Here is a 57671-nt window from a genome sequence, read left to right as displayed (position 1 = left end):
GCAGGTACTGCGTAGTCGACCGGACCGCGCCCCCAGGCGAGCTGCACCAGTTCCACCACCACGTACGCCAACCCGAACGTTGCCAGCAATTCCGCCAGTGCACCGCGCGATCGCAAGCGCCGCAGCACCGCACGCTCGAACACCGCGCCCGCAATGCCGACGATCAACGGTGCGATGACCAACGCCGACCAGAATCCGACGATCGACGTCATTGCGTAAGCGAAATACGCCCCCAGCATATAAAAGCTGGCGTGGGCGAAATTCAGCACGCCGAGCATGCTGAAGATCAGCGTAAGTCCGCTTGACAGCATGAACAGCAGCAAGCCATAGCTCACACCGTTCACGAGCACGAGGCCGGTGGTGGCGCTCAGCAGATGCACTGCATCTCCTTTTGGGGAAACGTTAGGAAACTTCGGGAAGATCCGGCAAGCCAATGAAAGACGCGGCGCAAGCGCCGCATCCGGGGAGAATTCAGACTGACATTATAGAGCGGCCGGCGCGCCCGACTCGCTTGAGATGGCCCGAAAAACGGCGTCAATGCTGGATTTCGGACGGCATCCCCAGGCGTATCGGACGATTCCGATCAGTGCTCCCGCGCATGCCGGCATGACGACCGTCGTCTCACGACGCCGCCTCGTAGTCGCGGAATTTCTCGCGCAGTTTGAGCTTGAGCATTTTGCCGGTCGCCGTGTGGGGAATCTCGTCGACGAACACCACATCATCGGGAATCCACCATTTCACGACACGCCCCTGATAGAAGGCCAGCACGTCCTCCCGTGTCAGCGTGGAGCCGGGTTTGCGCACGACGACCAGCAGCGGTCGCTCCTCCCATTTCGGGTGACGAATGGCAATGCAGGCCGCCTCGTGAATGTCGGGATGCGCCATGGCGACGTTCTCGACGTCGATGGAACTGATCCACTCGCCACCCGACTTGATCACGTCCTTGCTGCGATCCGTGATCTGCACGTAGCCTTCCGGATCGATGGTCGCCACGTCTCCGGTCGGGAACCAGCCATCGACCAACGGCGAGGTGTCCGAGCGGAAATAGCGCTCCAGCACCCATGGCCCGCGCGCGTAGAGGTCACCGAACGCCTTGCCGTCCCACGGCAACGCTTCGCCGTCCGGCCCCACGATTTTGAGGTCGACGCCGTAGATGGCCGTGCCCTGCTTCTCGAGGATGTGCTGCTGCTCGGCTTCCGGCAAGTCGCGATGGTGCTTGCGCAAATGGCATAACGTGCCGAGCGGCGACATTTCGCTCATGCCCCACGCATGAATGACACGCACGCCGTAATCCTTCTCGAACGATCGCAGCATGGCAGGCGGACAGGCCGAACCGCCGATCACCGTTCGCTCGAGCGTGGAAAACCGCGCGCCGATCGATTTCACATAGGTCAGCAGTCCGAGCCAGACCGTCGGCACGCCTGCCGAGAACGTCACGCCCTCGGCTTCGAAAAGTTCATACAGTGATTTGCCGTCGAGATCCTTACCCGGGAATACGAGTTTCGCACCGGTCAGCGCGCTGGAATACGGCAGCCCCCACGCGTTCACATGGAACATCGGCACGACGGGCAGAACGGCGTCGCGCGCGGACATGTTCATGGCGTCCGGGAGCGACGCGCCGAACGCGTGCAGGACCGTCGAACGGTGGCTGTAGAGCACCCCCTTCGGGTTGCCGGTGGTCCCGGACGTATAGCAAAGTCCGGAGGCGCGGTTCTCGTCCATCGAAGGCCAGTCGAACTTGCCGTCTTCGGCGGCGACGAGATCCTCGTAGCACAGCAACGATAAATCCGTGACCGGCAGGTGCTCGCGATCGGTCATCGCAATCCAGCCCTGCACGTCCGGGCACTGTTTGGCGACGGTCTCGACCAGCGGCAGGAAGTTGATGTCGAAGGCGACGTAGCGGTCCTGCGCATGATTGATGATGTAGGCGATCTGTTCGGGAAACAGGCGGGGATTGACGGTGTGAACCACGCTGCCCATGCCCGAGACCGCGTAATACAGTTCGAGATGCCGATACCCGTTCCACGCGAGCGTGCCTACGCGCTCGCCATCGCCCACCCCAAGACGGCGCAACGCCTGCGCCAGTTGACGCGATCGCTGCTCGGCATCGCGCCAGGTGTAGCGGTGGATGTCGCCCTCAACGCGACGGGAGACGATCTCGGTATCGCCATGGTGACGTGCGGCATGGGTGAGCAGCGAGGAAATCAGCAGCGGCGCGGCCATCATCTGGCCGAGGAGCGGTGTTGCCATACGTCGAATCTCCAGAAAAGTCGGAATAACCGGAATTACGGGGATTACGGGATACGTTGAGCGATTCTTGACGCGCCAGCGCGCCGGGTCAACGCCCATCGCTTGTGCGGCGCAACACGGCACATGACCGCCAGTGTACGCAAGCCGGCAGCGCGCGACGGACACCTCAAGTAGAATGTTTGTTCACCATCAGGAACGTCCCCAATGCCGGCCACCGACCGCCCCGCCTCAGTTCCCGCCGCCGTCTCTGAATCCCTGAAGCCGTTCGGACCGCTACGCTTGACGAACCGCTTTGCAACGCTCGGCACCGACTTCTTTACCCGCCTGTCTGCACAACCGTTGCCCGCGCCGTACCTCGTCGGTTTCTCGGCCGACGCCGCGCGGCTGCTCGGCTGGTCGCCGCAGGCCGCCCGCGATCCGGAATTCCTCGCCACCTTCGCGGGCAACGCACCGCTCGCCGGCGGAGATCCGCTTGCCAGCGTCTATTCCGGACACCAGTTCGGCGTATGGGCGGGGCAATTGGGAGACGGTCGCGCGTTGCTCCTGGGCGAGGCCGACGGCCCCGGCGGACGCTGGGAGATCCAGCTCAAGGGCGCAGGACTCACTCCCTACTCGCGCATGGGCGACGGTCGCGCCGTGTTGCGCTCTTCCATTCGCGAATTCCTCGGCTCCGAAGCCATGTTCCATCTGGGCGTGCCGACCACGCGTGCGCTGTGCGTGATCGGCTCGGATGCCCCGGTACGCCGCGAAACCATCGAGACGGCCGCCGTCGTCACCCGTTTGTCGCCCAGCTTCATCCGCTTCGGGCATTTCGAGCACTTCTGGGCGGGCGACAATTACGACGCGCTGCGCCAGTTGGCCGACTTCACGATCGATCATCACTATCCGCATTGCCGCGACGAAGCCAATCCGTACCTTGCGCTGCTGAGCGCCGTGTGCGACGCGACGGCGGAGCTGGTCGCGCATTGGCAGGCCGTGGGCTTTTGCCATGGGGTGATGAACACCGACAACATGTCGATTCTCGGCCTGACGATCGATTACGGGCCGTTCGGCTTTCTTGACGGCTTCAACGCGCATCACATCTGCAACCACTCCGACACGCAGGGCCGTTACGCTTATCAGGCGCAACCGAACGTCGCTTACTGGAATCTGTTCTGCCTCGCCCAGTCGCTATTGCCGCTGTTTGGCGAGGGCGAAGCGGCGATCGAACAGGCCCAGTCGGTATTGCCGGTATTCAAGACACGCTTTGCCGAGGAAATCGACCTGCGCATGCGCGCCAAGCTGGGCCTGCGCGAATCGCATGCCGACGACGAGACGCTCATCAACCGCCTGTTCAGGCTCATGCATGAGGGCCGTGTCGATTTCACGCACCTGTTCCGCACGCTTGCCACGCTCAAGATGGATGACCCGCAGGCCGATGCGCCGCTGCGCGACATGTTCATCGACCGGCCGGGCTTCGACGCGTGGGCGGTCGACTACCGCGCCCGGCTGCGTTACGAGGCGAGCACAGATGCGAAGCGCGCCATTGCAATGCGGCTCGTCAACCCCAAATACATCCTGCGCAACCATCTGGCGGAAGTTGCCATCCGGCGAGCCAACGAGAAAGACTTCTCCGAAGTCGAGACGCTGCTCAGGGTGCTCTCGCACCCTTACGACGAACAACCCGAATTCGAGCGCTACGCCGAGTTGCCGCCCGATTGGGCCGGACAGCTCGAAGTCAGTTGCTCTTCTTGATATCAGGAGATTTTCATGAGCAAAGTGGAAAAGACCGACGCCGAGTGGCGCGCCCAACTCGACGACGTCGAATACCAGATCACGCGCCATGCGGCGACCGAACGCGCGTTCACCGGACGCTACTGGGATCATTGGAAGGACGGCACGTATCGCTGCGTGTGCTGCGGCGCCCCGCTGTTCGAGTCGACCGAAAAATTCGACGCCGGCTGCGGCTGGCCGAGCTACTCGAAGCCGATCGAGGGCGCCGGTATCGACGAGGTCACGGATTACAGTCATGGCATGGTGCGCGTCGAAGTGCGCTGCCACAATTGCGACGCGCACCTCGGTCACGTGTTCGAGGACGGCCCGCAACCCACCGGCCTGCGCTATTGCATCAATTCCGCGTCGCTCAATTTCGAGGACAAGGACGGAAAGTCCGACAAACCGACGCAGGACTGAGCACATTGACCGCGCGGGCGTCCGTCCTGCGCGGTTTCGCCGAACGTACTGACTACACCCTCACCAGGCGGACACCTTCGGGGCGTCCGCTTTCAAAAAGCGACACTTTGTCGCTGACCAGCGGTGAAATGTCGTGAAATTCGCGTCTTTCGCCCGAAACTGGCGTTTTTTGGCTTTAGGCTTGCGTCCACCTGACTTTTACTGGGAGCCCTTGTCATGTCCAAGAAATCTGATCGCCGTCTGACCCTCGCCCTCGCCGGTTCGCTGATTGCCGCCGGCGTCATGCTCGGCGCCCCCGCGCACGCACAAATCAACGTGCCCCAGGCTGGCGCCCCGGGCACAGGCGGCAGCGTCGCCGCACCCACGGTCATGCCGCGCGCCGTGACCGTCGAACAGGCGCTGGCGGCGAAGCAGGATATCGAAGCCGTCATCGAGGGATACATCGTGCAGAAGGAAAGCAAGCACGAGCACTACACGTTCCGCGACGCATCGGGCAAGACGATCATTATCGAGATCGACGACAAGTATGTCCCCTCCGGTCGTGAAATCACGCCGCAGACGCTCATCCGAATCTGGGGAGAAGTCGATGTCCATCATCGCAAGCCGAACGATATCGACGTGAAGAAGGTCGAGTTCGTGGATCGTCGATAACGGAGCCGCTTATCCCCGAGCGCTTGCCGATGCCGATCGTGCCCGCCACCGCGCGGGCATTGCCCTTTCGGCTCCCCCCACCTTCTCGGTTTCGGAAGCCCGTCCATCTGCGGCGCGGGCCTTTGAAATATAATGCTGGCTTGCCCCTCGGCGTCTCATGCGGGGGGCAATCATCCCGAAGCCCCCAAGCCGAGACTTCATGAAATTTCTTTTCGACCTGCTACCGGTCATCCTGTTTTTCGTCGCCTTCAAATTCGCCGGTATTTACGTGGCAACCGGCATCGCGATCGTCACGACGATTGCCCAGGTCGTCTGGATGTGGCTGCGTCACCGCAAGGTGGAGCCCATGCAATGGGTCAGTCTGGCAATCATCGTGGTGTTCGGCGGCGCGACAATGCTGCTGCACGACGAAACCTTCATCAAGTGGAAACCGACCGCGCTGTACTGGCTCTTCGGTGTCACGCTGTTCGTCGCGGAACTGGTGTTCGACAAGAACCTGATTCGCGCGATGATGGAAAAGCAGATGGCGTTGCCCGAGAACCTCTGGCGTGCCGTGAACTTCAGTTGGGCGCTGTTCTTCCTCGCGATGGGCGTGCTCAATCTGGTCATCGCGTATCACTTCTCCACCGACACGTGGGTCGACTTCAAGCTCTTCGGCGGCATGGGCCTCATGGTCGTGTTCATCGTCGTGCAGAGCCTGTGGCTCGCGAAGTACATCAAGCAGGACGAGTAACGGCTCGTTCGTCAGGAAATCACCGCCATGACCATGGAACAGCAAATCGAAGCGCGGCTCAACGCCGCGCTCTCTCCGCTCGAACTGACGCTCGAGAACGACAGTGCACGCCACGCCGGACATGCCGGTGCGGCATCGGGCGGCCACTACAACGTGCGCATCGTCTCCGCAGCGTTTACCGGACGTAACCGCGTTGCGCGTCACCGCCTGGTGTATGATGCGCTAGCCGATTTGATGCAGAACGGCATTCACGCCCTCGCCATCGTTGCGCTCGCCCCGGGCGAAGCGTAACTCGCATGCGACGCGTCCCCCGTCGATTAACCTTGCCTTCGTCATTCGTTAGGAAAAACAGCATGGCATTGAAACTCGCCCGCACGGCATTGGCGCTTGGCGCCGTCGTGTCGCTGACCGCCGTCTCCCTCCCTGCCCTCGCCCAGAACGTTGCCGTCGTGAACGGTACGCCGGTGCCTGTGGCACGCGCCGACGCCATGGTGCGTGAAATGGTGCGTCAGGGCCAGCCGAACTCGCCGCAGTTGCAACAGCAAGTGCGCGAAGAGCTGGTCAAGCGTGAAGTGCTCGCGCAGGCCGCCATCAGCAAGGGGCTGGCCGCCGATCCGGCCGTCAAGCAGCAGATCAAGCTCGCCGAGCAAGGCGTGCTCATCCGCGCGCTGATCGCTGACTTCCAGAAGACTTCGCCGGTAACGGACGCCGAATTGCAGGCGCGTTACGACCAGCTGAAGAAGCAGTTCGGCGACAAGGAATATCACGCACGTCACATCCTCGTGCCGAGCGAAGACACCGCCAAGGAAGTCATCGCAAAGCTCAAGGGCGGCGCGAAATTCGCCGATCTCGCCAAGCAGTACTCGAAGGATCCGGGTTCGGCGCAAAACGGTGGTGACCTCGACTGGTCGCCGGCCAACGCCTACGTGCCTGAGTTCGCCGATGCCCTGCAGAAGCTGCAAAAGGGTCAGTATTCGCAAACGCCGGTCAAGACGCAGTTCGGTTATCACGTTCTCGAACTGGACGACGTGCGCGACGCACAGATCCCGCCGCTCGCTGATGTCAAGCCGCAGTTGGTGCAGCAAATGCAGGAAGAAAAGCTGCAAGGCTTCATCGACGGTCTCGAGAAGAAGGCCAAGATTCAGTAAGCGTTTTGCGCGCACCGAGTCGAAACGAAAATCCCGCCTGATGGCGGGATTTTTGTTTTCCGCAGACGAGAGACAAACGCATCCATCTCCTCATTACGATTGCGCAAACCGGATCGTGCCGTGTTGCAGTGCCGACGTGGCGCGTTTTCACGTCCGCGCTCGAAACCCGAAGCGGTGCATTCGGCCTCCCGTTGGCTGTCATTGCGCCCCGATCTGATCGCCCGGCGCGTAAATGAATATCTGCGTGGGGGCCGCGGTGACGTTCACGCGGATGATCGGGAGGAAGCGGCCTGTCGCGTCGAAATAGCCCTGCTGGATGATGCGGGCGTCGGCAAATACATTCCCCACCGCGACGAATGCTTCAAGCGGTAGCTTTGCCGGGATATTGGGCGGCCACGGCTTCATCGTGATTTCGTTATGCCGGTAGCCAAGGATCACGTCGCTTGGAAAATCGCGGCGAATGGTGATGCTTAGCTGGAACGATGTCGGATCGGGGCGGAATGGGCAGTGGACACCGATGTTGGTATTCGCGTATCGCGCATACCATGTTGCGTACGACGTCACGCCTAGCTGGTCGCAGAACCGCTTATCGGCCGCACTGCTAAAGCAGCTTTCGGATCGACCTCCCGTCCCGGCATCCGTCGGGAACGAGCACTTCAGAATCAGCGGCTGCCCCGAAGGGGCGTTGAATTCCTTCATGATGAAACCGGTCCCTCCAGTCCAACCAGCGACCGCAGTGACCTTTGCATCTGCCCGCAGATAGCTATAAGACACACCGTCGCGAGCAATGTAGTCGGTGCGTGGGTTCCACACCGGCATGTCCTTCACGGCCACCATCCGAATCAACACCCCATCGCAGTAATACGCGGGATCTTTTCCGCCGTTGCAACTTGGTGATACGTCCGCGTAGCGCTTCGTCAACCGCTCCGCCACCCGGAACCCCTCCTCCAACTGATCGGTTTCGTCGAAGCCGAACGTCGCACCTTGGCCGGGTACGAACATCACGCGCAGAATCGGCATCCATTGGCCGGCCGCCGTGAAGTACTGCATCTGATAGCGCTGCGCCTGCAATAGCTGGCCGGGTGTGCTGGCGTCGTAATAGAACGCCTGGATGGGGAGGGTCGTCGGCGCTGCGGGGTTCCATGCCGCGCTCAGCAAAGATAAGGCGGTTTGCGCCAGCACGTCCGTTAACTGCTCGTGGGCCTGCATCGCCGCGTGGAACTGCCCGGCATCGTGGGCGCTCAGCGAACACTGCCGGAGGATGTTCTGGCCGTTGGCGATGAAGTGAGCGACCCACGCCGTTGCATCCGTCACGCCGTTCGACATGCACGAACTCCAGTCCGGTGGCGCAGGGGGGCCGCTGCCCAACATATCGCAGCCGTGCGAGCCGGACACCCCCGGCGGACTCACCGCGACGGGATACACGCACCGCACGTCGTACGGCTTGCCCCAGCCCGCTGCCGTAAAACCATCGGCCAGAATGAAGCCCGCCGTCGCGCCCAGCGACGATGTGCGCAAGTCCCCTCGGACGAACGCGAGATTGACCGACTGCGTCTGCGTCTCGTCCGCCGTGAGCGCCGCGAACTGTTGCGACGCGCCACCCGATAACGGCCGCACGATCAATCCACTGCACATCCATATCGGCCGGTCCATGCCACAACGCTGAACACGCGACGCATAACGCTGATTGACCAACTGCGCCACATCGGGGCCGGGCAGTGCCTGCGCGTGAGCGCACAGCGCCGCGAACGCGAGGGCCAGCGACATCGACACGCGACACCAACCTGCCATGCGCTGACTCACGACACATCGAATAAGCGTGACCGTCATCACTCGCCTCGCGCGTTCCCGACCGGAGATCATTGAGCCACGCCGCATTGACGACGAACAACTGTCAACCCTGACAGGTGGACGCAAGACACATGTCTCTGGCTATTGCTGAGCGCCGACCTGATCGCCTGGCGCATAGGTGAATATCAGTCCGGGTGCCGCAGCGGCATTGACGCGGATGATGGGCAAAAAGCGCGCCGTCGCATTGAAATAGCCCAACTGGATGGTGCGGGCATCGACATAAGCATCGCCCACCGCCACGAACGCTTCCAATGGCAACCTCGCCGGAATATTCGGCGGCCAGGGTTTGATGGTGATCTCATTCCATGCGCCAACGGCCCCGGCATAATCGCGTCTTACCGTCACACTCAGATTGAATTGTGCGGGCGTTACGCTGAACGGGCATTGCGACGACGTCCATGCCGGGTATGTCGTCACGCCAAGCGAGTCACAATACCGATTCTGCCCCGGGTTAAAACAACTGTCGGGGCGCGCATTCGTGTTCGCATTCGCCGGAAAGGAACACTTCACGATCACCTGCTGACCCGCTGGCGCGTTGAGTTCCTTGAAGATGAATCCGGTCCCGCCGCGCCCGGTGGCGAGCTGCGTTACCTTGGCGTCCGCCCGCATGTAGCTTGCCGACACGCCATCCCGGTTGATGTAGGACTGCTGCGGGTTCCAGATCGGCATCTGCGCGACAGACACCATCCGGATGATGACGCCATCGCAAAAGTACGCCGCTTTCGTCCCGTCGTTGCAACTCGGCGAGGTATCCGCATACCGAGCCGTCAAACGCTCGGCGACGCGATATCCCTCTTCCAACTGGTCGGTCTCGTCATACCCGAAAGCAGCGCCTTGTCCCGGCGTGAACGCCACCCGGAGAATCGGCACCCACTCCCGCATGGCGTTGAAGTACTGCATTTGGTAGCGCTGGGCTTGCATGAGTTGACCCGGCGTGCCGACGTCATAGTAGAAAGCCTGAACGGGAATGGTGGATGGCGCTGCCGGATTCCATGCGGCGCTCAGCAGCGACATCGCCGTCTGCGCGAGCGCGTCCGTCGTCTGCTCATGGGCCTGTACGGCCGCATAAAACTGGGGCGCCGAGTGGGCGCTCAGCGAGCATTGACGGAGGATGTTCTGGCCGTTTGCCATGAAATGGGCAACCCACGCCATTGCATCCGTCACGCCATTCGCGGCACACGAACTCCAGTCGGGCGGCACAGGCGGTGCACTACCCAGCAGATCGCAACCGTGCGAGCCGGCCGCGCCCGGCGGACTCACGTCGAAGGGATACACACACCGCACGTCGTAGGGCTTGCCCCAGCCCGCCGCCGTGAAGCCGTCCGCCAGAATGAAACCTGCCGTCGCACCCAGCGACGACGTCCGCAAGTCGCCTCGCACAAATACGAGATTCACCGATTGGTTTTGCGTCTCCTCCGCCGTTAGCGCAGCGAAGTTCTGCGAAGCGCCGCCGGCGAGTGGGCGAACGATCAGGCCGCTGCACATCCAGATAGCGCGGTCCACCGCGCATTTCTCGACGCGCGATGCATAGCGCTGACTGACCCATTGCGCAACGTCTGCACCCGTGGCCGCGCAGGCCGTACCGCTGCCGCTGCCCAGTGCCAGCGCGACCCACAGGCATGCGAGCGCACGACGAAATCGGACCAAGGCATCGAACGCAACGACGCGCTCGCACGCGCCACTCAGCAAGCGCAAGGAGATCGGAGGGATCATCGCAACACCTCGCATGAAAGCGGCCCGGACTTATTGGGCCACGCCACGTTTGCGACGAACAACTGTCAACCCTGACAGGTGACGAGATCCATAAAAGAAAAAACCGCTTACCCCTGAACAGGGCAAGCGGTCGTTTCACTACCGTCTCACAGCCATCTTTGCGGGACACCCTCGCGATCCACACCGAAGTGTCGCCCCGCTCACGCCGTCACGCCATCACGGCATCAGCCCACCCAACGACGAGCGTTGCGGAACATGCGCATCCACGGGCTGTCTTCACCCCACTGTGCCGGCGCCCAGCTCATCTGCACCGTGCGGAACACGCGTTCCGGGTGCGGCATCATCACCGTAAAGCGGCCATCGCCGGTCGTGACTGCCGTCAGGCCGCGCGGCGAACCGTTCGGGTTGTACGGGTACTGCTCCGTCGGCTGACCACGATGATCGACGAAACGCATCGCAGCAATCACCTGATCGATGTTGCCCTGCTGACCGAAGTTGGCGAAGCCTTCGCCGTGCGCGATCACGATCGGCAGTTGCGAGCCTGCCATGTCCTTGAAGAACAGGGACGGCGAATCCAGCACTTCCACCTGGGTCAGACGCGCTTCGTACTTCGACTGGTTGTACGTGAACTTCGGCCAGGCGGCGGCACCCGGAATCAGGTTCGACAGGTTGCTCATCATCTGGCAACCGTTACACACGCCCAGCGCGAACGTGTCGGCACGGTTGAAGAAACCCGCAAACTGCTCCGCGAGCGACGGGTTGAACAGAATCGTCTTCGCCCAACCTTCGCCGGCACCCAGCGTGTCGCCATACGAGAAGCCGCCGCAAGCGATGAAGCCCTTGAACGCTTCGAGCGAATGGCGACCGGCGAGCAGGTCGCTCATGTGCACGTCGTACGCATCGAAGCCGGCTTTGTCCAGCACATAGGCCATTTCCAGATGCGAGTTCACACCCTGCTCACGCAGAATGGCGACCTTCGGACGCACGCCCGTCGCGATGAACGGCGCGGCCACGTCTTCGCTCGCGTCGAACGTCAGCTTCGGCGAGAGGCCCGGATCGCTGGTGTCGTTCAGCGCTTCATACTCGGCATCCGCGGCCGCCGGGTTGTCGCGCAGGCGCGCGATGCGCCAGCTCACTTCCGACCAAACACGTTGGAGCTCCGCACGCGAGGCACCGAAGATCTTCTTGGCGTCGCGATAGATTTCGATGACGTCGGTGTTGTTCGGCTTGCCGATCACGTTGGTCACCGACGACAGACCCGCTTCACGCAGCGTCTGCAAGACGGCGTCGCGCTCCGACGCGCGCACCTGAATCACGCCGCCGAGCTCTTCCGAGAACAGCGCGCGCAGCGTCTTGTCCTCACGACGCCCCACCGTCTGCTTCGCCCAGTCCTTGGCATCGCCGTAATCGGATTCGAAGCCCTCGTCGAGGGTAAGCATGTCCACGTTCAGCGACACGCCAACGTGTCCGGCAAACGCCATTTCCGCGACCGTGGCGAACAGACCACCGTCCGAGCGATCGTGATACGCGAGCAACTTGCCTTCACGGTTGAGCTTCTGGATCGCGTCGAAGAAACGCTGAAGGTCGGCAGGATCGTCCAGATCCGGCGTGACGTCACCGATCTGCTGCGTCACCTGCGCGAGAATACTGCCGCCCAGACGGTTCTTGTTGTGCCCCAGATCGATGGAGATCAGTACGGTCTCCCCGGCGTCGGCAACAGAGCGCAACTGCGGCGTGAGATGCCCGCGAACGTCCTCGACCGGCGCGAACGCCGAGACGATCAGCGATACCGGCGCAACCACGTCCTTGGCACGACCGGCGTCGTCCCACTTGGTGCGCATCGACAGCGAATCCTTGCCCACCGGAATCGACAGACCCAGTGCCGGGCACAACTCCATGCCGACGGCCTTGACCGTGTCGAACAGCGCCGCGTCTTCGCCTTCGGTGCCGCAGGCCGCCATCCAGTTGGCCGACAGCTTGATCTGGTCGAGCGACGCAATCGGCGCCGCCGCAATGTTGGTGATGGCTTCGCCAACGGCCATGCGACCCGACGCCGGTGCGTCGATCACCGCCAGCGGGGTGCGCTCGCCCATCGTCATCGCTTCGCCGCGATAGCCGCTGTAGTCCATCAGCGAGATGGCGCAATCGGCCACCGGCACCTGCCACGGGCCGACCATCTGGTCGCGCGCGGTCAGGCCGCCCACCGTACGGTCACCAATGGTGATCAGGAACGACTTGCTGGCCACCGTCGGGTGACGCAACACGGCGCGCGCGACTTCATCGAGCGACAGGCCGGTGACATCCACCGGCGGCAGTTCTTGCTTCATGCGCTTGACGTCGCGATGCATGCGCGGCGGCTTGCCGAGCAGCACATCCATCGGCATGTCGACCGGGTCCGGCGATTCCGGATGCATCGGGTCGACGAGCTTCAGTTGACGTTCGTCGGTCGCGATACCCACCACGGCGACCGGGCAACGTTCGCGCTGGCAGATCTCCTGGAACGCCGGGAAGCTGTCCGGCGCAATGGCGAGCACGTAGCGCTCCTGCGCCTCGTTGCTCCAGATTTCCGCCGGCGACATCCCCGACTCTTCCAACTGCACCTGACGCAGATCGAAGCGCGCGCCCTTGCCTGCACCGTCCACCAGTTCGGGGAACGCATTCGAGATGCCGCCCGCGCCCACGTCGTGAATCGACAGGATGGGGTTGGCTTCGCCCTGACGCCAGCACCAGTTGATCACTTCCTGCGCGCGACGCTCGATTTCCGGGTTGCCGCGCTGAACCGAATCGAAGTCCAGTTCGGCCGTGTTGGTACCGGTCGCCATCGAGCTGGCGGCGCCCCCACCCATGCCGATGCGCATGCCCGGGCCGCCGATCTGGATGAGCAGCGTGCCGGCCGGCAGGTCGTGCTTGTGCGTGTGTTGTGCGGCGATGTTGCCCATGCCGCCCGCGATCATGATCGGCTTGTGATAGCCGCGCACACGACCGCCAACGTTCTGCTCGTAGGCGCGGAAGTAGCCGCCCAGGTTTGGTCGGCCGAATTCGTTGTTGAACGCAGCGCCGCCGAGCGGGCCGTCGATCATGATCTGAAGCGGAGACGCGATACGGTCCGGGCGGCCGTAGTCGGCGCCCGTGTCGTCAGGCTTGCGCAGCGACGGCGGCACCGCCACGTCGCGATCGTTTTCCCACGACTCGCGCGCGTCCGGCAGCGCGAGGTTCGAGACGGTAAAGCCAGTCAATCCCGACTTCGGCGTGGATCCACGGCCGGTCGCGCCTTCGTCGCGAATCTCGCCGCCGGCCCCCGTCGACGCCCCCGGGAACGGCGAAATGGCCGTCGGGTGATTGTGCGTCTCGACCTTCATCAGCGTGTGCGTGAGCTCGACGCTGCGACCATACTTGCCATCGGCACCGCGCGGATACCAGCGCTCGACTTCGGCGCCTTCCATCACCGAAGCGTTGTCCGAGTACGCCACCACCGTGCCCTGCGGGTGCAGTTGGTGCGTGTTCTTGATCATCTGGAACAGGGATTTGTCCTGCGCCTGACCGTCGATCGTCCAGTTGGCGTTGAAGATCTTGTGGCGGCAGTGCTCGCTGTTGGCCTGCGCGAACATCATGAGTTCGACGTCGGTCGGATTGCGCTTCAGGCTCGTGAAGGCGTCGACGAGATAATCGATTTCGTCTTCGGCAAGCGCCAGGCCGAGATCGCGGTTCGCGCCTTCGAGTGCGCTGCGGCCCGCACCGATCACGTCGACCGTCTGCAACGGCTTGGCCGGCAGTTCGACGAACAGCGCTTCGGCGTCCTTGCGCGTGGCGACGACAGCCTCGGTCATGCGGTCATGCAGCACCCCGGCCACACGGGCGAGCACATCGGCTGCCAGCGACTTCTTGCCGCCCAGCAGACCGGACTTCACGCCGATCGTGTACTCGACGGCACGCTCGATGCGGCGCACGTGATCGATGCCGCAGTTGCGCGCGATATCGGTCGCCTTGCTCGCCCACGGGGAAATCGTGCCCAGACGCGGGATGACGAGCAGTTGATCGCCGACCGGCTCTTCGCGCACCGGCTCGCCGTAGGTGAGCAGACCGGCAACACGGGCCACGTCTTCGCTCGACAGCGGCTCGGCGCTGGCGACGAGATGCACGTAGCGGGCGTCGATGCGCACGATCGAGCTGTCGATGGCTTGCAGGGTCTGCAAAAGACGTTGCTGGCGGAATTCGGAGAGCGCCAAGGCGCCGGCGAAGCAGGCAATGTGAGTCATGGAAGGACGGAAGGCGAGGCGTTCAAAACGCGGGGGAACGACAAACCGGGATTATACCCTGCTTACCCCGGGTTATACCCGAGTGTGAGGCAGGCAATCTGCATGCCGTCCCGCCCTGTGAGGGCGTCTCTCTGGTAACCTATGCGCCCCGTATCCATGCGGGCCGCGAAACCGGGATTCACGCGAATCCGGCCGAAATTCACCGCTTATTCATCGAATTACGGCGGTGTGAGGCACTTCACCGGGCAGGCGGCACGTCAAAGAACGACACTAAACGACACTAACAAGCGAACGAACGGGCGTTCGCCACACACCAGACGGTTGGGAATGAAGGTCATCGTTATCGGCGGCGGGGTCATTGGCACATGCACCGCCTACTATCTGGCCGCCGCGGGGCACACGGTCACGCTCGTCGAGCGCAACAGCACGGTCGCGCAAGAGAGCAGCTTCGGCAATGCAGGCGTCATCGCGCCGGGGTACGTCACCCCCTGGGCGGCGCCCGGCATGCCGCGCAAGTTGCTGGGCTACATGTTCAGCAGCGCGAGCCCGCTCATTTTCCGGCCCGGCCTGTCTGCCGGCACGTGGCGCTGGGCCGCCCGCTGGCTGCGCGAGTGCAAGCTCGAGCGCTACCGCGCCAATCGCGAACGGATGCAGCGTCTGGCGTTCTACAGCCAGCGCTGCCTGCACGAACTGCGTGAGAGCCATATTTTCGAATACGAGCATACGCAGGGCTATCTGCAACTGTTCCGGACCGAGCGCGAAATCAAGATGAACGAACCGGCGCGCGCCATGCTCGCCGAGAACGAGGTGCCGCATCGCTTGCTCACGGCCGACGAATGCCGCAAGCTCGAACCCGCGATTTCCACCGACGCGCCGCTGGCCGGCGGCCTCCATTTGCCGCGCGACGAAACCGGCAACTGCCCCCTTTTCACCAAGCGCCTGGCCCAGATCGCCCGCGACATCGGCGTGACGCTGGCGACCGAGACGACGGTGCTGTCCGTGCGGCCCAATCTGGGACGTGCCGGTGTCACCGTCGAGACGGCCAGTGCGGCGCAGGTCGGGCAAACCACATCGTTGGAAGCCGATGCGGTGGTGATTGCCGCCGGCGTGGCCAGCGCATCGCTGCTGCGGCCGCTGGGCATCGATCTGCCGCTGTGGCCCATCAAGGGTTACTCGATTACGGTGCCCGTCAAGACCGAATTGTTCAGCCCGCGCATCGCCGTCATGGACGAGTCGTACAAAACGGCCATCACCCCGCAAGGCAACCGTCTGCGCATCGCCGGCACGGCCGAACTGGGCGACACGCAACTCGTATTGCGCGAGCGCGCCATCGCCACCCTCTACAAGGTGGCGACGGACTGGTTCCCGGGTGCGGGAAGGTACCGCGAGGCCCGGGCATGGGTCGGTGCGCGCCCGATGCTGCCCGACGGCCCGCCGCTGCTCGGCGCCACGCACCTGCCGGGCATCTTCCTCAATGTCGGTCACGGCTCGACCGGCTGGGCCATGGCCTGCGGCTCGGGACGTGTGCTCGCCGACGTCATCTCCGGCCAGACGCCGGACATCGATTTGAACGGGCTGACGCTTGCCCGATACGACCGATAAGGTCGGTAAGGTCGGCAAGGTCGATAGGGGAACAGCAAGGTCGATCCGGTCAAAGCGGTCACTGCGGTCATTGCGGTTATTGCGGTTATTGCGGTCGATAGGACCGTTACGACCGACAGGGCGAAGCGACGGCCGTCGCATCCGCCCTCCGGCCCCCGCCCTCGCGCCTCGCATTGCCACATCCCACATCGTCACGGCCCATGTCGGAGATAACCGACACAATGTCGGGATTGATACTGGCAGGCGACACAGCGCATTGACGGCATAATCCGCAGATCGATGCACACTTCACGAGTGAATCGTTGCGCGTCGAAATACCACGTGGACGCGGCCTGCGGTCCGTCGTCTGTGGTCCGCATTAAACGCTGCACACACCGCCCTCGATTCCGGGAGCCCGCCTGCCATGTCCGATACGCTGCACGTCGAAGATGTCTCCCGCCTCAGCCCCGAGGCCGCACCCGAGCGCCCCAGTCCGCTTGCGCGTCCGCTAAGCCCTTTGTCGCCTGACGGCGTGTCGATCGCGGCTCACAGCACCGTTGCGCTCGATCTGCATTCGCCGGCAGCGTTACGGCGCATTGAACGCGACGCCGCAGCCAGACTCGCACCGCACACGCTCATGGCCCGGGCGGGCGACGCCGTCGCCCATTGGCTCTACGGCCATCTCCCTGCACTGGCGAGCGCCGGCAGACAACCCGTGCTGCTGCTCGCCGGTCCTGGCAATAACGGGGGCGACGCGTATGTCGCGGCGCGCCAACTGCATCGCCGTGGTGTGCTGGTCGACGTCTGGCAACTGGCCCCACCCGCCACCGACGATGCCCGATGGGCACTCGGCGAGGCATTGGCGGCCGGGGTACCGGTGCGACGAGCACCCGGCACGTGGCCACAACCGAATGCATACGCGTGGATCGTGGACGGCTTGTTCGGCATCGGACTCTCCCGGCCGCTCGACGGCGCAGCGGGCGCGCTCGTCGAGCACATCGCCTATACACACGCCCGTGGCACGCCGGTGCTTGCCATCGATATTCCCAGCGGTCTGATGGCGGCCACGGGGCTCGCTGAAGGTCCGGTCATTCGCGCGAACGCCACGATCGCAATGCTCGGTGCATGTCCGGGGCTCTTCACGGGCGCTGGGCGTGATGTCGCGGGCGAGGTCTTCGTGGCCAGACTCGGGACGGAGGACCTGACGGCGACGCACCCAGGCAGCGGTGTCGCGACCAGCGCCCCGGACGCCTTCATCGAGCACTTTCCGAGACGCCAACACGCCTCCCACAAAGGCAGCTACGGATCGCTGGCGGTGCTCGGCGGTCATGACGGTATGGTGGGAGCACCAATGCTCTCGGCACGTAGCGGCCTGATGACAGGGGCGGGTCGTGTATACGTGGGTTTCGTCGCGAACGACGCGCCCGCGTGGGATCCGGTGCATCCGGAATTGATGTTGCGTCAGGCGGAAAGTCTCGATCTCGCGTCGATGCAGGCCGTGTGTGTGGGTCCGGGACTCGGTACGTCAGCCGCCTCTGCCGCGTGTCTGTCTCGCGCGCTCGCGCTGGACGATACGCCGCTGGTGATCGACGCAGACGCCCTCAATCTGCTCGCGGCCGAACCGACCCTCGCGCAGCGCGTGCGTCGGCGCAAGGGGCCGACGGTACTTACGCCGCATCCGCTCGAAGCCGCGCGGCTCGCGGGGTGCGACGTTGCCGGCATTCAGGCCGACCGTCTGGCGTCGGCGCGCGCGCTGGCAAAACAATTCGATGCGACGGTGGTGCTCAAGGGCTCGGGAAGCATCATCGATGACGGCGCACGCACGTGGATCAACATCACGGGAAACGCCGGGCTTGCCACGGCAGGCACCGGCGACGTGCTGACCGGCGTGATCGGCGCACTGCTCGCCCAGGGCATGCCCGCCACGCAAGCGGCGCTCGCAGCCGTCTGGCTCCATGGAAAGGCCGCACAACGGTGTGTTCACGAGGGCGCGGGACCGGCGGGTTTGACGGCCTCTGAACTTCTGCCCGCCATTCGTACCGAACTGGGCATGCTGGCCGATCCGGCCTGACACTACCCGTAGCCACCCATAGCTACCTGTAGCGCCCGAAGCTGCATTTCAGCGTGATTAAGCGGCGACTCCCGTTATACTTCGCTTTATCGAAATGGCCTTACCGCACATGCCGTACAAGACATCCGTTCGACTGGATCAACTTCCCGCCTGGCGCACCCTGCTCGAGCATCGCGACGAGATCGCCGCTCAGCACATGCGAGACTGGTTCGCCGGCGCAGGCGCGCGCGCGCGCGTCGAGCAGTTCTCGCTGCACGCCGCCGGTCTGTATCTCGATTACTCGAAGAACCGCATCACGGAAAAAACGCGCACGCTGCTCACGCATCTCGCGCGCGAATGTCACCTGCCGGCCAAACGCGACGCCATGTGGGCCGGCGAACACGTCAACGTCACCGAGAACCGGGCTGCGCTGCACATGGCGTTGCGTGCGCCTAAAGGCGTGACGTTTCGCGACACGACTGGCGAAGTCAGCAGCGGCGTGTGCGAAACGCTCGCTCGCATGCGGGACTTCAGCGAGCGCGTGCGAGATGGCCGATGGACCGGCGCCACCGGCAAGCGCATCCGGCATCTGATCAACGTCGGCATCGGCGGCTCGGATCTGGGGCCGCGCATGGTGTGCGACGCGCTCGCCGTGTACGGGCGGCAAGATCTCTCGGCGCACTTCATCGCCAACATCGATCCGACCGAACTCGCACGGACTTTGCCGACGCTCGATCCGGAAACCACGCTTGTCGTGGTGTGCTCGAAGACGTTCACTACGCTCGAGACCATGACCAACGCGCGCACGATTCGCGCGTGGTTCATCAAAAACGGCGTACCCGAGAGCGGGCTGGACAAGCACTTCGTGGCGGTGTCGACCAACGTCGACGAAGCCATGCGTTTCGGCATTCTTCGCGAGAACGTATTCCAGTTCGGCGAGTGGGTCGGCGGACGTTATTCGTTGTGGTCGTCGGTCGGGCTCATCGTCATGCTCTATCTCGGCGCGCAGCATTTCGACGCCTTGCTTGCCGGCGCGCATGCCATGGACGAGCATTTCCGGCACGCACCGCTGGATGCCAACATGCCGGTGCTTCTCGCGCTTCTCGGCATCTGGTATCGCAACTTCTTCGACGCGCAGACACTGTCCATCGCCCCGTACACGGACGCATTGCAAAAGCTCCCGCCGTATCTGCAGCAACTGGACATGGAGAGCAACGGGAAGTCGGTACAGGTCGACGGTTCGCCCGTCTTCTGGCAGACCGCGCCGATCCTCTGGGGCGAGCCGGGCACCAATGGCCAGCACGCCTACTTCCAGATGCTGCACCAGGGCACGACACTAGTGCCGGTGGACTTCATTGCGGTACTGGAGCCGCAATACGATCAGCCCGAGTATCTCGACCATCACCGCAAGCTGCTGGCCAACTGCTTCGCGCAGAGTGAGGCGTTCCTCCAGGGCGGCTCGATGGCAACGCCCGATCAAGCCGGCGGCCCGCTGGCCGCGCAGCGCCGCTTCGATGGCAATCGGCCGAGCAATACGCTCGTGATCGACAAGCTGACGCCGGAGCGGCTGGGCGCCCTCATCGCGTTGTATGAGCACAAGGTGTTCGTGCAGGCCGCCATCTGGAACATCAATCCGTTCGACCAATGGGGCGTGGAACTCGGCAAAACGCTCTGCCGCGCGATCGAGCCGGAGCTGGTCGATCCCGACTCGCTCAAACCGGATGCTCACGATGCGTCAACGGCGTCGCTGATTCGCATCGCGGGCGAAGCGCTCAGGAAGCGGTCCTGACAGTACGCAAGGCGTATTCGACAATTCGACCGAAAACAAAAAAAGGAGAAGCTATCGTGGCTTCTCCTTTTTTCATGGCAGCTTCAAACGTGATGCGACGCGCGTCAGACGGATGATGCCCCGGATGCCCCGGATGCCCCATTCACGACGCGCCCGCCGGCGAGCCGTACCGTGGCGTCGCAACGCTGCGCAATCGCGAGATCGTGGGTCACGAGGACCAACGTCGCCCCGCTCGCCTCGTTGAGCGAAAACATCAGATCGATGACACGTTCTCCCGTCGCCGTATCGAGGCTCCCCGTCGGCTCATCGGCAAACAAAACGGTGGGTTCCGTCACGAACGCCCGGGCGAGCGCAACGCGCTGTTGCTCGCCACCGGAGAGTTGCTTCGGGTAGTGCGTCAGACGAGAGCCCAACCCCACCTGTTCGAGCAGCTTGACGGCACGATTGCGGACTTCTCGTGTCTCACCCAGCAGTTCGAGCGGGAGCATCACGTTCTCGAGCGCGCTGAGATGCGGCATCAGTTGAAAGGACTGGAAGACGAAACCAACGGCACCACGACGCAAGGCGGCCCGCCCCTCCTCATCGAGATCGCCCAGCGACTCGCCCAGTAACGTGATGCTGCCATCGGTCGCAGTGTCGAGGCCGGCCATCAGGCCGAGCAGCGTGGACTTTCCGGATCCCGATGCGCCCACGATGGCCACGCTCTGGCCTTTCGCGACGCTGAAGTCGATATCCTGCAAAATGACAAGCTCGCCGGTAGCGTCGCGCAACCGCTTACCCAGCCCCCGCACTTCAATAACGTTTTCGGAAAACGACATGGCAAGAAGAGAGTTCTTGAAATTGGCTGCATCAGCCGTCGTAGGCTGGTGCCTGCTGACAGGGACCGCAGCAAATGCGGCAAGTTCTGACGCACCGACCATTCTCGTGGTGGGCGACAGCCTTTCGGCGGAATATGGCATCGCGCGCGGCGCCGGTTGGGTCAATCTGATGCAGCAGGCGATCACACAAAGCGGGTTCGATTATAACGTCGTCAACGCCAGTATCAGTGGTGACACCACGAGCGGCGGACGCGCCCGCCTCGCCCCCTTGCTGGCGCGTTACCGCCCCGCCATCACCCTCATCGAGCTGGGCGGCAACGATGCGCTGCGCGGCATCCCGCTCGAACTCACCCGGAGCAATCTGCGTGAGATGATCGCGGCGGCTCGCAGAGCCGGCAGTCAGGTGATCGTGGTAGGCATGCGTATTCCGCCCAACTATGGCCCGGATTACAGCGAACAGTTCTTCACCATGTTCTCGAGCATCGCCAAACAGGAAAAGACGGGCTACGTGCCGTTCCTGCTGGCCGGGGTTGCCGAGCATCAGGACTGGTTCCAGCCGGACCAGATTCACCCGCTCGCCAAGGCGCATCCGCAGATTCTGCAAAACGTCTGGCCCACCGTGAGGCCGCTGCTCAAGCCCGCTGGTAAATCGCCCGCCAAAGCAGCAGACTCGCGCACATCGAAGTCGGGTGCCTGAGTCCGGCGCCCCCCCTTCGGTCACACGGATCGCACGCACAAAAAAAAAACGGCCAACCAAGTTGGCCGTTCTTCTTCGTGGCGCCATAGTCACCCAACGTCTGGTGGACCACTATCTCGCCCCCGCTTGCACCCGTATTGCGCCCGTATTGCGCCCTGATCGGGCGCCCGGTGCAATCAGTTGCCCGACGCTTTGGTGACGTCGTTCACGATCTTCACCTTCGAGCGTGCACGCAGGTCACCCAGCCAGGCATTCCATTCGGCCTGTGCAGCCAGTTGGCTCAACTGCTGTGCCTCGGCGGCCAGACGCTGCGGATCCTGCGCGGCCGACTGCGACACCTTGCTGATGCGATACACCGCATAGCCCTGCCCCTCGCCCAGCGCCACGCCGACATAGGCGGGCAGCTTGCTCGTATCCGCACTGAAAATCGCCGTCAATGCGTTCGGTGCCAGCTTGCCCGGATTGTCGCGCGAGACGGTTTGCGCCGCGCCGAACGTGGCGTCACCGCCCTTCTTCAACGCCTCCAGCTTGGCTTCGCCAGCCTTCTTCGCTTCCTGCTCAGCCAGATCGGCAATCGCCTTCTGCTTCACCTGTGCCTCGACTTGCGCGAGCGGCGGCGTCGCGGCCGGATGATAAGTGACGACGTGCGCCGACACCAGAACACCCTGCCCCACGTCCACGGCCTCGGTATTGCGCTTATTCTTGAGCGACTCGTCGCCAAACACCGCCTTGAGCAGTTTCTCGTTGCCGAGCGGGCTTTGCGCCAGCGCCGGGTCAGGCGTGCGCGTGACCTTTGCCGTCTGCAACTTCAGATTCAGTTTGTCGGCGACCGGCTGAAGGCTGTCGGGCTGTTCGTACACCGAGTTCGTGAATTGATCGGCAAGCTTGGCGTAACCCTTCGCCGCTTCCTGCTGGCGATACTGGTCGGCCAGTTGGGCCTTGACGTCTTCGAACGACTTCGTCTGGGCTGCCTTGATACCTGTGAGTTTGATGATGTGGTAGCCGAAATCGCTTTTCACGACGTCGCTGATCTCGCCTTCGCTCTTGAGCGAAAACGCCGCGTCTGCGAACGGCTTGACCATCGCATCGCGCGCAAAGAAGCCCAGATCGCCGCCGTTGGCTTTCGAGCCCGGGTCTTCCGAATTCTCGCTCGCGAGTTTGGCGAAGTCGCCCGGGTTCTTCTTGATCTGTGCGAGGATCGCTTCGGCCTTGGCCTTGGCCTTCGCATGATCGGCCGGCGACGCGTCCGCCGGCGATGCAATCAGGATGTGCGACGCACGGCGCTCTTCCTGCGTCGTGTATTGCTTCAGATTGTCGTTGTACATCTTGCGCAGCACGTCATCGCTCGGCGCAGTCTGCGTGGTTGCCGGCATGGCCTTCGGATCGAGGACGACGTACTGGATTTCAGCCGACTCCGGCGTCTGGAACGCCGCTTTGTGTGCGTCGTAGTAGGCCTGAAGCTGCTGCTGTGTCGGCACGATCTTGCCAGCATAGTCCGACAGCGGAAACTCGATCGCCGCGACTTCGCGCTGCTGCGAACGCAGTTGCGCGAATCGCTCCAGCACCGTCTTGGGCAACATGGCGCTCGCCTGTACGCTCGACGGCAGTTGATTCGACGCCAGTTCGAAACGGATCTGTGCTTCCAGACGCTGCGGCGTCAGGTTCTGTGCCGAGAGCAGCCGCTCGTAAGCCGCCTGATCGATCGAGCCATCGGCGCGGCGCAGTTGCGCGATCGCGGGAATGGCCAGCAGCGCCTCACGCACCTGTGCATCGGGCACCGAAAGATTTTTCTTCAGGGTTTCCTGCGTGAGCAGCTTCTGCTGAATCAGGTTATCCAGCACGGCAGTGCGCATTTCCGGCGTATTGATCTGGCTTGCATCGACGGCGCCGCCAAACATTTGCTGCATGCGTTCGGTCTGAGCGCGCAGCGTGCCGTCGTATTCCTGACGCGTCACGGTCTGATCACCGACCTTGGCGATCGTGCCTGCATCCGAGGCGTACTCTTGCCAGCCATGGACGCCAAACACCACGAACGACGGCACGATCAGCACCGTCAGGAAGATGAGGACCAATCGTTGATGACGGCGAATGAAGTCGAACATACGAAATCGGAAGAGTCGTCTGGAAGCGCTTTATGACGCTATATGGCAAAAAAGGCGAACCGAAGTTCGCCTTTTCACAATTTGGCGGAGCGGACGGGGCTCGAACCCGCGACCCCCGGCGTGACAGGCCGGTATTCTAACCAACTGAACTACCGCTCCCCAAGATCTGGAACTGGTGGGTGCTGAGGGGTTCGAACCCCCGACCTACGCCTTGTAAGGGCGCCGCTCTACCAGCTGAGCTAAGCACCCGTTCCTGATTTGTCTTGTTGCTGCCTCCTGCCGAAGCAGGAAAGCTGGCTAGTTTACACTATCTTTTAGATCTTTGCCAGGGCGGAATTTCGGAACTTTCGCCGCCTTGATCTTGATGGCGTCACCCGTTCGCGGGTTGCGCCCCGTGCGGGCAGCGCGCTTGGCAACATGGAACGTGCCAAAGCCAACCAGCGTCACATCATCACCCTTCTTCAGCGCTTTCTTTACTGCACCCACGAATGCGTCGAGTGCTCGGCCAGCAGCGGCTTTCGAAATGTCCGACTGTTCCGAGATGTGATCGATCAGTTCCGTCTTATTCACTGTAACCCCCTTGCAAGGATAGTAGGCGATTGAGCCGCGGAGGCGCTCTTTGCGCGCCTTGACATTGATCTGAGAGGTCCGCTGGCTTTGCCATTAGACAAGCCGCAAACCCTGATGTCAAGCCGTTTTGCGGCGTTCGAAGGGCATCGGAAGCACTCCTGAATCTGTGCTTGCCGGACGCTATTCTCGATCACTTTGCGTCAATAAAAAAAGCCCGGGGAAAACCCCGAGCTTTTTGCCACTTTTGCCACTTTTGCGACGCTTGCGTTGTGCTTCGTCGGGCAATGAGCCAAATTTCCGGTCACTCCCCGACGATCACCTCACTCAGTGCTTGATGACATCCTGCTTGCCGCTCGCGTCCGCGTTCGGCGTCACGGGTGCAGCCTTCGCCTCGTCTTCCGGCAACGGCGTCGGTGCGTGCTCCAGCGCGAGTTCGAGCACCTTGTCGATCCAGCGCACGGGCACGATTTCCAGTGCGTTCTTGACCGTGTCCGGAATCTCAGCAAGATCCTTCACGTTCTCTTCCGGAATCAACACGAGCTTGATGCCGCCACGATGCGCTGCAAGCAGCTTCTCCTTGAGACCGCCGATCGGCAACACTTCGCCGCGCAGCGTGATCTCACCGGTCATTGCGACATCCGCGCGCACCGGAATACCGGTGAGCACCGACACCAGCGCCGTCGTCATTGCGATACCGGCAGACGGACCGTCCTTCGGTGTCGCGCCTTCGGGCACGTGAATGTGGATGTCCTTCTTCTCGAACTGCTCGTCGGTCACACCGAGGCGACGTGCCCGCGAGCGCACCACCGAGCGAGCCGCTTCGACCGACTCCTTCATCACGTCGCCAAGCGAACCCGTACGAATGATGTTGCCCTTGCCCGGCATCAGCGCCGCTTCGATGGTCAGCAGATCGCCGCCCACTTCCGTCCACGCCAGCCCCGTGACCTGGCCGATCTGGTTTTCCTTCATCGCCAGACCGAAGTCGAACTTGCGCACGCCCAGGAAGTTGTCGAGATTGCCCGCGTCGACCTTGATCGACGAGCCTTCGACCTTCTTGAGCAACAGCATCTTCACGACCTTGCGGCAGATCTTCGAGATTTCACGCTCGAGCGAACGCACGCCCGCTTCACGCGTGTAGTAACGAATGATGTCGCGAATCGCGGCTTCCGTCAGATCGATCTCGCCTTCCTTCAACCCGTTGTTCTTCTTCTGCTTCGGCAGCAGATAACGCTGGGCGATGTTGACCTTTTCGTCTTCCGTGTAACCCGACAGTCGAATCACTTCCATACGGTCGAGCAGCGGCGCCGGGATGTTCAGCGAGTTCGAGGTAGCCACGAACATCACGTCCGACAGATCGAAGTCGACTTCGACGTAGTGATCCGAGAACGTGTGGTTCTGTTCCGGATCGAGCACTTCGAGCAGCGCCGAGCTCGGGTCGCCACGGAAGTCCATCCCCATCTTGTCCACTTCGTCGAGCAGGAACAGCGGATTGCGCACGGCGACCTTCGACAGGCTCTGCAGAATCTTGCCGGGCATCGAACCGATGTACGTGCGACGGTGACCGCGAATCTCGGCTTCGTCACGCACGCCGCCCAACGCCATGCGCACAAACTTGCGGTTCGTCGCACGCGCGATCGACTGACCGAGCGAGGTCTTGCCCACACCGGGAGGCCCGACGAGGCACAGGATCGGCGCCTTGACCTTGTCCACGCGCTGTTGCACGGCAAGATACTCAAGAATGCGTTCCTTGACCTTCTCGAGACCGAAGTGGTCTTCGTCGAGCACCTTCTCGGCGTTCGACAGATCGTTGTTCACCTTGCTCTTCTTGCGCCACGGCAGACCGACCAGCGTGTCGATGTAATTGCGCACGACCGTCGCTTCGGCCGACATCGGCGACATCAGCTTGAGCTTCTTGAGCTCAGCATCTGCCTTCTTCTTGGCTTCCTTGGGCAGGTGCGCGGCCTTGATGCGCTTCTCGAGTTCTTCGAGATCGGCGCCTTCTTCGCCTTCACCCAATTCCTTCTGGATCGCCTTGACCTGCTCGTTCAGGTAGTACTCGCGCTGGCTCTTCTCCATCTGGCGCTTTACGCGGCCACGGATACGCTTTTCGACCTGGAGGATGTCGATCTCGCTCTCGAGTTGCGCGAGCAGATGCTCGAGGCGCTCGATAACCGGGAACATCTCGAGAATCTTCTGCTTCTGCTCGAGCTTGAGCGGCAGATGCGCGGCGATCGTGTCGGCCAGACGACCCGCTTCGTCGATACCGGACAGCGAAGTCAGGATCTCCGGCGGAATCTTCTTGTTGAGCTTCACGTACTGATCGAACTGCGCAACGATCGCACGACGCAGCGCTTCGGATTCCGGCGAGTTGCCATCGTCCGGCTCGAGCGGCATGACTTCCGACGTGAACTGGGTTTCCTCTTCGTCCACACTCAGCGTGCGGGCGCGTTGAATCCCCTCGACGAGCACCTTGACGGTGCCATCGGGTAATTTGAGCATCTGCAGGATGTTGGCCACGCAGCCGATCTCGTAGAGATCCTTGGCCGTGGGCTCATCCTTGGCCGCGGCTTTCTGGGCGACCAGCATGATGTGCTTGCCGCCTTCCATCGCGGTTTCAAGCGCTTTAATCGATTTCGGACGCCCCACGAAAAGGGGAATCACCATGTGCGGAAACACGACCACGTCGCGCAAAGGCAACAGGGGCAGTTGAATCGCTTCGGGCGGGAGGATTTGGGTGCCTGACATCTCGTTCCCCATATTTAACGATACCGTTGTGTTCCAGCTAATTGAGGCCGCCGGCGAGAATTACAAGGGGCTGGGAAGCCCGTTCGCCAACAAGTTGCACCACTCGGGGTTTCATTGCCCGTGGCACTAGTATGAAGGAAAAAAAGCCGTCCATGTTTCCATGAACGGCTTGAGGTAGGGCTAAGTTGACCGTTCAATTGGAGCCGGCAACCTTCGGCGACTCCTGATAGATCAGAAGCGGCTTTCCGTCGCCACTGATCGCATTCTCGTCCAGGATCACTTTGGTCACCCCCTTGAGTGACGGCAACTCGTACATCACTTCGAGCAGCGCCTGTTCGATGATCGAACGCAGGCCGCGAGCCCCGGTTTTGCGCTTGATGGCCTTGCGTGCCACCGCATGCATCGCTGCCGGGCGAATTTCCAGCTCCACGCCTTCCATCGAGAACAGGCGCTGATATTGCTTGACCAGCGCGTTCTTCGGCTCGATCAGGATCGTGACCAGTGCGTCCTCGTCAAGCTTACCCAACGTGGCAACCACGGGCAGACGACCGATCAGCTCCGGTATCAGTCCGAACTTGATCAGATCCTCCGGCTCCACGTCGCGCAGCAATTCGCCTGCGTCACGCTCTTCGCCCGTCTTGACGGTCGCGCCGAAGCCGATCCCCGTCTTTTCGGTACGATTCATGATGATCTTTTCGAGACCATCGAACGCGCCGCCGCAGATGAAGAGGATGTTGGTCGTGTCGACCTGAATGAAGTCCTGGTTCGGATGCTTGCGCCCGCCCTGCGGGGGCACCGACGCCATCGTGCCTTCGACCAGCTTCAGCAGTGCCTGCTGCACGCCTTCACCCGACACATCGCGCGTGATCGACGGATTGTCCGACTTGCGGCTGATCTTGTCGATTTCGTCGATGTAGACAATGCCCTTTTGCGCCTGCTCGATCTCGTAGTTGCAGTTCTGCAGGAGCTTCTGGATGATGTTTTCGACGTCCTCACCCACGTAACCGGCTTCGGTCAGCGTGGTGGCATCGGCAATCACGAAGGGCACATTGAGCAAACGCGCGAGCGTCTGAGCGAGCAGCGTCTTGCCCGAGCCGGTCGGCCCGATCAGCAGAATGTTGCTCTTGGAGAGTTCGACCTCGTCGCGCTTGTCGCCGAGGTGCTTCAATCGCTTGTAATGGTTATAGACCGCAACGGCCAGAATCTTCTTGGCACGGTCCTGACCGATCACGTACTGATCGAGGCTCTCGCGAATTTCCTGCGGCGACGGCAGATCGGACTTCGCTCCGCTGCCGGTCTCGTCTTCGGCCGCGGCAGCCTCGTCACGAATGATCTCGTTGCACAGATCAATGCACTCGTCGCAAATGAACACGGACGGACCTGCGATGAGCTTCTTGACCTCGTGCTGGCTCTTTCCGCAGAAGGAGCAGTAGAGCAGCTTTTCGCCGTTGGAAGTGCTTTTTTTATCCACCATATCTGTGTCAGCCTGCTAGCAATTTGCGCCCCGGTCGTCCCCCACCGGGGGCGGCAAACGCGGCATACGTGAATCCCATTGTAACGCCATGCTGTGCGAGCGTGTGGCCCACTCGCGACAGCCATAAATTCCCTTTTACGACAAAGACTTGGCGCGACCACCCTGCTTCCCGAAACGAAAATGCCTGGTGTCGCGCCAACGTTTTTGCCGTCAGGCGCCCCGAATTCGGGAGCGAATCAGGGACGCTTTTCGAGCACGCGATCGATCAAGCCGTACTCAACGGCATCCGCCGCCGACTTGAAGTTGTCGCGATCGGTGTCGCGCGCGATCACTTCGAGCGATTGACCGGTGTTCTCCGCCAGCAGACGGTTCAACCGGTCCTTGAGCAACAGGATTTCCTTGGCGTGGATCTCGATGTCCGACGCCTGACCGCGAGCGCCGCCCAACGGTTGGTGAATCATGATGCGCGCGTTCGGCAGCGCGAAACGCTTGCCCTTCTCGCCGGCGGCGAGCAGGAAAGCGCCCATGCTGGCGGCCATGCCGAGGCACAGCGTCGAGACCGGCGGCTTGATGAATTTCATCGTGTCGTAAATCGCCAGACCCGCCGAGACGGACCCGCCCGGCGAGTTGATGTACATCGAGATTTCCTTGTCCGGATTTTCGCTCTCGAGGAACAGCAACTGGGCGACGACGAGATTGGCGCTCTGGTCATTGACCTCGCCAACCATGAAAATGATGCGCTCCTTGAGGAGTCGCGAATAGATATCGTAAGCGCGCTCACCACGACCACTTTGCTCGACGACCATCGGCACGAGGCCAAGGCCTTGCGTGTCGAGAGCGGAGTTGTGCGTCTGGGAGGCGAGTTGGGCGAGCAATTCGGAACGGGTAATCATATCGGTTCGACCCTTCTATCGAGATGGTTTTGCGCGCCGCAAGGGGAAGACCCGGAGGCCATTTGGAAAAGAACCGCCACGGCCTTTCGGCCGCGGCGGTTCAGTCGGTCGTGTCGCGGTCGATCAGCCTTGCGTATTGCCGGCCAGTTCTTCGAAGCTGACCTGCTTGTCGGTCACCTTGGCCTTACCCAGGACGAACTCGACAACGTTGTTCTCGACGACGAAACCTTCCATTTCCGCCATGCGCTGCTGATCGCCATAGTACCAGCGGACGACTTCTTGCGGGTCTTCGTAGCTCTTTGCGAACTCTTCGACTTCGGCCTTGATCTGTTCCGGCTTGGCTTGCAGGTCGTTTTGCTTGACCAGTTCAGCCAGAATCAGACCCAGCTTCACGCGACGCTCGGCTTGTTCCTTGAACATTTCGGCCGGGATCGGCACGTTGCCGGCGTTCGGCACGCCGCGCTGTGCGAGGTCCTGACGGGCCATCGCCACCAGACGCTCCTGATCCTGAGCGATCAGCGCGTTGGGCACGTCGAGTTCCGAGACCGAGATCAGGGCGTTCATGACCTGATCCTTGAGAAGAGCCTGCGTGCGACGCTTCACTTCACGCGACAGGTTTTCCTTGATGTCGGCACGCATCTTCTCGATGCTGCCGTCGGCGATGCCGAGCGACTTGGCGAATTCTGCGTCGACTTCCGGCAGATGGGCCCACTCGACCTTCTTGAGCGTCACGGTGAACGTGGCGGTCTTGCCGGCCACTTCCTTGCCGTGGTACTCGTCCGGGAACTTGAGTTCGAATTCCTTCGACTCGCCGACCTTCAGGCCCAGCGTTGCCTTTTCGAATTCGGGAAGCATGCGGCCTTCGCCCAGCACGAACACGAAGTCTTCGGCGCTGCCGCCGGCGAACACTTCACCGTCGATCTTGCCCACGAAGTCGACCGTCACGCGGTCGCCGTCCTTGGCTTCGACCGAGCCGCCGTCGCCATGAGCACCGGCTTCGCCGCGCACGTGGTAGTGCACGCGTTGCTTGCGCAGAATGTCGATCGTGCGGTCGATCTCGGCTTCCGACACGTCGGTCGTGGTGCGGCTGACTTCCGCCGTCGACAGATCGCCGATCTTCACTTCCGGATAGACTTCGAACGTCGCGTCGAAGGCGTATTCGGTATCCGCAGCGTCAGCCTTAGGAGCGAAGCTCGGCTGACCGGCCACGCGCAGATCCTGCGCCTTGCTCACTTCGAAGAATTGCTGGCCGACCTTGTCGCTGACGACTTCGGCTTCGACCTGACCGCCGTATTGCTGGGTGACCATCTTCAGGGGCACCTTGCCCGGACGGAAGCCCGGCATGCGAACCGTTTTCGACAGTCGCTGGATGCGCGTCGCAACTTCTTTTTCGACGTCCTGCTTGAGCAGGGTGATGGTAAAGCGACGCTCGAGCTTGCCGAGGTTTTCAACAGCGATAGTCATGAGGATATTCGTCCATCCAGAGGGTCGTTCTGTGTTGCGGCGAGGGAATGCCGCAAGCGGACCCTGTCAGTTAATCAACCTTGGGCCGGTACCGACGATGCGACGCCGGCTTCCCTCCGCACCCGACATTCCGGGGTAGCGCCAAAAAGGTCTTGCACACAAAGCGGGACATTTTAGCAAACTATTGTCCTGCACCGAGACTTTCCGGCGGGGAGGCACGGAAATCAGACCTTTCGCCCCCGTTTCAGGTTCACCCGCCGACATCACGCCAGGATCGCGCCCCGCTTGCCGAAACTGCGCTTTAGAGGGCGACGTCCATAAAAACTGCTTGGGGGGACGTCGATTTACCGCCTAGCATTCAATCGAACGTTTGAATGAAACATCGGTTCTTTGAGATGACGTAGCCCGACGCTCACCGTCCTTACTGTGCGCAACGCGCCACGTCCCACTGGAGGTTCGTCGTGAATCCTCGCGTCTCGGCCGGTCGACAAGCCGGCGACACCAAACTGCGCATCCTCGATGCCGCAGAAGATCTATTTATCGAATTCGGCTACGAAGCCATGTCCCTGCGCCAAATCACCTCGCGCGCCGAGGTCAATCTGGCGGCCGTGAATTACCACTTCGGTAGCAAGGAAACATTGCTTCAGGCCATGCTCTCGCGCCGGCTCGACCGACTCAACGACGAGCGCCTGGCGCTGCTCACCCGCGCGGAGGCCGTCTGGCCCGCCCCGCAATTGACGTGTGAACACGTGCTGGGCGCCATGTTCATCCCGGCGCTGGCCATTTCCCATCATCGCGACATCGGTGGTCCGGCGTTTCTGAGATTGCTCGGTCGCGTCTACGCCGATCCGTCTCCCTTTATCCGAGACTACCTGCAGCAGCACTATGCGCCAGTGTTCGAGCGCTTCTTCGAAGCCTTTGCGCGGGCGCTTCCCGAATTGCCGCGCCAGGAACTCGGCTGGCGTCTTCACTTTGCACTGCAGGCGCTATCGGGCGTGCTCGCGAGCAGCGACACGTCCCGCCTGATCGATACCTTTGCACAAGGCCAGCCGATGGGCGACCTGCAAGTCGTGGCAAGGCTCACCGCGCTGATGGTCGCGGCGCTCAAGGCGCCGATGCCCGGAGAGGAGCAACTGGCGAGCTTCGCAGCGGTATTCGCGCTTGCGAAAGACGCCGATGTCACGCCCCCTCGCGAAGCGGGTCAGGTGGCAGGCACGTCGCCCGATCAGGCAAATGACGACGGCCTGGCGTCGAGCGACCGCTCGCTCGCCAGCGCCTGAATGCCTGAGTGCAGAAGTATGTGAGCGCGTAAGCACTTGACGGCAGGGCAAGCCCCCCACGCGGCGCGCCGTGCGGTCGAACCGAGGGCTTTGCCGCCCGCCATGGACCGCACGCCGCTACGCTCGCGGCGCAAGGGGTCGACGGCCAACCGCCGCGCACTTCCAGCACTTCCCATTTTCGACGCTTTACTCGAATTCCCGGCGCACCAACCGGTCGCCGAACGATCCAATAAGAACGCCGGCCCGAACTGCGCGCGACGCCAGCGGAACCCGGCAAACGGCAAGAGGACGACAGCCCCGGGCATAACACGCGCAGTTCACCGTGCGCGTGATATGCGGCGTGTTGTACGGCGTGTAGTGCGACGCGTGAGTGCGACGTGTGGTGCGGCGCGCTGTACGAGCACAGCCCGAAGATCGCCTGCCGGGATGCCGAACCCAAGGGAGGAGAAAATGATGGCCGTATGGATTGTCGCGTTTGTCGTGGGCGTGAGCGCCCTGCTTTTCTATCGTGCACACGCCTGGCAATGGCTCATTGCGACCGTGCTGTGGGTGGGCGTCGGCGTCGTATCCGGGCTGACGGGCGCACTCGCCGCCGCGGTGCTCGGTATTGCGTTCATTCTTCCCGCCCTCATTCTCAGCATTGGTCCGCTGCGCCGCGCGTGGATCACCGCGCCGATGCTCGCTAAGTTCCGGACCATCATGCCGGAAATGTCGGATACCGAAAAAGATGCCATCGAGGCCGGCACCGTCTGGTGGGATGCCGATCTCTTCTCGGGACAGCCCGATTGGCGGAAATTCGCGGCCATGCCCGCGCCGGCGCTCTCCGCCGAAGAACAAGCCTTCATGGACAATCAGGTCGAGCACCTTTGCGACCTGTCCAACGACTGGGAAAGCACGCAGGTCTGGCAGGACCTGCCGCCCAAAGCCTGGCAATACGCGAAGGAAGCCGGCTTCCTCGGCATGATCATTCCAAAGCGCTACGGCGGCCTTGAATTCTCTGCCTACGCGCATTCGCAGGTGGTCATGAAGCTCGCGTCGCGCTGCTCGGCCGCCGCCGTCTCGGTCATGGTGCCGAACTCGCTCGGGCCGGCCGAACTGCTGCTGCACTACGGGACGCAGGCGCAGAAAGACCATTACCTGCCGCGACTGGCCAGGGGAGAGGAAATTCCTTGCTTCGCCCTCACGAGCCCCTACGCCGGGTCGGACGCCGCCGCCATTCCCGATGTCGGCATCGTCTGTCGAGGCATGCACGAAGGACGCGAAACGCTCGGCTTTCGCGTCACATGGAACAAGCGCTACATCACCCTCGGCCCCATTGCGACGGTGCTCGGTCTCGCCTTTCGCGCCCTCGATCCGGAACACCTGCTCGGCGACGACGACGCGCCCGGCATTACCTGCGCATTGATCCCCACCACGCATCCGGGTGTGGTCATCGGCCGTCGCCACTGGCCGCTGAACGCCGTTTTCCAGAACGGCCCGAACTCGGGCACCGACGTCTTCATCCCCATCGACTGGGTGATCGGCGGTCAGGCGCAGGTCGGCAAAGGCTGGCGCATGCTGATGGAATGCCTCGCGGCGGGTCGGGCCATATCACTGCCGTCGTCCAACGTAGGCTACTCGAAGATCGCGGTGCGCGCGACGGGCGCCTACGCCGCCGTGCGTCGCCAGTTCCGCACGCCCATCGGCAAGTTCGAGGGCGTGCAGGAAGCGCTCGCGCGCATGGCCGGCAACCTTTACGCGATGGACGCCACCCGCCGTATGGCCGCGCTCGCCGTCGACCTCGGCGAGAAGCCATCCGTCATCTCGGCGATCGCGAAGTACCACGTGACCGAACGCGCCCGCAAGGTCGTGAACGACGGCATGGACGTCGTGGCGGGCAAGGGAATCTGCATGGGCCCGAACAACTTCCTCGCCCGCGCGTATCAACAGATTCCCGTGTCGATCACGGTTGAGGGCGCGAACATCATGACGCGATGCCTGATGATCTTCGGCCAGGGGGCGATTCGCTGCCATCCGTACGTACTCAAGGAACTCGCCGCCGCGCAAATGACCGACGAGAACGCCGCCGTGCGCGCCTTCGACGACGCCCTCTTCGGCCATCTGACTTTCGTCACGAGCAACATCGTGCGTGGTGCGCTGCAAGGGGTGACGCACGCGCGCTTTTCCGCCGTCCCGTCGGGTGCTGCGCCCGAGTTGCGGAGCTATTACCGCGCTGCAAACCGCATGTCGACGTTGCTTGCCATAGCCGCCGACATTTCGATGGCCGTGCTCGGTGGCTCGCTCAAGCGTCGGGAGAGCATCACCGGTCGCCTTGGCGACATTCTTTCCCAACTTTTCGTGCTGAGCGCCACGCTGAAGCGCTTCGAGGACGAAGGACGCCCCGAGGCCGACTTGCCGCTCGTGCATTGGGCGGCACAGGACGCGCTGTGGCAAGCGCGCGAGGCCTTCGAAGGTGTGCTGGCGAACTACCCTTCGCGCGGCGCGGCCTGGTGGATGCGTTGGAAGCTGATGCCGTTCGGACTGCCCTACGCGAAACCGTCGGACGCGTTATCCGCACGCGTCGCGCAGATCATGCAGACCCCGGGAGACGCACGCGAGCGACTCATCGCCGGCAGCTATTCGCCGAGCCCCGAAGTGGACGCGCTGGCGTATGGCGAAATCGTCTTCCAGATGACGCCCGAAGTCACCGCCATCGAGCAACGCCTGCGTACCGCGATCAAGGACGGCCATTTGCCGGTCATGCCGCAGAGCCTGCCCGAATTCACCGCATGGGTGGCCCACGCCGCGCAGTCGCAACGCATCAGCGACGAGGAGCGCCGCCTGCTCGCACAGTACGCCGACTATGCGGCAAAAGCCGTCGCGGTCGACGACTTCCCGGCCGATTTCGGCCGCGCGGCCGACATGCAGCAGGCCCGGCAACACGCCCCGGCAGATGAAGCGCTCACGTCCTGACTTCACCCGCCCGCCGATTGACAACACACTGAGGATGACCGCGCCGTGACGACGTCCGACCGATATCTTGCTTTCGCCAACTCCGCCGTCGGCAGCCGTCTGGCCGACGCGCTGGGCCTGCCGCGCCCGGTGCCGCTGGAGCGCATGCCCGACTACGGTGACGAGGTCGCCGAAGCACGCGCCATTCCCGCGCCGCTGGCCGTCGTCGGCGGCGCGGGCGAAGCGCCGTTGCTGCCGGGACTGGCCCGCGAACTGCACTGGCTGGGCATTCCGAGCCTCGCTCACGCCGGACGGCTCGACTGGATTTCGTATGCGAACAAGGCGGGCACGATGAGCGGGCGCTTCAATGCGAGCGAAGGTGTGCGCCCCAAGGCGCTGTTGTTCGACGCCAGCGACATTGCCGATACCGGCGCTCTGGAGACGCTCTACGCGTTTTTTCACGATACGCTGGCGTCGCTAGACCGATGCGGACGTGTCCTCGTGCTCGGCCTGCCCCCGTCGATGGCTGGCACGCCGAACGCCAGCACGGCGCAACGAGCCCTGGAAGGGTTCGTACGCTCGTTGGCCAAGGAGCTACGCCGTGGCGCAACGGCGCAGTTGCTCTACATCGCGCCGCGCGCGCGTGAATCCCTGCACTCGACGCTGCGCTTTTTCCTCTCGCCTCGCGCCGCGTATGTGAGCGGTCAGGCGATCACGCTACAGGACCCCGTATTCGAAACGCCGCCAATGCGCGACCGATGCCCGCTGGCCGGACAGGTCGCCGTCGTGACCGGCGCGGCACGTGGCATCGGCGAGGCCATTGCCACCGTCCTCGCGCGCGACGGCGCACACGTCGTCTGCGTCGATATCCCTGCCGCGCAGGACGCCCTGACCACCGTCGCCACGCGCCTGGACGGCAGCGCACTGGCCTGCGACATCACCTCGCCCGAAGCGGCGGCAACACTCCTCGCGCATTTGTCCACGCATGCCCCGCAAGGCCTGGACATCCTCGTGCACAACGCCGGCATCACTCGCGACAAAACGCTCGTGCGCATGAGCGACGCGCAGTGGCAAAGCGTGCTCGACATCAACGTCGGCGCGCCACAGCGTTTGAACTCCGCGTTGCTCGACGCGGGCGTGCTGCGCGAGAGCAGCCGGGTGGTGGGCGTCGCTTCGATCAGCGGCATTGCCGGGAATCGCGGACAGACCAACTACGCAACGTCGAAAGCGGCGGTGATCGGCATGGTCGAAGCGTGGGCGCCGAGACTCGCCGAGCGCCATATCAGCATCAACGCCGTCGCCCCGGGCTTCATCGAGACAAAGATGACCGCCGCCGTGCCGTTCGCGATCCGCGAGGCCGGGCGCCGCATGAACTCGCTCGGTCAGGGCGGCCAGCCAGTCGACGTGGCCGAAGCCATCGCCTGGCTCGCGCATCCCGCGTCGGGCGCACTCACCGGGCAGGTCGTACGCGTTTGCGGCCAGAGCCTGCTGGGAGCCTGACCATGCCCAATGACCGTACGGACATCGTCCCCGTGGCGCAGGTCACGCAGGTCACCTATCTGCCTTCGCCCCTGGCGCTGTACGTGCGCGCCTTGCTGTCGTCTCGCAAACCGGCCCGGGCGCAACCCATGCCGACGCTGGCATTCGAGCGCCGCAATGTACCGCTCGATGCCGGGGACATCGCACGTTACGCCCTCCTCTGCGGCTTTTCGGAAGCAAACGGCGTGCCGGTGACGTGGCCGCATCTGCTCGCTTTCCCGCTGCATATGCTGCTCATGACCGATCGCGCCTTCCCGTTCGCCATGCTCGGCATGGTGCATCTGGCGAATCGCATCCGGCAGCACGCGGCACTTCACGTGGGTGAGCGACTCACGCTCGACGTGCGATGCGGCCCGCTGTACGCCCACGACAAGGGGCAGGTTTTCACGGTGGTGACGACCGCACGCAGGAACGGCATCGTCGTGTGGACCGGCGAGAGCCTTTACCTCAGAACGGGCGTGCGCGACGCGCTCGGCGCGCCTTATCGCGCAGAACTCGCCGCCGACGACGCCATGACGAAATCCGCCACGTGGCGGGTGCCCGCCGATCTGGGCCGCCAATACGCCCGCGTCTCCGGCGATTACAACCCGATCCATCTGTGGCCGTTCACCGCGAAGCTGTTCGGCTTTGCGCGGCCGATCATTCACGGGATGTGGAGTTTTGCGCGCACGGTCGCAGCCATGGACTCGATTCCTTCCACCTCGCCGATCTCCCCGACCCCGCCGGGCGACGGCGCGAAGCTCGACCTGCTCGTGGAATTCAAGACCCCCGTGCTGCTTCCCGGCGAGATCACCCTTTGGCGTGCCGCCGACGGCGAGCGCGTCGAGTTGCGGGATGCCGCCGGCACGGTGCCGCACTTGCGCGCATGCTGGCGCAACGTCGCCACCGCGCCTTTCAGCGAACCGACTTCTTCGACTCCGGACCTCTCATGAGCGCCTTCAAACCTACTGCGCCCGCCCCTGCCCTGCGCCGCGTTGCGATCCTCGGCGGCAACCGCATCCCGTTCGCCCGCTCGAATACGGCGTACGCCACGGCGTCGAATCAAGACATGCTCACGGCGGCGATTCAGGGCCTCGTGGACCGCTTCGAACTGCACGGACAGACGCTGGGCGAAGTCGCCGCCGGCGCGGTGCTCAAGCACGCCCGGGATTTCAACCTAACGCGCGAAGCCGTGTTGTCGACCACCCTCGCCGCCCAAACCCCGGCCTACGATGTTCAGCAGGCGTGCGGCACCGGACTGGAGACGGCCATTCTCACGGGCAACAAGATCGCGCTCGGTCAGATCGATGTCGCGATCGCCGGTGGCGTCGATACGGCCTCTGACGCGCCCATCGGCGTGAACGAGAAGCTGCGCAAGATCCTGCTCGAAGCGAACCGGCAACGCAGCACCGGCGGCAAGCTCGGCGCGCTGGCGAAGGTGCGTCCGGGCATGTTGTTCAACCCCGCCTTGCCGCGCAATGGCGAACCGCGCACCGGACTGTCGATGGGTGAGCATTGCGAGTGGATGGCCAAGCGCTGGGAGATCGAGCGCGCCGCACAGGATGCCCTTACGCTGGCGAGTCACGAACATCTGGCCGAAGCGTACGACCGCGGCTTCTTCCTCGATCTCATGACGCCGTTCCGAGGCTTGCAGCGCGACAACAACCTGCGCCCCGAACTCACGCTCGAGAAGCTCGCCAGCCTCAAGCCGGTCTTCGACCGGAGCGCGACGGGCACACTCACTGCGGGCAACTCGACACCGCTGACCGACGGGGCGTCGTGCGTGCTGCTCGCCAGCGAAGACTGGGCGAAGGCGCACGACATTCCCGTACTCGCTTACCTGACGTATTCGCAAACGGCGGCCGTCGACTTCTTCAATCCGGACGAATCGCAGCGCGAAGGGTTGTTGATGGCGCCGGTCTACGCCGTGCCGCGCCTGCTCGCACAGGCCGGGCTCACGTTGCAGGACTTCGATTTCTACGAGATCCATGAAGCCTTCGCCGCGCAGGTACTGTGCACGCTCAAGGCCTGGGAAGACCCGGTTTATTGCCGCGACAGGCTCGGCCTGACTGCGCCACTGGGCAGCATCGACCGTCAGCGCCTGAACGTGAACGGCAGCTCGCTCGCGTGCGGACATCCGTTCGCGGCGACCGGTGGACGCATTCTGGCCACCCTCGCCAAGCTGCTCGCCCAACGCGGCGGGGGCCGTGGCCTGATCTCCATCTGCGCCGCGGGCGGGCAAGGGGTGGTCGCGATGGTGGAGCGCTAAGCGAGCTGGCTCGGCATCGGAACATCACAAGAACACTACAAGAACACAACGAGAACGTCGCGCTATCGCATGCCATCGCGGTAGACGCCATCGTCGAGAGACAAAGTCACACAGGGGCATTGAAAAAAAACGCCGCCGCGCGACACCGGCCGATCGTCCATCGGCAATGTTGCGGGAGCCGTTCGTCTGCGTCATTGGGCGACGAGGGCCGCGGGCAATGGCGGCGAACAAAAAAGTGTAGACATTTTCCATGGAGACAACGATGGATCAAGCCGTCCAAGAGGAACGCGTATGGCTAAAGGCCTACCCGCCCGGGGTGCCTGCGGACATCGACGTGAATCGTTACACGTCGCTCGTACAGGCATTTGACGAATGGATCGACAAGTATCGTGAGCGCATCGCGTTCGTGAGTCTCGGCAGCGAAATGACCTATGCCGAAGTCTCACGTCAGGCTTACGCCTTCGCAGCGTGGCTGCAGGCGCATGGCGTGAGAAAGGGGGATCGCGTCGCGCTCATGATGCCCAACTGCTTCCAGTACCCCATTTGCCTGTTCGGCACGCTCATCGCAGGCGCCGTGGTCGTCAACGTCAATCCGCTTTACACGGCCCGTGAGCTCAAGCATCAGTTGCAGGACAGCGGCGCGCAGACGATTGTCGTCTTCGAGAACTTCGCAAAGACCTTGCAGGAAGCCATCGACGGCACGCAGGTACGCCATGTCCTTGTCACCCAGATCGGAGACTTGCTGGGCGCGGGCGCGAATCTCAAAGGCCGCGCGGTCAACTTCCTGATGCGACGGGTTGCGAAGCAGGTACCGCCCTACCGTCTGCCGCAGGCGATCCCGTTGCGCCGGGCCCTCGCAGACGGTGCGACACGCAAGGTCACCCCCGTTCCGATTGTCCGTGAAGACCTCGCCTTCCTTCAGTACACGGGCGGGACCACCGGCGTGGCGAAGGGCGCCATGCTCTCGCACGGCAACGTGCTGGCGAACCTGCTGCAAACGGAAGCGTGGGCGGCCGATCAGCTCGACGGCGATATCGAAGTCAATCTGTCGCTGCTGCCGATGTATCACATCCTCTCGCTCACCGTGAATTGTCTCGTGTTCATGAGTCTGGGCGGACGCAACATCCTGATTGCGAATCCGCGCGATGTGAAAAAGGTGGTCTACATCATCCGCAACGAAACGTTCACGGGCGTGACCGGCGTGAATACGCTGTTCAACGGCTTACTGGAAAACGCGGAGTTTCGCGCGCGCGACTTCTCGAAACTGAAGCTCTCGCTCGCGGGCGGCATGGCCACGCAACGCGCGATTGCCGAGCGATGGAAGCAGGTCACCGGCAAGCCGATCATCGAGGGTTACGGGCTCACGGAATGTTCGCCGATCGTGACGATGAATCCGGTCGATATCGCGCACATGGACGCCTGCGAATTCACCGGGTCCATCGGCCTGCCCGCCCCGTCGACCGACGTGCGCTTCAAGCGCGACGACGGGACCTGGGCGCCGATCGGCGAGCCGGGCGAGCTGTGCGTGCGTGGCCCGCAAGTCATGAGCGGGTACTGGAATCGCCCGGAAGAGACCGCCCGAACGTTCGACGCCGATGGGTGGTTGCTCACGGGTGATGTCGGGGTCATGGACGAGCGCGGTTACGTGCGGCTCATCGACCGCAAGAAGGACATGATTCTCGTCTCGGGCTTCAACGTCTATCCGAACGAGATCGAAGACGTTGTGATGCTGCACCCCGGCGTGCGCGAAGCAGCGGTGGTGGGCGTGCCCGACCCGGTGGCGGGCGAGCGCGTGAAGCTCGTGGTTGTCGCGAAGGATCCGCAACTGAGCGCCGAGGAGATATCGGCGCACTGTCGCAAGCATCTGACCGCGTACAAGGTGCCGCGCATCATCGAATTTCGTCAGGGTGAATTACCGAAGACGACCGTCGGCAAGATTCTGCGGCGCGAATTGCGCGAACCGGCTCGCGGTTGAGGGAGATAACGACATGACGATTCATGCTTTGGCTCCGGCGATCGGCCACCAGCGCTACCTCCGCCATCATTCGCCCCATGCCCCATATGCCCCTTATGCACGCCATGCAAAGCGCATCCTGTTCACGTTCGCGCTCCTGCCAGTCGCCATCGCCGTCGGGGTGGTGAGCGCATCGTACGCCGTCGCACAAACTACACCTACCTCACCTACCGCCCCCACCGCCCCAACCGGACCCGCCGACAACCCGACCAGCGCGCCAGCGGGTGCCGCCACGCCGGATCCCGACGTCGCCAAAATCGCTGCGTTGCCGGTCCCCGCGCAAACGCAGTGGCTCTCGCGCACGATCAAGAGCGGCGAGCTGGCGAAGATGAGCGACGACCAGATCGTCGCGCGCATGCAGGCCATTCACCCCGACACCCTCGTCCGATTCCTCAAGGCCGAAGCTGCCGCGCTGCCCGAGTATCAGTACGAGCTCACGCGCCATGAGCGCATCAACAATCAGTGGCAGGCAACGCCCGATCGCATGCTGGTGAAGATTCGCGAAAACCCGCTGCAGATCTATGCAAAGTGGCTTCCCGACGGCGCGCATGCAGGACAGGAGATCATTTACGACGAGACGAAGAAGCCCAAGGAAATGTACGGCCATCTTGGCGGCATTCTGGGCTTTACGTCGATCTGGAGCAGTATCGACGGCTCGCTCGCGCGCTCGCAGTCGAACCACACCGTGCGTGACCTGGGATTCGGGTTTATCGCCGAGCAGATCGCCCACGACGGCAAGAGTTTTCGCGCGGCCGGGCTGTCCGAGAAGCCCGCCAGAACATCGGTGTCCGAAGTGAATGGCGTGCGCGTGCTGGCATTGGAATGGGACGCCCCGTCCGGACCGCCACAGCACTACGCCAACAAGTCGCGGGTGCTGCTCGACCTGAAGACGGGCCGTCCGCGAGGCATCGAAGCCTGGGACGCCTCGGGCCAGAAGATCGAAGAGATGCACTTCGAAAAAGTCCGCAAAGAACAGTGGACGGATGCCACGTTCGATCCGAAGAACCCCGACTACAAGTTCTGACGCGCCCCCCGCCCGAAAGCGCCACATGCCGGAACGACGAAAGCCCGCCACCCTGCAACGAGGGGGCGGGCTTTCGCCAATCCGTCCATAGAACCGACCGGTCTACCGGACGCGTGACACACCGACGCCGCCGTGTGTCACGCCCCGCTCAGGTCTGCGGCAACTCGATCTTCACTTCGAGCACTTCCAGGTTGTCCTGATGCTCGACACTGACCTTGATGTCGTCTTGCGCGATTTTCACGTACTTGGAGATGACGGCGACCAGCTCGCGCTGCAACGCGGGCAAGTAATCTGCCGGCGGCGACGAGCCCGCGCGTTCGTGCGCCAGAATGATCTGCAGGCGCTCTTTGGCAACGGCGGCGGTCTTTTTCTTCTCCCCCAGGAGGAAAGACAGGAAGGACATGGGCGCTCCTTACTTCGAGCCGAAAATGCGCTGCAACAGGCCCGGCTTTTGATAGTCGGTAAAGCGCATGGGCTTGTCTTCGCCCTTGAATCGGCTCACCACGTCGCGATAGGCATCGGCCACATCCGTGCCGTCCAGATGGATGGCAGGCGTGCCCTGGTTCGAGGCATGGAGCACCGACTCCGATTCCGGAATCACGCCAATGAGCTTGATTCGCAGAATTTCCTGAATGTCCTCCAGCGACAACATCTGACCGTCGTTCACGCGTTTGGGGTTGTAACGCGTAATCAGCAGATGCTCCTTGATCGGCTCGCTGCCTTCGATGGCGCGCTTCGTCTTCGAGGACAGAATGCCCAGAATGCGGTCCGAATCGCGCACCGACGACACTTCCGGGTTCGTCACCACGAGCGCTTCGTCGGCGAAGTGCATCGCCAGCAGTGCGCCCGACTCGATACCGGCCGGCGAATCGCACACGATGTATTCGAAGCCCATGTCGGTCAGGTCCTTGATGACCTTCTCCACACCAGCTTGCGTGAGTGCGTCCTTGTCCCGCGTTTGCGAGGCGGGCAGGATGAACAGGTTCTCGCAGGACTTGTCCTTGATGAGCGCCTGATTGAGGTTGGCTTCGCCCTGAATCACGTTGATCAGGTCGTACACCACGCGGCGCTCGCAACCCATGATGAGGTCGAGATTGCGCAGGCCGACGTCGAAATCGATGACTGCCGTCTTGTGCCCCTGCAAGGCGAGGCCGGCGGAAAAGCTGGCGCTGGTCGTCGTCTTGCCGACACCACCCTTGCCAGAGGTCACCACAATCACTTTTGCCATCTGTCGATGCCTTCCCAAACTTGAGGATGAAATTAGCTACGAATCATTTGAGCCCAAGGGGCTCGAAAATCAGTTTGTCGTCTACCAGCCGCACCTGCACCGACCGCCCCTGCACGTCAGGCGGCAAGGCATATTCGCCAGTCCGGTAAATACCGGCGATGGAAATCAGCTCGGGCTCCAGGCAAGTGCAGAAGATGCGCGCGTCGAGCTTGCCCTTCACGCCTGCCAGCGCCCGTCCCCGCAGCGGCGCGTAAATGTGAATATTACCTTCCGCGATCACCTCGGCCCCGTAACTGACGAGATCGAGGATGATCAGATCACCCTTCGCGTAGACCTGCTGGCCCGAACGCAAAGGCTTGTCGATGATCGTCGAGGGAATCGCCGAGGCTTCCGCGACCACCGGTGCGGCTTGTGCCGGTTCGGCATCGGCGGGCACCTCGGTGTCGCGATTCGCGCGCGGCGCACGGCGCTCATGGCGCTCGTGACTGTCCAGACGCGGAAGGCCTTCCACCACGGCCCACTCGGCCTGCTCGGTGTTCACAACGACACCGATCGGCTTCATGCGGAATTCGGCCAGCATTTCGGCCAACGCAGGCACGGCGACGCGCTCGTCGCCCGCCAGACGCCGCACGTCGATGGCGACCGTGTCGCCGGCAAAAAACTCCGGAGTCGCTTCGAAACGTTGCGCCAACTCGGTGCGCAAGGTGTCCAGCTCAGGCGTCTTGACAACGAAATGCAGGGTATCTACGGCACCGCTGCGTAACTCGAAGTACGGCGTTTTCTTTTGCGGCATGTCAGGTTGTTGTGCGCGAATTGCTGGCAAATTGGACCATTCTACCGTCCCTTGGCTACCTGCAAACCGCTAATAAGCAGGGCAACACCGCAAATTGCCCAAAAATCACCATTGCTGCGATGCAATACGGCGGTGCATTTTGTATACGTTGCTTGCGTCGCAAAATGCTAGCCGATTGACACGGCAATGTCATCCGTCCGGCCTATTCTGTGCGTGGGAAAGTCCCATACGAGACGTGCTGCATAGCAGCATCGAAAGTACGAATTTTGTCGCGCAAGCGGCTTTTTCGTGACCTATCCTTAAAGTCCCTGACGAGGGACCCCCAGTGGAACCGCAAACCGGGAGACGAAGATGCTGAGTCATCATGAATTTGCCACCCTGATGCTGGTCAAGGAAGCTCCGGAGCAAGTGGAGCTGGATCGCCCGGACCTCGAATCGTTGCTCGAGAGCAAACTGATCGAGTGGGAAGAGTTGGAAGCGGGGAAGAAGTCGCCGCGTCTGACCGTCCAGGGCAAGTACTTCCTTCAGGCCGTTGCCTGAGCGCCCAGCCAGTTGTTAAGGTGTCTTAAGTCGCAAAAAAGCCCGCCGGAAGGCGGGCTTTTCATTGTCCGGGGCGCCTGCCCCGGCAAACGCCGACACGATTTACCCATGCCGGATATCACGACGATGGCGCCGCCACGTGTGCCGCGCCGTCGGATGCTCCCGACACCAATTGCGATCTGCCAGCCAGGCCACTGCGGCACCGACCACCAGCGCAATCAACAACATCCCAATCAAGCTCCCTGTAAGCATAGCGGCCTCCTAACTTCGACATGGCGGGATGGCACGTTTTCATTCTAGGCAATCCCTATCGAAATAGGTACTCGAAAGTGATCCGGGTATACCGCGTTTGCGCACGTTCAAAGTCGACGCAAGATCAGGACCGGGAAATTGATGCATCGCAACAATTTCCCGCGCAAACAACGCGCCTCAGGCAATGGCGCCGCCCGCGTCGATGAGCACCGTGGAGCCTGTCGCACTCGGGGTGCCCGCCAGATACAGGATGGTGTTTGCAACGTCCTCGGCCGCCACGACACGACGCGCAGGCAAACGCTCGGCCGCCTGGCGATACATCGCCTCGCGGTCCGCTTCGGCGAGCTTGTTCCAGAGCGGCGTGATAGTCAGCCCCGGCGAGACCGTGTTAACACGCACCGGCGAGAGCTCAAGCGCCAGTCCGCGCCCCAGCGCTTCGACCGCCGCGTTGATCGCCCCCTGCACCACCGACGACGTGCTGGGTCGCACGCTCAGATAACCGGACGTCAGCGTGAGCGAACCGCCGTCTTCGATGCGAGCAAACTTGGCCACGTGATAAGTGCCCCAGAACTTGCTGTCGAACGCCGCATGGGCGTCCGCCAACGAGAGCTTGCGCACCTGTCCTGTCGGCGTTTGTGCGGCGGAGATCACTACGTGGTGCCACGGCGCGTGATCGGCAAAGAACCGCTCGATAGCGGCCACGTCGCCGGTATCGAGCGTGACCGCCCGGGCGCTGCTGCCGATGGTGGCGAGCGCGTCGTCGAGCTTGGCCTGACTGCGCGACGCGATGGTCACCGCCGCCCCCGCCTTGGCAAACGCCTGCGCCGCCGCGCGGCCGATACCGGAACTGCCGCCGATCACCAGCACCCGCTGGCCTTCGAAGTCAAACATGCTGTCACTCCAGAGAGGAAAAAGGGAACCGCGACGTCGCCATCGTGCGATCGGCGATGTCATGGGACTATTGTGATCCCTATCCACGCAGACGATAATCCCTCAAAAAACTGAATGACTCTCTTCAAATTTTTGACAATGGCGCTGCAATGATCGATCAGACGCTGGACCTCGCGCTCTTCGACCGGGTCGTGTCGACCGGAAGCCTGTCGGCTGCGGCCCGTGAGATGGGCCTGTCGCTCGCGGTCGTGAGCAAACGGCTCGGGTTGCTGGAGCAACGACTGGGGGTGCGACTGCTCAACCGCACCACGCGCAGGCAGGCACTGACCGAAGCGGGACAGGTCTTTCACGCCTGCTGCCAGCGGATTCTGGCCGAAATTGCGGAGACCGAACGGTTGATGACCCGACAGGCGGGCACCGTCGGCGGGGTTTTACGCATCAGTGCACCGCGCGCCTTCGGCCGCCGTCATCTCACGCCGCTGCTCGTGGCGTTTCGCGAGCAGCATCCGGATGTCAAAGTGCAGATGTCGCTAAGCGACCTGTGGGTCGATCTGGTGGCGCAAGGCATCGATGTCGCGATCCGCGTGGGCACCCTGCCCGACTCCAGCCTCGTGGCGCAGGAATTGGCGCCGAACTATCGGGTACTGGTGGCTTCGCCCGACTACCTGGCACAGCACGGCACGCCGTCGGACGTCGGCGACTTGCAACGCCACGACTGCATCCTGTTCGGCAATGCACCGCACGGCGACTGGCGATTCGTATCGGGATCCGAAACGTTGCGCGTACAAGTGCCCGACACCTACCTGGTGGATGACGGCGACGCGGCGCATCAACTGGCACTGCACGGCGCAGGCATTACGCAAAAATCGATCTGGGATGTGGGCGACGATATTCGCGAGGGCCGGCTCGTGCGCGTGCTGCCCGCGCTTCAGATTCCAGCCTCGCCGTTGCATGCCGTGTACCCGCACAGCCGTCATCAGGCGCCACGTACACGCGTGTTCGTCGAGTTCTTGCGAGACCGCTTGCGCGCGACGTGGCGCTGGCCCGTGCACTGACGGGCCCGCTTGACGCGCAGCACCTCGATCACGCCGTCGTGTCGCGCTCGGCCGCCCCCTCAAGGGCCTCGCGCCCCGCTGCCAGCAAGGCGTCGGACAACGCCGGGTCCACCCCAACGACAGCGCGCGAGAGCACGAGCGAGCCCACCATCTGAGCGAATCGCGCCATGGCGTGCCGGGACGCCTGCTCGCGGGTGAGCCCCTTCGCCACGCCCGCTTCCGTCATCCGTTCGAGTGAATCCGCCAATCCTTTGGCATAGCACGCTTGCGCCTCGTCGCCTATGCGCGGCACGTCGCCCGCGAACCCCGCTACGGGACAGCCGCAAGCCACGTCGTCGCGATGCGCCGTGGACAAATACGTCTCCACGCTCATCTTCGGCGCCGTCCCTGCGGCCAAATCTGCCTGGCGCTGCGCCAACATCGCATCGTTGGCCTCCATCGCCCGCGCCATCACCGCCGCCACCAGTGCATCCTTCGACTTGAAGTGGTTGTAGAAGCCGCCTTGCGTAAACCCGGCTTCTTTCATCAGCGCCGTCAGTCCGACGGCGTCAACGCCACGCTCGCGAAATAACCGGTCGGCCGCCTTGACGATCGCCTCGCGATTGCCTGCCGCCTGCTCCCTCGAAATCCCCATTTCCCACTTCCTCCTGCGCACTGGCCGACGGCGCCCCAATCGCGTCTATCGGCGTCATCGAAAAAGACAATGTCGATCACCATTGACACGACGCACCGCCAGTCGGCACAATGCGCCTCAATGACGATGGCGATCACAATTGTCATGAAGTATAGCTGAAACCGTCAGAACCGTTAGCCGCCTGCCCTTTGCGGCACGGCCCATTTACCGTATTGGAGTCATGCAATGCAGATCAAAGATGCCGTCGTATTCGTCACCGGTGCCAACCGGGGCCTTGGACTGGAGTTCGCCAAACAGGCGCTGGCCCTCGGCGCGAAAAAGGTATACGCAGGTTCACGCGACCCGTCGAAGGTGACGCTACCGGGCGTGATTCCGGTCAAACTCGACGTGAACAACGCCGACGACGTGGCGGCTGCCGCCAGCCTGGCAGGCGACGTCACCCTGCTTGTCAACAATGCCGGTGTCGCCAGCGTCTCCGAGGGCCTGACCCGCCCGGGCTCGGCGAAGCTGCTGCGCGACACGCTGGAGACCAATCTGTTCGGCGTACTCGCCATGACGCAGGCGTTCGCGCCGGTCCTGGGGCGCAACGGCGGTGGCGCCTTGCTGAACGTCTTGTCTGTCGTGAGCTGGGTCAATTCCCGCGTGATTTCCGAATATTCGATCACGAAGTCGGCGGCGTGGTCGCTGACCAACGGCGTGCGTCATGAATTGCGTGAACAGAAGACCCAGGTCGTCGGTCTGCATGCCGGCTACATCGACACCGATCTGACGAGCGGCTTCGACGTCGAAAAAACCACGCCGTCGGACGTCGTGCGTCAGGCTTACGCGGCCATCGAGGCCGGCGAACTGGAAGTGCACGTCGACGACACGACGCGTGCGGTCAAACAGGGATTGTCGCAAGGCATTTACCTGATCGATCCGTCTGCCCAGTCGTAAGCTGGCAAGCCCATAAGCCCATAAGCCCGCGAGCCCGGTCGTAAGCCCGGTCGCAAAAAAAACGCCGCGACATCCGGAAGGTATCGCGGCGTTCGGCCTTCGTGCCGGGACAGCCTGGCGCTCAGGCGGCCTTGTCCATCTGGCGTTCGCCACCCACGGCTTCGACCAGGTCGTCGAGCATGCGGGCGAGTTCACCGGTCATGAGGGCCACGTCCGCGTCGAACTTCTCCGCCTCGCCTTCGGCGGTCGGATCGGCGGCGTCCTTGATGATGTCGAGCGGCGTCACTCGCTTGATGATGAACGCGTCGGTCAACACGAACGAAATGCGGTCGTTCCACGTCATCGCCAGCTTCGTGCAGCGCTTGCCGGCTTCGATGTGCTGACGCACGTCGGCGCCGTCGAGCGGGTGAGCCACGTAACGCACGGCGGCCTTCTCGTCCGTGTTCGAGCGCAGTTCCACGTCCTGATCGACGGTAAAGCCGGCCGGCGCATCGTTACCGGCGAGCCACGACGTCATCACGGCGACCGGCGCTTCGTTGAGTTCGACGTTCTCGAGAACGATGTCCAGCGTCTTGAGCAACAGGCTGCGCACTTCGTCGGCCTTCGCAGGCGAGGCCGCGTCGATCACCAGCCAGCGGTTGACCGGATCGATCCACACGCGCGTGTCGCGGCGAATGCCGAACGCACGCGGCAGCAGTTCGTCGGTGACCTGCTCCTTGAGCTCGCGCATTTGCTTGCGGCCGGGCTTGAAGCCCTGCTGCTCTTCGAGTTCGAGCGCCTTGGCGCGCGTGACCTGATTGACGACGGTCGTCGGCAGCAGCTTCTTCTCGGCGCGATAGGCCAGCAGAAACTGACGGTTGATGCTGTGCACGAGTTCGCCGCCTTCGCGCGGCGGCGCCCAGCCCTGCACCTGCATTTCGAGGCTGCCGCCCTCACGAAAGGCGTGCTTCTCGAGCGCCTCTTCCATTTGCGCGACGCTCATGGACCAACCGGCAGGAATTCTGTGCAACTGAAGATTCTTGAACCACATCGGCATCACCGCAAAATCAAAAGCAGCGATTTTACCAGTGCCGGGAGGTACGGCGAAGTGCGGTAACCCGAATCGCGCAAGATGAGCGCCGAAGTCGTCAGAGGAAGCGGTCGAGAATCTTCCTGCTGGCCTTGTCCAGCGCGCCTGAATCGCGAATCAGGAAGTGAATGCCGTGGTTGTCGGTAATGAGCAGCGTCTGCCCGCCGAGCCGGCGGATGTCCTCTTCACCGCGCAGCACGAACGACGCCTCGCCACGATTCGTCTCGACGGTCCACGTGCTCGGCGTGGCATAGGTCGACACGCCTTTGATGCGTAACACCTCGGGCATGAACTCTCGCGCGGCGAGTTCGTCGCGCACGAGCGCACGCATGTCCTCGGGCAGCGCATCCACCGAATCGAGCCAGACGAGCTCGCGCCCTTCCGTGCTCACGAGCGCCAGCCCCTCGTCGGGTGCGGCAATCGGAAAGGCGCGCACGGGCACGATACCTTCATGCGCGACGCCCTCGGCGTCAGTCAGCACCAGACGTCCGAAGGCGTTGCGCGACAGGGTGAAATCGATCTGCATAAATAGCTTCGCGAACGGTTCAGTGGACGGTCAGTTGACGGAGAGCGGTTGTGCCGGCGCGGCCGTAACGGCCGCCACCGTGGCAGCCGCTTCGGCGGACTCGACAACGGCGTCGATATCCGTATCGACATTGCGCTGCTGCGCCTGATAAAGCTTGTAGTAAGCGCCTTCGCGAGCGATCAGTTCGTCGTGATTGCCGACTTCGACGATCTTGCCGCGATCGAGCACCACGAGCCGGTCGGCCTTGCGAAGTGTCGACAAACGGTGCGCGATGGCAATCGTCGTACGCCCCTTGACGAGGTTGTCGAGCGCCTTCTGAATTTCCTTTTCCGTGGCGGTATCCACCGACGACGTCGCTTCGTCCAGAATCAGAATTCGCGGATCGATCAGCAAAGCGCGGGCAATGGAAATACGCTGACGCTCACCGCCCGAGAGTGCCTGACCGCGCTCGCCCACGAGCGAGTCGTAGCCATGCGGCAGGCGCAGGATGAATTCATGCGCGTGCGCGGCGCGCGCGGCGGCCACGATCTCGGCGCGCGTGGCATTGGGCTTGCCGTAGGCGATGTTCTCCGCGATCGTGCCGAAGAACAGGAACGGCTCCTGCAACACCAGGCCGACATTTCGACGGAAATCCGACACCGGCAGCGCACGAATGTCCACGCCGTCGATCTGGATCGAGCCCTCCGCCACGTCGTAGAAGCGGCAGATCAGGTTCACCAGCGTGCTCTTGCCCGAGCCGCTGTGACCGACCAGCCCGATCATCTCGCCCGGCGCGATGCGCAGATCCATGCCGCGGATCACAGCGCGATTGCCGTAGCGGAACCCGATGTCGCGCAGATCGATGGCGCCCTTCACTTCTTTCAGATGCACCGGATTGACCGGCTCCGGCACGTTCGACACGTGATCGAGAATGTCGAAGATACGCTTGGCGCCGGCCGCCGCCTTTTGCGTCACCGAGACGATGCGGCTCATCGAATCGAGACGCGTGTAAAAGCGGCTGATATAGGTCAGGAACGCCGCCAGGACACCCACCGTGATTTCGTGCTTGGACACCTGCCAGATACCGAAGACCCAGACGACCAGCAACCCGACTTCCGTGAGGAACGTCACCGTCGGGGTGAACAGCGACCAGACCTTGTTGACCCGGTCGTTGACCATGAGGTTGTGGCGGTTCGCTTCCTTGAAGCGCGCCACCTCGCGGTTTTCCTGTGCGAACGCCTTCACCACCCGAATGCCCGGAATCGTGTCGGCGAGCACATTGGTGATCTCCGACCAGATACGGTCGACCTTCTCGAAGCCGTGACGCAGACGGTCACGCACCAGATGGATGAGCCAGGCGATGAACGGCAGCGGCAACAGCGTGACGAGCGCCAGCCACGGATTGATCGACACGAGAATGACGGCCGTCATGACGATCATGAGCACGTCGGTCGCGAAGTCGAGCAGGTGCAGCGACAGGAAGACACAGATGCGATCGCTCTCGGAGCCGATGCGCGCCATCAGGTCGCCCGTGCGCTTGCCGCCGAAGTACTCCAGCGAGAGGCGCAACAGATGGGAGTAGGTTGCCGTGCGCAGGTCGGCGCCGATACGCTCCGACACCTTGGCCAGCAAATAGGTACGCGCCCATCCCAGCACCCACGCCACCACGCCTGCGCCGAGCAGCCCAGACAAATACATTCCCACCAGGTGGTAATCGATGGGCTGGCCGTTCTGGAACGGAATGAGCACGTTGTCCATCAGCGGCATCGTCAGATACGGCGGGATCAGCGTGGCGCCGGTGGCGCACAGAGTGAGAAGAAACCCGGCCAATAACTGAAAGCGATACGGACGGGCGAAGCGCCACAATCGCAGCAATGCCCATGTCGACGGCGGGGCTTCTACCTCCGGGTTGCACTGCGGACATTCCTCGGCGCCCGGCGGCAATTCCGCCTGACAAATTGGGCAAACCCCCACCTCATGCGGCAAATCGTTCGAGGCGCGCCCCGCAACCAGCGCATCGCGCTGGCGCATGATCGTGTCCATCAGCGTGAGCGCTGCCGGATTGTGGCCCAGCGTATAGCGCCAGTTCGCCAGTTTCCTTGTCGCGTCGCACAGTTCCAGCGAGCCAACGCCCGCATGGTCGGTATGCGAGAGCGACAGGTCGGCGCGGTACGGCCACGACTGCCAGTTGCCCGACGGCGTGTCGCGGCGCGCCTCCCGGGCGAAGATCCGGCGATCGGTCGCGACAACGACACCCCGCGCAAAGTGCAGTTGGGCGTCCAGGTCCACGCTCAGCCACGCCAGCACGGCCTCGCCGTCGGCCAGTTGGGCGCTCAGATCGAGGTACCAGGGTTCGGCGGCGGCGTTGCGCGCGGGTGTCGCCGGGGACGGCGGCGCGGAGGGATCTTTCGAGGCGGCGGCGGAAGAAGCCGCTTGGGCGGAGGTGTCGGTCATTGATGCGGCAGACGTGTCCTCAAGGGGCGGACATCGAGGCAAACGGAGAAAAATCGACGCGGACTTTCCCTGTCAGGTCCGCAAAATTGCCGCAAGTATAACCACAGCGACGCTTTTTGCGGCACGGAGTTCCAGCATGACACGGTGCAGCATCGAAATATTGTTGCGGGTGTCAACCGTTTACGGATTTTTTGCGTTAAGCATCCAGTTAACTGTAAGAGCGCGACCGGCTGTGCCGCCTGAAATCGGCCTCGCCGGCTTCTACGTACCCGCCCTGACGCGTGAATTAAAGCCTTAGATGAAAAAGAAAGACATTGAGATTTTCGATGTCCTGTCGCTGCGCGGACCGAATATGTGGACATATCGGCCGGTGCTTGAGGCATGGGTCGATATCGGTGAACTCGAAGCGTTCCCGTCCAATAAGATCCCGGGGTTCCCCGAGCGGCTGTCCGAATGGCTGCCGACCCTCATCGAGCATCGTTGCAGCATCGGCGAGCGCGGTGGTTTCCTTCAGCGTCTGCGCGAAGGCACCTGGCCCGGCCACATCCTCGAACATGTCACGCTCGAACTCCAGAACCTCGCCGGCATGCCCGGTGGCTTTGGCAAGGCCCGCGAGACCCCGATCTCCGGCGTCTACAAGGTCATCGTGCGGGCCTGGCATGAAGACGTGACCCGCGCGGCGTTGTTCGCCGCGCGCGATCTGGTCATGGCGGCCATCGAAGATCGTCCCTACGACGTCGAGGCTGCCGTGGAAGAACTGCGCAATCTGGTCGACAAGCACTGTCTTGGCCCGAGCACCGCGTGCATCGTGGACGCCGCCGACGACCGCGACATTCCGCATCTTCGCCTGTCGGACGGCAATCTCGTGCAACTGGGCTACGGCGCGGCCGCCCGTCGGATCTGGACGGCCGAGACCGACCGCACCCCGGCGATCGCCGAGAGCATCTCGCGCGACAAGGACCTAACCAAGCAACTGCTCGAGTCCTGCGGCGTGCCGGTGCCGGAAGGCCGTCTGGTCGACAGCGCGGAAGACGCCTGGGAGGCGGCCGAAGACATCGGCCTGCCGGTAGTCGTCAAGCCGTACGACGGCAATCATGGCCGTGGCGTGTTCATCAATCTCACCACACGAGAAGAAGTCACGACCGCGTTCGACGTGGCGCTCGAAGAAGGCAACGGCGTGATCGTCGAGCGCTTCGTACCGGGGCTTGAACACCGCCTGCTGGTCGTGGGCGGACGCGTGGTGGCCGCCGCGATGGGCGAAATGGCCTCGGTGGTGGGCGACGGCCAACATACCGTCTCGGAACTCATCGAGCAGCAAATCAACAGCGACCCGCGTCGCGGCAGCGCGGAAGACCAGCCGCTCAACCGTGTGCGCATCGACTCGTCGGCCCGGCTTGAGCTCAAGCGTCAGGGCTTCGATGCCGACTCCGTCCCGCCGCAAGGCAAGAACGTGCTGATCCAGCGCAACGGCAACGTCGCCTTCGACGTCACCGACCGCGTGCACCCGAGCGTCGCCGCACACGCGTCGCTGGCCGCACGTATCGTCGGCCTGGACATCGCCGGCGTCGATCTGGTCGCCGAAGACATCTCCCGCCCGCTCGCCGAACAACGCGGCGCCATCGTGGAAGTCAATGCCGGCCCGGGTCTGCTCATGCATCTGAAGCCCGCCGACGGCGCACCGCGCCCGGTCGGCCGTGCCATCGTCGATCACCTGTTCCCCGACGGCGACACCGGACGCATTCCGGTGGTCGGCATTACCGGCACGAACGGCAAGACCGTTACGGCACGTCTGCTCACGCATTTGCTGCAACTGGCCGGCGAACATACCGGTCTGGCGTGCAGCGATGGCCTGTTCCTCGACAAGCGCCTCGTGCAACGTGGCGACTGCGCCAACTGGGACGCCGCGAACCGCGTGCTAATGAACGCGAGTGTTACGGCCGCCGTCTTCGAGAACGACAACACCGCCATTCTGTCCGAGGGCCTCGCCTACGACCGCTGCCAGGTCGGCATCGTGACGAACATCGACCGTCCGGATCATCTCGGTCAGTACTTCGTCGAAGACGTCGACCGCATGTTCAGCGTACTGCGCACCCAGGTGGACGTGGTGTTGCCGGACGGCGTGGCCGTGCTCAACGCCCGTGATCCGCTGGTCGTGGAAATGGCCGAGCTGTGCGATGGCGACGTGATCTTCTTCGGGCTGGACGAACAACTGCCGGCAATCGTGGCCCACCGCGCCGCAGGCAAGCGCGTGGTGTTCGTGCGTAATGGTCAGGTGATCCTCGCCACCGGTTCCGAAGAAACGAATCTCGGATCGACGGCGAACATGCCGCTGACCTACGCCGGACGCGTCGCCTTCCAGGTGGAAAACGTATTGGCTGCGGTCGCGGCCGCGTGGTCGATGGGCGTGGCGCTCGACATTCTGCGCACGGGCGTGACGACCTTTGACGTCGGTCAGGTCGATGCACCGGGCCGGTTCACGCTGTTCGAGAAGCAAGGCGCGACCGTGATCGTCGACGATGCGCACAACGCCCCGGCGTTGACAGCGCTGGCTGCCGCCCTCGCTTCGCTGCCCGCCGAGCGCCGCATGGTGGTGTACGGCCCGGGCGCCGACCGCATGGACGAGGATCTTCAGGCGCAAGGCAAGCTGCTCGCGCAGACGTTCGATCGTGTCGTGCTTTGCGACGACCTGAGCGTCAAGCAAAAACGCGCGTCGAACGAGTCGCGCGCCCAACTGCGCGCAGGCATCGACGCCGCAGGCCGCAAGGTGCAGGTCACGGACGCCGGCGAGCGCCGCGCCGCCGCCGAAGCCGCACTCGCCCAGCTCGCGAGCGGCGATCTGCTCGTGTTGCAGGCCGACGAAGGCGGCGCCAGCGCCATGCTCGAGCTCGTGCATCTGTGGATGGGTCAACCGATGCGAGCACTGGCCGCCTGAGGCAAAACCGTCAGGAGCGGCGCCCGGCAGCCACCCTGCCGCCGCCGTCTCCCGCTAGATAAGTACCGAACACCTAAGCCACAGTCGTTTTTCTCGCCAACCAACCGCCGTAACGATACACAGGGACGCGAAGTGGACAGACAGGGATTGCAATTTATGGAAGTCTCCCGTATCCGCGCATTGCGCGGGCCGAACCTCTGGAGCCGTCACACCGCCATCGAGGCCATCGTGACATGCACCGATCTGGAATACTCGATCGGCAATCTGGCCGGCTTCGAAGCCCGTCTGCGCGCCCGCTTCCCGGAGTTGCCGGCGCTCACGCCCGACGCTGAAGAGCGTCCGGTGTCGCTCGCGGACGCACTCGCCACCACGGCGCTGCATCTGCAAGCCGCCGCCGGATGTCCGGTCACGTTCAGCCAGACGACGCAAACCATCGAACCGGGCACTTTCCAGGTCGTGGTGCAATACAGCGAAGAACCGGTCGGGCGTCTGGCGTTCGACCTTGCGCAACAGCTCATCCATGCCGCGCTGGAAGATGGTCCGTTCGATCTCGCGGATGCGCTCTATCGCTTGCGCGATCTGGACGAAGACGTGCGTCTCGGCCCGTCGACCGGCTCGATCGTCTATGCGGCGGTCGCACGCGGTATTCCGTACCGCCGTCTGACCGAAGGCTCGATGGTGCAATTCGGCTGGGGCAGCAAACAGCGACGCATTCAGGCAGCCGAGACCGATCGGACCTCCGCAGTGGCCGAATCCATTGCGCAGGACAAGGATCTGACCAAGACGCTGCTGCATGCTGCCGGTGTGCCGGTACCGCTCGGCGGCACCGTGCGCGACATCGAAGACGCCTGGAAACTGGTGCAGGAAATCGATGCTCCGGTCGTGGTCAAGCCGCGCGACGGCAATCAGGGCAAGGGCGTGGCCGTGCGACTGCGCACGCGCGAAGAAATCGAAAAGGCGTTCGAAGCGGCGCAGGACATCTGCCGCGACGTCATCATCGAGCGCTACATTCCGGGCCACGACTTCCGCTTGCTGGTCATCGGCAACAAGCTGGTGGCCGCCGCACGTCGCGACCCGCCGCAAGTCACCGGCGACGGCGTGCATACCGTACGCCAACTGGTCGACGCGGTGAACGCAGATCCGCGCCGCGGCGAAGGCCATGCCACCTCGCTTACGAAAATCCGCTTCGACGACATTGCGCTGGCCACGCTGGCAAAACAAGGTTTGAACGCCGACTCCGTGCCTGACGCTGGCGCGCGCGTCGTCCTGCGCAACAATGCCAATCTGTCGACCGGCGGCACCGCCACCGACGTGACCGACGACGTCCATCCGGAAATCGCCGCACGCGCCGTGGCGGCCGCGCAGCAGGTCGGTCTGGACATCGCCGGTGTCGACGCCGTGTGCGAAACCGTCATCAGACCGTTCGAAGACCAGGCGGGCGGCATCGTGGAAGTCAACGCCGCGCCGGGCCTTCGCATGCACCTTCAGCCGTCCTACGGCAAAGGTCGCGCGGTCGGCGAAGCCATCGTCTCGACCATGTTCGAAGACGGCGACGATGGTCGCATTCCGCTCGTCGCGGTCTCGGGCACGAACGGCAAGACGACCACCGTCCGCCTGATCGCGCACCTCATCGCCCAGCAAGGGTTGCGCGTGGGCATGACCGGCACCGACGGTATCTATATCAGTGGTCAGCGCATCGACACCGGCGATTGCAGCGGCCCGCGCAGTGCGCGAAACGTGCTCATGCACCCGGACGTCGATGCCGCCGTATTCGAAACCGCACGCGGCGGTCTGCTGCGCGAGGGGCTCGCCTACGACCGTTGCGACGTTGCGGTCGTGACCAACATCGGCATGGGCGACCATCTGGGGCTGTCGTACATCAACACCGTGGAAGATCTGGCGGTGCTCAAGAGCGTAATCGTGCGCAACGTATCGCCGCGAGGCATGGCCGTGCTCAATGCTGCCGACCCGATGGTCGCGCGCATGGCCGACGCCTGCCCGGGCGATGTGACGTACTTCGCGGTGGACGCGGCGCACCCGGTGCTCGCGACCCATCGCGCCAAGGGCAAACGTGTGGTCTACGTCGACGGGGGGCATATCGTGACGGCGCACGGTGGCGAAGAAACGCGCTACGCGTTGTCGGCGATTCCGCTCACCCGCAACGGCGCCATCGGTTTCCAGGTCGAGAACGCGATGGCAGCCATCGGCGCCGCCTGGGCGCTGGCGATCGATCCGGCGACCATTCGCGCCGGGCTGCTGACGTTCGTGAACGATGCGGGCACTGCCCCCGGTCGTTTCAACGTCTTCGACTACAAGGGCGCGACGCTGATCGCCGATTACGGCCATAACCCGGACGCCATCGCGGCACTCACGCAGGCCGTCGAGACGA

The 57671-nt window shown here is 63.1% G+C and carries 42 protein-coding genes and 2 tRNA genes (2 of these 44 running past the window's edge); 22 read left to right on the top strand and 22 right to left on the bottom strand.

Annotated elements, in window-relative coordinates; translation table 11 throughout:
• Both PCA31118_RS02960 and PCA31118_RS02955 read right to left on the bottom strand, forming a co-directional pair.
• A protein-coding gene (locus PCA31118_RS02960; RefSeq protein WP_150622793.1) for a branched-chain amino acid ABC transporter permease crosses the window boundary here: on the bottom strand, nucleotides 1–380 show its start. 595 nt of this gene lie to the left of the window's left edge; the window shows 380 of its 975 coding nt (coding positions 1–380); its start codon is at nucleotides 378–380; its stop codon lies beyond the left edge, outside the window.
• A gap of 241 nt (nucleotides 381–621) precedes the next feature.
• Nucleotides 622–2250: a 3-(methylthio)propionyl-CoA ligase gene (locus tag PCA31118_RS02955; protein ID WP_150622791.1), complete on the bottom strand. Its 1629-nt coding sequence runs from the start codon at nucleotides 2248–2250 to the stop codon at nucleotides 622–624.
• Between the two features lie 204 nt (nucleotides 2251–2454).
• Between PCA31118_RS02955 and PCA31118_RS02950 the strand changes: the two genes are divergently transcribed.
• The 6 genes from PCA31118_RS02950 to PCA31118_RS02925 all read left to right on the top strand — a co-directional run bounded on the left by PCA31118_RS02950 (nucleotide 2455) and on the right by PCA31118_RS02925 (nucleotide 6954).
• Nucleotides 2455–3984, top strand: a complete 1530-nt coding sequence (locus PCA31118_RS02950; protein ID WP_150622789.1) for a protein adenylyltransferase SelO — start codon at nucleotides 2455–2457, stop codon at nucleotides 3982–3984.
• A 15-nt stretch (nucleotides 3985–3999) separates the two neighbouring features.
• Nucleotides 4000–4422 (top strand): peptide-methionine (R)-S-oxide reductase MsrB, encoded by a 423-nt coding sequence (gene msrB, locus PCA31118_RS02945; RefSeq protein ID WP_044455991.1) that lies wholly within the window; start codon nucleotides 4000–4002, stop codon nucleotides 4420–4422.
• A 216-nt stretch (nucleotides 4423–4638) separates the two neighbouring features.
• Nucleotides 4639–5073 (top strand): YgiW/YdeI family stress tolerance OB fold protein, encoded by a 435-nt coding sequence (locus PCA31118_RS02940; protein WP_150622787.1) that lies wholly within the window; start codon nucleotides 4639–4641, stop codon nucleotides 5071–5073.
• A 199-nt stretch (nucleotides 5074–5272) separates the two neighbouring features.
• The gene (locus PCA31118_RS02935; protein ID WP_150622785.1) at nucleotides 5273–5806 is read left to right on the top strand and encodes a septation protein A; all 534 of its coding nucleotides are present in this window, start codon (nucleotides 5273–5275) and stop codon (nucleotides 5804–5806) included.
• Nucleotides 5807–5833: 27 nt separating this feature from the next.
• Nucleotides 5834–6097 carry a BolA family protein gene (locus PCA31118_RS02930; protein ID WP_150622783.1) on the top strand — a complete coding sequence of 88 codons (264 nt, stop codon included), beginning with the start codon at nucleotides 5834–5836 and terminating at the stop codon, nucleotides 6095–6097.
• 62 nt (nucleotides 6098–6159) lie between these two features.
• Nucleotides 6160–6954 (top strand): peptidylprolyl isomerase, encoded by a 795-nt coding sequence (locus PCA31118_RS02925; protein ID WP_150622781.1) that lies wholly within the window; start codon nucleotides 6160–6162, stop codon nucleotides 6952–6954.
• Between the two features lie 198 nt (nucleotides 6955–7152).
• On the opposite strand, the gene PCA31118_RS02920 is transcribed toward PCA31118_RS02925, so the two are convergent.
• The 3 genes from PCA31118_RS02920 to purL all read right to left on the bottom strand — a co-directional run bounded on the left by PCA31118_RS02920 (nucleotide 7153) and on the right by purL (nucleotide 14774).
• Nucleotides 7153–8784 carry a hypothetical protein gene (locus PCA31118_RS02920; RefSeq protein WP_150622778.1) on the bottom strand — a complete coding sequence of 544 codons (1632 nt, stop codon included), beginning with the start codon at nucleotides 8782–8784 and terminating at the stop codon, nucleotides 7153–7155.
• A 102-nt stretch (nucleotides 8785–8886) separates the two neighbouring features.
• Nucleotides 8887–10518, bottom strand: a complete 1632-nt coding sequence (locus PCA31118_RS02915) for a hypothetical protein (protein WP_150622776.1) — start codon at nucleotides 10516–10518, stop codon at nucleotides 8887–8889.
• Nucleotides 10519–10742: 224 nt separating this feature from the next.
• Nucleotides 10743–14774 (bottom strand): phosphoribosylformylglycinamidine synthase, encoded by a 4032-nt coding sequence (gene purL, locus PCA31118_RS02910; RefSeq protein WP_150622774.1) that lies wholly within the window; start codon nucleotides 14772–14774, stop codon nucleotides 10743–10745.
• A gap of 141 nt (nucleotides 14775–14915) precedes the next feature.
• Between purL and PCA31118_RS02905 the strand changes: the two genes are divergently transcribed.
• From PCA31118_RS02905 to pgi, 3 genes are all read left to right on the top strand, one after another.
• Nucleotides 14916–16376 (top strand): D-amino acid dehydrogenase, encoded by a 1461-nt coding sequence (locus PCA31118_RS02905; protein ID WP_343043249.1) that lies wholly within the window; start codon nucleotides 14916–14918, stop codon nucleotides 16374–16376.
• Nucleotides 16377–16779: 403 nt separating this feature from the next.
• Nucleotides 16780–18426 (top strand): NAD(P)H-hydrate dehydratase, encoded by a 1647-nt coding sequence (locus PCA31118_RS02900; protein ID WP_150622770.1) that lies wholly within the window; start codon nucleotides 16780–16782, stop codon nucleotides 18424–18426.
• A 94-nt stretch (nucleotides 18427–18520) separates the two neighbouring features.
• Nucleotides 18521–20194 carry a glucose-6-phosphate isomerase gene (pgi, locus tag PCA31118_RS02895; RefSeq protein ID WP_150622768.1) on the top strand — a complete coding sequence of 558 codons (1674 nt, stop codon included), beginning with the start codon at nucleotides 18521–18523 and terminating at the stop codon, nucleotides 20192–20194.
• 104 nt (nucleotides 20195–20298) lie between these two features.
• On the opposite strand, the gene PCA31118_RS02890 is transcribed toward pgi, so the two are convergent.
• Nucleotides 20299–21012 (bottom strand): ABC transporter ATP-binding protein, encoded by a 714-nt coding sequence (locus PCA31118_RS02890; RefSeq protein WP_150622766.1) that lies wholly within the window; start codon nucleotides 21010–21012, stop codon nucleotides 20299–20301.
• Here PCA31118_RS02890 and PCA31118_RS02885 point away from each other — a divergent pair.
• Nucleotides 21011–21709: an arylesterase gene (locus tag PCA31118_RS02885; RefSeq protein ID WP_150622764.1), complete on the top strand. Its 699-nt coding sequence runs from the start codon at nucleotides 21011–21013 to the stop codon at nucleotides 21707–21709. The two genes, PCA31118_RS02890 and PCA31118_RS02885, sit on opposite strands and share 2 nt — an antisense overlap.
• 176 nt (nucleotides 21710–21885) lie before the next feature.
• On the opposite strand, the gene PCA31118_RS02880 is transcribed toward PCA31118_RS02885, so the two are convergent.
• The 8 genes from PCA31118_RS02880 to tig form a co-directional block, all read right to left on the bottom strand.
• The gene (locus tag PCA31118_RS02880; RefSeq protein WP_150622762.1) at nucleotides 21886–23811 is read right to left on the bottom strand and encodes a SurA N-terminal domain-containing protein; all 1926 of its coding nucleotides are present in this window, start codon (nucleotides 23809–23811) and stop codon (nucleotides 21886–21888) included.
• Nucleotides 23812–23893: 82 nt separating this feature from the next.
• Nucleotides 23894–23970 (bottom strand) — tRNA-Asp (locus tag PCA31118_RS02875).
• Nucleotides 23971–23984: 14 nt separating this feature from the next.
• Nucleotides 23985–24060 (bottom strand) — tRNA-Val (locus PCA31118_RS02870).
• 48 nt (nucleotides 24061–24108) lie between these two features.
• Nucleotides 24109–24411 carry an HU family DNA-binding protein gene (locus tag PCA31118_RS02865; protein ID WP_484549322.1) on the bottom strand — a complete coding sequence of 101 codons (303 nt, stop codon included), beginning with the start codon at nucleotides 24409–24411 and terminating at the stop codon, nucleotides 24109–24111.
• Nucleotides 24412–24705: 294 nt separating this feature from the next.
• The gene (lon, locus tag PCA31118_RS02860; RefSeq protein WP_150622760.1) at nucleotides 24706–27126 is read right to left on the bottom strand and encodes an endopeptidase La; all 2421 of its coding nucleotides are present in this window, start codon (nucleotides 27124–27126) and stop codon (nucleotides 24706–24708) included.
• Between the two features lie 193 nt (nucleotides 27127–27319).
• Entirely contained in the window at nucleotides 27320–28600 is a 1281-nt protein-coding gene (clpX, locus tag PCA31118_RS02855; RefSeq protein WP_044456004.1) for an ATP-dependent Clp protease ATP-binding subunit ClpX, read from the bottom strand.
• A 236-nt stretch (nucleotides 28601–28836) separates the two neighbouring features.
• The gene (gene clpP, locus PCA31118_RS02850; protein ID WP_044458178.1) at nucleotides 28837–29490 is read right to left on the bottom strand and encodes an ATP-dependent Clp endopeptidase proteolytic subunit ClpP; all 654 of its coding nucleotides are present in this window, start codon (nucleotides 29488–29490) and stop codon (nucleotides 28837–28839) included.
• Between the two features lie 126 nt (nucleotides 29491–29616).
• Nucleotides 29617–30957: a trigger factor gene (tig, locus tag PCA31118_RS02845; RefSeq protein ID WP_150622758.1), complete on the bottom strand. Its 1341-nt coding sequence runs from the start codon at nucleotides 30955–30957 to the stop codon at nucleotides 29617–29619.
• Between the two features lie 461 nt (nucleotides 30958–31418).
• Here tig and PCA31118_RS02840 point away from each other — a divergent pair, with 461 nt between their 5' ends.
• The 7 genes from PCA31118_RS02840 to PCA31118_RS02810 all read left to right on the top strand — a co-directional run bounded on the left by PCA31118_RS02840 (nucleotide 31419) and on the right by PCA31118_RS02810 (nucleotide 41993).
• Nucleotides 31419–32237, top strand: coding sequence for a TetR/AcrR family transcriptional regulator (locus PCA31118_RS02840; protein WP_150622756.1), 819 nt, complete (start codon nucleotides 31419–31421; stop codon nucleotides 32235–32237).
• Nucleotides 32238–32690: 453 nt separating this feature from the next.
• On the top strand, nucleotides 32691–35189 hold the full coding sequence (locus PCA31118_RS02835) for an acyl-CoA dehydrogenase (protein WP_425495320.1): 2499 nt from the start codon (nucleotides 32691–32693) through the stop codon (nucleotides 35187–35189).
• Nucleotides 35190–35234: 45 nt separating this feature from the next.
• Entirely contained in the window at nucleotides 35235–36668 is a 1434-nt protein-coding gene (locus PCA31118_RS02830; RefSeq protein WP_150622752.1) for a 3-oxoacyl-ACP reductase, read from the top strand.
• A gap of 2 nt (nucleotides 36669–36670) precedes the next feature.
• On the top strand, nucleotides 36671–37639 hold the full coding sequence (locus tag PCA31118_RS02825; protein WP_150622750.1) for a MaoC family dehydratase: 969 nt from the start codon (nucleotides 36671–36673) through the stop codon (nucleotides 37637–37639).
• The gene (locus PCA31118_RS02820; RefSeq protein WP_150622748.1) at nucleotides 37636–38955 is read left to right on the top strand and encodes an acetyl-CoA C-acetyltransferase; all 1320 of its coding nucleotides are present in this window, start codon (nucleotides 37636–37638) and stop codon (nucleotides 38953–38955) included. Before PCA31118_RS02825 ends, PCA31118_RS02820 begins: the two co-directional genes overlap by 4 nt.
• A 250-nt stretch (nucleotides 38956–39205) precedes the next feature.
• Nucleotides 39206–40930 (top strand): AMP-binding protein, encoded by a 1725-nt coding sequence (locus PCA31118_RS02815; RefSeq protein WP_425495311.1) that lies wholly within the window; start codon nucleotides 39206–39208, stop codon nucleotides 40928–40930.
• Nucleotides 40931–40943: 13 nt separating this feature from the next.
• Nucleotides 40944–41993, top strand: a complete 1050-nt coding sequence (locus PCA31118_RS02810; protein ID WP_150622744.1) for a DUF1571 domain-containing protein — start codon at nucleotides 40944–40946, stop codon at nucleotides 41991–41993.
• A gap of 148 nt (nucleotides 41994–42141) precedes the next feature.
• Here PCA31118_RS02810 and minE read toward each other — a convergent pair whose 3' ends face one another.
• From minE to minC, 3 genes are read right to left on the bottom strand one after another with little or no spacing between them, the layout of a single operon-like run.
• Entirely contained in the window at nucleotides 42142–42396 is a 255-nt protein-coding gene (gene minE / locus PCA31118_RS02805; protein WP_010808102.1) for a cell division topological specificity factor MinE, read from the bottom strand.
• 9 nt (nucleotides 42397–42405) lie between these two features.
• Nucleotides 42406–43221 (bottom strand): septum site-determining protein MinD, encoded by an 816-nt coding sequence (gene minD / locus PCA31118_RS02800; protein WP_044456013.1) that lies wholly within the window; start codon nucleotides 43219–43221, stop codon nucleotides 42406–42408.
• Nucleotides 43222–43264: 43 nt separating this feature from the next.
• The gene (minC, locus tag PCA31118_RS02795; RefSeq protein ID WP_150622742.1) at nucleotides 43265–44014 is read right to left on the bottom strand and encodes a septum site-determining protein MinC; all 750 of its coding nucleotides are present in this window, start codon (nucleotides 44012–44014) and stop codon (nucleotides 43265–43267) included.
• 351 nt (nucleotides 44015–44365) lie between these two features.
• Between minC and PCA31118_RS02790 the strand changes: the two genes are divergently transcribed.
• Nucleotides 44366–44554 carry a hypothetical protein gene (locus tag PCA31118_RS02790; RefSeq protein ID WP_044456015.1) on the top strand — a complete coding sequence of 63 codons (189 nt, stop codon included), beginning with the start codon at nucleotides 44366–44368 and terminating at the stop codon, nucleotides 44552–44554.
• Between the two features lie 429 nt (nucleotides 44555–44983).
• On the opposite strand, the gene PCA31118_RS02785 is transcribed toward PCA31118_RS02790, so the two are convergent.
• Nucleotides 44984–45697, bottom strand: a complete 714-nt coding sequence (locus PCA31118_RS02785; protein ID WP_150622740.1) for an SDR family oxidoreductase — start codon at nucleotides 45695–45697, stop codon at nucleotides 44984–44986.
• A gap of 149 nt (nucleotides 45698–45846) precedes the next feature.
• Between PCA31118_RS02785 and PCA31118_RS02780 the strand changes: the two genes are divergently transcribed.
• On the top strand, nucleotides 45847–46752 hold the full coding sequence (locus tag PCA31118_RS02780; RefSeq protein ID WP_150622738.1) for a LysR family transcriptional regulator: 906 nt from the start codon (nucleotides 45847–45849) through the stop codon (nucleotides 46750–46752).
• A 28-nt stretch (nucleotides 46753–46780) separates the two neighbouring features.
• On the opposite strand, the gene PCA31118_RS02775 is transcribed toward PCA31118_RS02780, so the two are convergent.
• Nucleotides 46781–47386, bottom strand: coding sequence for a TetR/AcrR family transcriptional regulator (locus tag PCA31118_RS02775; protein ID WP_150622736.1), 606 nt, complete (start codon nucleotides 47384–47386; stop codon nucleotides 46781–46783).
• Nucleotides 47387–47611: 225 nt separating this feature from the next.
• Here PCA31118_RS02775 and PCA31118_RS02770 point away from each other — a divergent pair, with 225 nt between their 5' ends.
• Nucleotides 47612–48322 carry an SDR family oxidoreductase gene (locus PCA31118_RS02770; RefSeq protein ID WP_150622734.1) on the top strand — a complete coding sequence of 237 codons (711 nt, stop codon included), beginning with the start codon at nucleotides 47612–47614 and terminating at the stop codon, nucleotides 48320–48322.
• Nucleotides 48323–48443: 121 nt separating this feature from the next.
• On the opposite strand, the gene PCA31118_RS02765 is transcribed toward PCA31118_RS02770, so the two are convergent.
• From PCA31118_RS02765 to PCA31118_RS02755, 3 genes are all read right to left on the bottom strand, one after another.
• Nucleotides 48444–49352, bottom strand: coding sequence for a recombination-associated protein RdgC (locus PCA31118_RS02765; RefSeq protein ID WP_150622732.1), 909 nt, complete (start codon nucleotides 49350–49352; stop codon nucleotides 48444–48446).
• Nucleotides 49353–49449: 97 nt separating this feature from the next.
• Nucleotides 49450–49917 carry a cyanophycin metabolism-associated DUF1854 family protein gene (locus PCA31118_RS02760; protein ID WP_150622730.1) on the bottom strand — a complete coding sequence of 156 codons (468 nt, stop codon included), beginning with the start codon at nucleotides 49915–49917 and terminating at the stop codon, nucleotides 49450–49452.
• 30 nt (nucleotides 49918–49947) lie between these two features.
• Complete coding sequence (locus tag PCA31118_RS02755) at nucleotides 49948–52350, bottom strand: cyanophycin metabolism-associated ABC transporter (RefSeq protein ID WP_150622728.1); 2403 nt, start codon at nucleotides 52348–52350, stop codon at nucleotides 49948–49950.
• Nucleotides 52351–52648: 298 nt separating this feature from the next.
• Between PCA31118_RS02755 and cphA (PCA31118_RS02750) the strand changes: the two genes are divergently transcribed.
• A complete protein-coding gene (gene cphA / locus PCA31118_RS02750; protein ID WP_150622726.1) occupies nucleotides 52649–55282 on the top strand; it encodes a cyanophycin synthetase in 2634 nt (877 codons plus the stop codon).
• A 156-nt stretch (nucleotides 55283–55438) separates the two neighbouring features.
• On the top strand, nucleotides 55439–57671 hold the 5' portion of the coding sequence (gene cphA / locus PCA31118_RS02745; RefSeq protein WP_150622724.1) for a cyanophycin synthetase. Its footprint extends 347 nt past the window's final position; only the first 2233 of its 2580 coding nucleotides appear in the window; it begins with the start codon at nucleotides 55439–55441; its stop codon lies off the right edge, out of view.

It is taken from the genome of Pandoraea captiosa, assembly GCF_902459775.1.
Classification (GTDB): domain Bacteria; phylum Pseudomonadota; class Gammaproteobacteria; order Burkholderiales; family Burkholderiaceae; genus Pandoraea; species Pandoraea captiosa.
Note: the sequence above shows the minus strand (reverse complement) of the source record. Positions and strands in the feature narration are given on the sequence as shown.

Coding starts and splice junctions, on each gene's coding strand:
- minD (WP_044456013.1), bottom strand. CDS start 43,221: ATGGCAAAAGTGATTGTGGTGACCTCTGGCAAGGGTGGTGTCGGCAAG.
- PCA31118_RS02810 (WP_150622744.1), top strand. CDS start 40,944: ATGACGATTCATGCTTTGGCTCCGGCGATCGGCCACCAGCGCTACCTC.
- PCA31118_RS02890 (WP_150622766.1), bottom strand. CDS start 21,012: ATGTCGTTTTCCGAAAACGTTATTGAAGTGCGGGGGCTGGGTAAGCGG.
- PCA31118_RS02755 (WP_150622728.1), bottom strand. CDS start 52,350: ATGACCGACACCTCCGCCCAAGCGGCTTCTTCCGCCGCCGCCTCGAAA.
- PCA31118_RS02930 (WP_150622783.1), top strand. CDS start 5,834: ATGACCATGGAACAGCAAATCGAAGCGCGGCTCAACGCCGCGCTCTCT.
- PCA31118_RS02955 (WP_150622791.1), bottom strand. CDS start 2,250: ATGGCAACACCGCTCCTCGGCCAGATGATGGCCGCGCCGCTGCTGATT.
- PCA31118_RS02765 (WP_150622732.1), bottom strand. CDS start 49,352: ATGTGGTTCAAGAATCTTCAGTTGCACAGAATTCCTGCCGGTTGGTCC.
- PCA31118_RS02940 (WP_150622787.1), top strand. CDS start 4,639: ATGTCCAAGAAATCTGATCGCCGTCTGACCCTCGCCCTCGCCGGTTCG.
- pgi (WP_150622768.1), top strand. CDS start 18,521: ATGGCCTTACCGCACATGCCGTACAAGACATCCGTTCGACTGGATCAA.
- lon (WP_150622760.1), bottom strand. CDS start 27,126: ATGTCAGGCACCCAAATCCTCCCGCCCGAAGCGATTCAACTGCCCCTG.
- msrB (WP_044455991.1), top strand. CDS start 4,000: ATGAGCAAAGTGGAAAAGACCGACGCCGAGTGGCGCGCCCAACTCGAC.
- PCA31118_RS02950 (WP_150622789.1), top strand. CDS start 2,455: ATGCCGGCCACCGACCGCCCCGCCTCAGTTCCCGCCGCCGTCTCTGAA.
- PCA31118_RS02835 (WP_425495320.1), top strand. CDS start 32,691: ATGGCCGTATGGATTGTCGCGTTTGTCGTGGGCGTGAGCGCCCTGCTT.
- clpX (WP_044456004.1), bottom strand. CDS start 28,600: ATGGTGGATAAAAAAAGCACTTCCAACGGCGAAAAGCTGCTCTACTGC.
- PCA31118_RS02825 (WP_150622750.1), top strand. CDS start 36,671: ATGCCCAATGACCGTACGGACATCGTCCCCGTGGCGCAGGTCACGCAG.
- PCA31118_RS02915 (WP_150622776.1), bottom strand. CDS start 10,518: ATGATCCCTCCGATCTCCTTGCGCTTGCTGAGTGGCGCGTGCGAGCGC.
- PCA31118_RS02770 (WP_150622734.1), top strand. CDS start 47,612: ATGCAGATCAAAGATGCCGTCGTATTCGTCACCGGTGCCAACCGGGGC.
- minC (WP_150622742.1), bottom strand. CDS start 44,014: ATGCCGCAAAAGAAAACGCCGTACTTCGAGTTACGCAGCGGTGCCGTA.
- PCA31118_RS02935 (WP_150622785.1), top strand. CDS start 5,273: ATGAAATTTCTTTTCGACCTGCTACCGGTCATCCTGTTTTTCGTCGCC.
- PCA31118_RS02785 (WP_150622740.1), bottom strand. CDS start 45,697: ATGTTTGACTTCGAAGGCCAGCGGGTGCTGGTGATCGGCGGCAGTTCC.
- cphA (WP_150622726.1), top strand. CDS start 52,649: ATGAAAAAGAAAGACATTGAGATTTTCGATGTCCTGTCGCTGCGCGGA.
- PCA31118_RS02925 (WP_150622781.1), top strand. CDS start 6,160: ATGGCATTGAAACTCGCCCGCACGGCATTGGCGCTTGGCGCCGTCGTG.
- tig (WP_150622758.1), bottom strand. CDS start 30,957: ATGACTATCGCTGTTGAAAACCTCGGCAAGCTCGAGCGTCGCTTTACC.
- PCA31118_RS02820 (WP_150622748.1), top strand. CDS start 37,636: ATGAGCGCCTTCAAACCTACTGCGCCCGCCCCTGCCCTGCGCCGCGTT.
- PCA31118_RS02880 (WP_150622762.1), bottom strand. CDS start 23,811: ATGTTCGACTTCATTCGCCGTCATCAACGATTGGTCCTCATCTTCCTG.
- PCA31118_RS02905 (WP_343043249.1), top strand. CDS start 14,916: ATGCGCCCCGTATCCATGCGGGCCGCGAAACCGGGATTCACGCGAATC.
- PCA31118_RS02900 (WP_150622770.1), top strand. CDS start 16,780: ATGTCCGATACGCTGCACGTCGAAGATGTCTCCCGCCTCAGCCCCGAG.
- minE (WP_010808102.1), bottom strand. CDS start 42,396: ATGTCCTTCCTGTCTTTCCTCCTGGGGGAGAAGAAAAAGACCGCCGCC.
- PCA31118_RS02920 (WP_150622778.1), bottom strand. CDS start 8,784: ATGACGGTCACGCTTATTCGATGTGTCGTGAGTCAGCGCATGGCAGGT.
- purL (WP_150622774.1), bottom strand. CDS start 14,774: ATGACTCACATTGCCTGCTTCGCCGGCGCCTTGGCGCTCTCCGAATTC.
- PCA31118_RS02780 (WP_150622738.1), top strand. CDS start 45,847: ATGATCGATCAGACGCTGGACCTCGCGCTCTTCGACCGGGTCGTGTCG.
- PCA31118_RS02790 (WP_044456015.1), top strand. CDS start 44,366: ATGCTGAGTCATCATGAATTTGCCACCCTGATGCTGGTCAAGGAAGCT.
- PCA31118_RS02775 (WP_150622736.1), bottom strand. CDS start 47,386: ATGGGGATTTCGAGGGAGCAGGCGGCAGGCAATCGCGAGGCGATCGTC.
- PCA31118_RS02760 (WP_150622730.1), bottom strand. CDS start 49,917: ATGCAGATCGATTTCACCCTGTCGCGCAACGCCTTCGGACGTCTGGTG.
- PCA31118_RS02815 (WP_425495311.1), top strand. CDS start 39,206: ATGGAGACAACGATGGATCAAGCCGTCCAAGAGGAACGCGTATGGCTA.
- PCA31118_RS02885 (WP_150622764.1), top strand. CDS start 21,011: ATGGCAAGAAGAGAGTTCTTGAAATTGGCTGCATCAGCCGTCGTAGGC.